This is a genomic window from Amycolatopsis sp. lyj-23 (genome assembly GCF_046549135.1).
Taxonomy (GTDB): domain Bacteria; phylum Actinomycetota; class Actinomycetes; order Mycobacteriales; family Pseudonocardiaceae; genus Amycolatopsis.
The window spans coordinates 614,542-670,255 of the sequence record NZ_JAJPWN010000004.1; the positions used below are offsets into that span (position 1 = coordinate 614,542).

Here is a 55,714-nt window from a genome sequence, read left to right on the forward strand (position 1 = left end):
GTCGAGCTCGGCCACAGCTTCCCGACGGCCCTGCCGGACGACGTCCGCCGCGAGCTGGAGGCGGCCGCGGTGGCCGCGACCACGGCGGTCGGCTTCGACCTCGGCATCGCCCACGTCGAGCTCAAGTACACCGCGGCCGGCCCGAAGCTGGTCGAGATCAACCCGCGCCCGGGTGGGGCCCGGATCACCGAGCTGATGGACCGCGCCTTCGGGCGGTCCACGATGGAGCTGCTCATCCGCCAGTACCTCGGCGAGCCGGTCGCGGAGCTGCCCGTCCCGGCCGCCGGCGCGGCGATCCGGTACCTGACCGCGGAACCCGGCGTGGTGGAGAACGTCAGCGGGCTCGAGATCGCCGCCGCGGTGCCGGGGGTGTGCGAGGCGGTGGTGTCCGTCGGGCCGGGCGAGCGCGTGCACCCGTTGCGCGTCAACGAAGACCGGTTCGGCCACGTCCTGGTGACGGCGGCCGGCCCGTACCTGGCCGCCCGGCTTGCCGAGGCGGCGGCGCAGCAGATCGTGGTCGCCACCCGGCGGGACTGACGGATGCGCGCCGGATGTCCCGCCGATGGCCGCGTCGGCGACGCTGGTCGTGTCCGGGCTACAGGAGGAACGAGATGGCGAACCTGGTCATGGTGATGCCGTACCAGGCGTACTTGCCGAAGGCCCGGGCGGAAGGCTTCCGGGTCACCGCGCTCTGGGACACCGCCGAGGCTCGCCGGCTGTTCGGCGCGCAGGCGCCGGAATACCTCCGGCAGGTCGAGGCGCTCGCCGACGGCTTCCGCCTGGTCGAGTTCGCCGACCGGGCCGCCTACGCCGACGCGATCCGGGACGCCGTGCGGGAAACCGGCGCCGACCACGTCTGGCACGTCGGCAGCGAGGACAGCATGCTGCTCGCCCACGACGTCGCCGACGAACTCGGGAAGGCCGTCAACCCGCCGCGTTCGGTGGCGCTGCTCAACGACAAGCTCGCGATGCGCACCCTCCTGCGCGACAAGGGCATCTCGGCGGTGCGGTACGCCACCGCGGACCACTGGACCGGGGTCGCGGACCTGCTCGCGGGCTTCGAGCTCCCGGTCGTGGTCAAGCCGGCCACGCTGTCCGCCAGCCGCGGGGTGCTCCTGCTGACCGATCCGGCGCAGCTGCCCGCGTGGGGCCGCGAGCTCGGCGGCTACGACGGGCCGGTGCTGGTGGAGGAGTACCTGCGCGGACCGGAGTTCAGCGTCGAGACGATGACCGTCCGCGGCGAGCACCACGTCGTCGGCGTCACCCGCAAGCTGCTCGGCCCGCTGCCGCACTTCGTCGAGCGGGGTCACCTGTTCGGCGAGCCGGAAACCCCCGCGACGCAGCGGGTGGCCGCGCACGCGGTGGAGCTGCTCGACGCCGTCGGGTACCAGTGCGGTCCCGCGCACACCGAGGTCATCCTGACCGCGGACGGGCCGCGGATCGTCGAGTCGCAGGCCCGGCTCGGCGGGGACAAGATCCCGGACCTCATCGCGCTCGCCCGCGGGTTCGACGTCAAACGCGCGATGTTCGCCGCCCTCGCCGGACGGACGTCGCTCCCGGCGCCCGGTGGCCCGGTCGCGCACATCGCGTACTTCTCGTTCCCCGCCGGAACGCTGCACCGGGTGTCCGGTGTGGACGAAGTGCGCGCCCTGGACTTCGTGCACACGCTGCACTTCCCGTACGCACCCGGGGACGTCCTCCCGGAGACGGTGAGCTCCAAGACCCGGCACGGCTTCGTGATCGTCGACGGCTCCGCGGACGCCGCCGAGGCCCAGGCGCGCGCGGACCGCGTCCGCGCCCTGATCGAGGTGGAGGTCCGATGAGGCACTTCTTCGCACTGCACCGCAACGTCCGGCTGCGGATCGGCCTGGCGTTCGTGCACAAGCTGATCGACGCGATGATCCTCACCTTCATCGCGATCTACCTCGCCGCGCACGTCGGTGTCGCCCTCGCCGGCGCGCTGATCCTGGTCTTCGCCGTGTTCGCGGTGTTCGGCATGCTGACCGGCGGCCACCTGTCCGAACGGTACGGGCGGCGGCCGGTGCTCATCACCGGCGACGTCGTCGGCACGACGTTCCTGGTGGTGATGGCGGTGGCCTACTACGCCGGCTGGGGCGCGCTCGCCGTCTACTTCAGCTACGCGGTCGTGAAGTTCGGGACGAACCTGGCGCTGCCGGCGAACGACGCCACCATCATCGACGTGACGCCGCCGGCCGAGCGCAAGTTCGTCTACACGGTCAACTACTGGATGATCAACCTGGCTCTCGGCACCGGTGCCCTGTTCGGCGCTTTCCTCTACAGCCGGCACTTCGGCGCGGTGATCATCGGCGGGGCCGTCGCGATGGCCTTCGCCCTCACCGTCACCGTCACGCTCGTCGCGGAGACGAAACCGGAGACGCCGCGGCCGCCGGTGAAGCTGACCGGGCTCGCCCAGTTCGTCGAAGGCTACAGGGTGGTGCTGGCCGACTCGACGTTCCGGCGGCTGATCATCGCCGCCACCCTGATCCTCACCCTGGAAGGGCAGCTGAGCACGGCGATCGGCATCCGGCTCTCGACGAACTTCCCCGTGCAGCAGGTGTTCCCCTTCGGCGCCGTCGGCGGCGTGCAGATGCTGGGCATCCTCAAGGCGGTCAACACGGCCCTGGTCGTGGTGTTCGCGCTGGTCGTCAACACCCTGCTGCGGCGGATGCCCGACCGCACCCGGCTCTACGCGGGCATCGCGCTGTACGCGGGCGGGTTCGCCGTGCTCGCCGTGACGAACGACGCCTGGCTGCTGCTGGCCGCCGTCGTCGTGCTGACCGTCGGCGAGCTGATGAACCTGCCGGTCCAGCAGGCCCTGCTGGCCGAGCTCGCGCCCGAGGAGGGCCGGCCGCGGTACCTGGCTGCCTACTACCTGCACATCCGGTTCGGCCAGGTCGTCAACTCCGTGCTGATCAGCCTCAGCGCGGTGCTGGCCGCACGGGGCATGGCCGCGATCTACCTGCTCTTCGGCGTCGTGGTGCTCCGGCAGTACCGGGTGATCCTCGCCCGCCGTCAGGTGCCCGCCGAGGCGTCCGTCTCCGTCTGAGAACTCCCGGGAGGGAACCATGTCGGCACGCGCCGATCGAATCACCGAGGCCTACCTCGCGGGCTGCGCGGCGCCGGACGGACCGCTGCGCCACGCGCGGGAACGCCTGGAGCTGACGGAGGCCCAGCGGCAGTCGTGGCCCCGGCTGCTGCCCCGGCCGATCCTCGTCGAGGAGGCGGAGTACCGGACGTTCGGCCGGGACCTCGTCACCGTCTTCGACCTGGTCACCAACCTGCCGCAGCGGCTCTTCGACGGCGACTTCGCCCGCTTCCGGACCGCCCTCGGCATCGACGACCGGCACGCCGGCTTCATGGGCCGCCTGCTCGGCGAGGGCCCGCCGCCGCTCTACGGCCGGGCCGACGTCTACTACGACGGCTCGGCGTTCAAGCTGCTGGAGTACAACATCGGCAGCGCGCTCGGCGGCCTGGACATGGTGGGCGCGCTGCCCAAGGCGTACCTGCGGGTGCCGGAAGTCGCCGCCTTCGCGGCCGAGCACGGCCTCGGGTACCTCGACATGGGCGCCGACCTCGCCGCGGCGCTGCGCAACGCGGGCAAGGCGATCGGCGCGGGCGAGCCGGTGGTCGCCATCCTGGAGAGCCCGGGCGGGATGACCACCTACGGCAGGCAGCGGCGGTCCGCCGCGGAGATGCTGCGGCACAACGGCCTCGAGTGCCACGCCGGGGAGATCGGCGACCTGGAGTTCCGCGGCGGCAAGCCGTACCTGGACGGCACCGGTGTCGACGTGGTCCTGCGGTACTACGGGCTCGAGGAGATGCTCGGGCACCCGGACTGCGACGCCCTGCTGGAGCCGGTGTTCCGCGCGCACGAGGACGGCGAGGTCGTGGTCTGGACACCGAGCAACGTGTTCGGCAACAAGGGCACGCTCGCCATGCTCTCGGAGTACGCCGGAGTGTTCACCGTGGACGAGCGGGCGGCGATCGAGCGCGTGCTGCCGTGGTCCCGGATGCTCGGGCGCCCCGGCGCCGGGCCGGACGCGGGCCGCATCGAGGAGTGCGTGCAGCGGCAGGACCGGCTGGTGTTCAAGCCGACCGGGCTGTACGGCGGTCAGGGGGTCGTCATCGGCCGGGAGGTCGACGCGCGGACCTGGCGCGAAACGCTCGACGCGGGCTCGCGGACCGGCTCGCTGGTGCAGGAGGTCGTGCGCCCGAACCTCGAAGCGGTGATCGACCCGGACACCGGCGCCCGCAGCGAGTGGTACGCGCTCTGGGCCGCGTTCATGACGCCGTCCGGCCTCTCCGGCGGCGGGATCCGCGCGATCCCGCCCGGCGGCACGTCGGTGATCACCATGAGCAACAACGCGAGCGTCCGCAACACCTGCCTCTTCACCTGTTGAGCGCTGCACCTGCCGAGCAAGGAGATCTCCCGGTGGCCCGACTCGTCGACCTGACCCACGGCTTCTACGACGGAATGCCGTCCTACCCCGCCGACTGGTTCCCGAAGTTCGTCAGCGAACGCTCGATGACCCCGGAGACCGACCCGTACGGCACCAAGCGCACCTTCTCCTACCTGCACGTCTTCCCGCACAACGGGACGCACATGGAGTACCGGCTGCACTTCTACCCCGGCGCCGAGGGCATCGACGAGGTCCCGCTGGAGACGCTGATCGGCCGCGCCTGCGTCGCCGACCTGTCCGAAAAGGACGAACTGGAGCCGGTCACCGGCGAGGACCTGGAGCGGACGCTGCGGCCGGTGTGGCAGCGGGGTGACCGGCTGCTCGTGCGCACCGACTACCTGCGGCACCACTGGGGCCGACCGGACTACTGGGACCGGCCGCCGTACCTGACGCCCTCGGCCGCGGAGTGGGCCATCGAGAACGGCGCGAGCCTGTTCGGCCTCGACTGCCTCACCGAACGGCCCGGCGACGCCGGATCGCCGGTGCACCACGCGCTCCTGGCCGCCGGGATCCCGCTGCTGGAGTACGTCACCAACATGCACGAGCTGACCAAGCCCGTCGTGCAGCTGTTCGCGCTGCCGACCAAGGTCGCCGGCGCCGAAGCGGCCCCCGCCCGCGTCATCGCCCTGGAGGAGACGGATGACTGAGCAGGTCGCCTTGACGGCGGTCGGCGGCGACGCCGGCGTGCCGGACGGCCTGGCCCGGCTGCTGGAGCTGCTCGGCGCACCCCTGTCCGGGCTGCGCGCCGGCGACGAGGTGCTGATCAAGCCGAACCTGTTCCAGACCGCACCGGGGTTCCACGTCCGCCCGGCGCTGCTGGCGGCGATCGCCAAGGTCGTCGCCGGGCACGGGGCCCGGCCGGTGATCGCCGAGCGCACGCACGCCATCTACGAACTGCTGAACGACCACGAAGCCGCGAAGTACGCCAAGGTCGTCAGCTTCGACGACCTGCCGCTGCGGATCACCGGCATCCCGGGCGCGACGTCGCTGCGCGTCCCGATCGCCGTCCCCGAGCTGATCCTCGACTGCGACTTCTTCATCGGCGTCCCGCAGCTGCGCACGCACGCGAGCGTCGTCTACTCCAACGCGATGAAGAACCTGGTCGGGCTGCTGCCCGGGTACACGACCCGGATCGTGCACATGGCGGGCGTCGACGAGTCCACAGTGGACCTCAACCTGATGCGGCCGCAGGACCTGGTGGTCTGCGACGGGACCACGGTGATCGAGGGCAACTACCCGATGGACGGCCAGGCGCGGCAGGCCGGGTTCCTGGCCGCGAGCCGCAACGCCGTCGCGCTCGACGTCGCCGTCGGCACGCTGGCCGGGTTCGACCCGGACAGCGTCGCGTACCTGCGGGACGCGCACCAGCGGGGGATGGGCCCCCTGGCGCTCGACGACATCGAGCTGCTCGGCACGCCGCTGGCCGACCTGGCGTTCGACATGGTGAAGGCGCCGGTCGACATCGTCGTGCCGCGCGAGGGCATCCACGTCTACGCCGAAAACGCGTGCCCGGCGTGCAGCCGGTTCGTGGCCGGGGCGATGAAGGCGCTGGCCGGCGAGCTGTGCGCGTGGGACGGGGAGCTGACGGTCATCTCCGGGCCGCAGGTGTCGCTGCCGCCGTTGCGCGGGGAGGTGGTGCTGGTCGGCAACTGCCTCTACGAGCGCCGTGACCTGGGCATCTTCGTCGAGGGCTGCCCGCCGCGGGCGATCCAGCTGGCCGCGTTCCGGTACGCGATGGGCAAGCCGGTCGGCGACCACGAGCGGACGCAGTTCCGGGTGCCGCCGAGCCGGGCTTCGGCCCGATGATCACGTCCGCGCTCGCCGCGGGGGACCGGCTGCACCGGCACGTCGTCCCGCTGGCCGCGGCGGCCGACCCGGTGGCGGCCGCGGCCGCCCTGCGCGCCGCCGGGCGGGTCATGCTGACCGCCGGGGCCGGCGGCGCGGACCCCGTCCTCGCCGCCGGCGAGCTGGCCGTCCTTTCCCACCCCGGCGGCGGCCGGGCCCTGACCGCCGCCGTGGACCTGCTGCGCGGGCTGGACCTCCCGCCGGAGACGACCGACGCCGAAGCCGCCTGGTACGGCTTCCTGGGCTACGACGCCGCCCGCGACTTCGAGCGGCTGCCGAGCCGCCACCCGGAAACCGGTCGCCCGGTGTACGAGTTCTTCCTGCCCGAGGTGCTGGTCCGGTTCGCGACCGGGCAGGTGATCGGCCGCGGCCCGACCGCGGCGGCCGCGCGCACGGCGGCCGAACGGGTGGCCCGGACACTGCACCGCCTCTCGACCGCGCCGCTCGGGACGGTCGCGGTGGGCACCGGCCGGTTCGGGTTCGCCTACGACGAGTACGTCGACGCCGTCCGCCGCGCCCAGCGGCACATCCTCGACGGCGACGTCTTCCAGCTCGTGCTGTCGAACGCGTGGGCCGCTCCGGCCACTGTGGACGGACTGTGCGTCTACCGGCGGCTGACCACGATCAACCCGTCGCCGTACCACTTCTGGTTCGCCGGGCCGCACTTCGAAGCGGTGGGGGCGTCGCCGGAGCCGTGCCTGACACTGTCGGACGGGAAAGCGCTGATCCGCCCGCTCGCGGGCACCCGGCCGCGGGGCCGCGACGAGCGGGCCGACCGGCTGGCCGAGGCGGACCTGCGCGCGTCAGCGAAGGAGCTGGCCGAGCACCGGATGCTGGTCGACCTGGCCCGCAACGACCTCGGCCGGGTCTGCCGGCCCGGCAGCGTCTCGGTCGGGCGGCTGCTGGCGGTCGAGCGGTACTCCCACGTCATGCACCTGACGTCCGACGTGTGGGGCGAGCCCGCGCGCGACCGGGGCACCGACGAGCTGATCCGGGCGACGTTCCCGGCCGGGACGATGACCGGGACGCCGAAGGTGCGGGCGATGGAGCTCATCGACGCGCTCGAGCCGGCGCGGCGCTGGCTGTACTCGGGGGCGGTCGGGTCGTTCGGGGTGTCGCACGTGGACCTGTACCTGACGATCCGCAGCATGGTGTGGTGTGACGGGGAGATCCGGCTGCAGGCGGGCGGCGGGATCGTCCACGACTCCGACCCGGCCGAGGAGTACGCGGAAGTCCTGGCGAAGCTCGGCTCGGGCGCGCGGGCGCTCGGTGTGACGGTGGGAGGGGCGGCCCGGTGATCTGCGTGATCGACAACTACGACTCGTTCGTCTACAACCTGGTCCAGTACTTGGGCCACCTCGGTGCGGAGTGCCGGGTGTTCCGCAACGACGAGGTGACCGTGGCCGGCGTCGCCGCGCTGGCCCCGGAGCTGGTCCTGATCTCGCCGGGCCCGGGCGACCCGGCGGACGCGGGTGTCTCGGTCGAGCTGGTCCGCCGGCTGGCCGGCCGCGTCCCGCTGCTCGGCGTCTGCCTCGGCCACCAGGCGATCGGCACGGCGTTCGGCGCGCGGGTGGTGCACGCGGCCGAGCCGATGCACGGCAAGTGCTCCCCGATCGCCCACGACGGCCGCGGCGTGTTCGCCGGGCTGCGCAACCCGCTGACGGTGGCCCGCTACCACTCGCTGGTGATCGACCCGGCGTCGCTGCCGCCCGAGCTGGTCGTGACGGCCTGGTCGTCGACGGGCGAGGTGATGGGCGTCCGGCACCGCACGCTGCCGGTCGAGGGGGTCCAGTTCCACCCGGAGTCGCTGTTCACCGAGGAGGGCGTGGCGATGGTGGCGAACGCGCTGAGCCTGCGGGCTCTCGTGCGGAGCTAGGCGAGCTCGGCCGAGACGACCGACGGCAGCTCGCGCAGCCGGTCGAGCAGGGGCCCGGTTTCCTCGGCGGCCAGCAGGACGGCGCAGACCATGCTGCTTTCCCGGACCCCGTCCTTGACGTCGACGTACAGTTCGTGGACGAGCCGTCCTTCGAGGGCGCCGACGAGCGACGGGATCTGTTCGGCCCCGCCGACGAAGTAGGTGGCGATCCGGCGGCGTAGCAGCATGGCCGAGCGGGGTGCGGGAACGGCGAAGGAAGTGGACATGGCGGATCTCCCGGAGAGCTGAGGGGAAAACGAGATCGGGGCCAGGTCCCGGGGGAAAAGCGATCGCCAACGCAGCGCGCCGGCGACCTGGGTTCAGCCGGCGCGCCGGGTTACGAGTCGCAAGGAGGACATCGGGCGCAGCACGGTGCGAGGCTAGCACGACGAGCCGAGGCACCGCACGGTTCGGCCCGCGGTGATGGGCTGCTGGGCGGAGGGTTTGCCCGGCGAGCGCGGCGGCGCGGGTGGTCGGCCCGCGTGGCGTTTCCGCTGGTCAGCGTGACCCGCATGAGTCGCCGAGGAGCCCGCCGGCTCCGGCGAGGTGGGCGCCTGCTCCGCCGCTCGCGGCGATGGACTGCTGGGCGGAGGGTTTACCCGGCGAGCGCGGCGGCGCAAGAAGTCGGCCCGCGTGGCGTTTCCGCTGTTCAACGCCGCGGAGGTGCGGTGCGCAGCGGGGTGGTGCGCGGCGGGGTGGTGTGGGTTCAGCTGGTGGGTCTGCGGGGTGGATGGGCTGGGCGGCGGCGGTGGTCGGCTCCGCGGCCGGTTGAATCCCGGCGGGGCGAGGGCGCTCCACCGGCCGCGGTCGGCGATATGGCGCGGCGGGCGGCCGGTGGCTCGCCGCGCCCGCCCGCTCCGGCGCGGTGGGCGTCTGCTCCGCCGCCCGCGGTGATGGGCTGTCCGGCGGAGGGTTTGCCCGGCGGGCGCGGCGGCGCGGGTGGTCGGTCCGCGTGGCGTTTCCGCTGGTCAGCGCGGCACGCATGAGTCGCCGAGGAGCCCGCCCGCTCCGGCGAGGTGGGGCGCCTGGTCGGCGCGACGCGCATGAGCTGCCGAAGAGCCCGCGCCACCCGTCGATCAGCTCGCCCGGATGATCCCCAAGCCCAGCGGCGTGATCTCGTGGATCTGCGACTTCCCCGACCGGTTGCTGCTGATCAACCCGCTGGCCCGCAGCACCGACGCGTGCTGGCTGGCCGTTGCCGGGGAGATGCCCGTCAGCTCCGCCAGCTCGCTCGTGTTGCACTTCGTCGTCGCGATCGTCACCAGTACCTTCGCCCTCGTCTGGCCGAGCAGCGCCGCCAGGGCGGGGCCCGGCTCCGCGTCGCTGTCGAAGCGGGGGTGGCTGATCGAGTACACGAGGGCCGGCGGCCGGGCCGGGTCCTTGTACGTCGTCGGCATGCCGTGGGCGAAGAACGCCGGGATCAGCCGCAGCCCGCGGCCGCCGAGGTGCAGTTCCTGCTCGATCGGGAAGCGCACCCGCAACACCGGCGGGGTCCACGTCACCTCCGGGTGCAGCGTCGAGAGCAGCAGCTGCGGCCCGCCGCGGTCCAGGTTGGCCTGCAGCCGGTGGCGGTCGCGGGCGACCGCGCGGCGCACCGCCGCCCAGTCCGGCGCCACGCACTGGCGGTAGTAGTCGTGCAGGGCCGACCCCAGCCGCCGCAGCTCGCGGGTCTCTCCGTCGCCGATGCGGCGCAGCCACGCCGGGACGTGGGTGCCCTGCGCCACCAGCTCGCCGACGTCGGTGGCCAGCAGTTGCGCGGGCGTCTCGAGCACCGCCGAGATCCCGTCGCCGATCGTGCGGGTGCCGGCCGGGGTGAGGAAGTCCGGGCAGTAGCCATACGGCGGGATCGCGGCCATCACCAGCCGTCCGGACGACGGCACCGCGGAGCGCGACCCCCGCCGCCAGCGGCCGAAGAACGGCTCACCCTCGGGCCGCCGGATGCGGTAGCTGCTCATCAGCAGTTCCCACATCGGATCGGCGTCCTCGGCGATGGTCACCTTCGCCAGGTCCGCTTCGGTGAAGTGAATTTTCAACATCGACGGCGCCCACCCCTTTCCCGGCCGAGGGTAACGGGCAACACCGTGACCCCGGACGCGGGCCACCGGGGCCGGAAATTCACGCACCCGCCCCGGAATTACGCACGGACTGGCGACCCGCAATCACCCTCCGCAAGGGTAAAAAGCCGTCGCGTGGCGCTTCACGCTGTGTGATTGGTGCGTACGGGGGAAACGGCGGGCATTCCTTGACAGCACTACCGCGACCGGGGTTACGTCGTCGGCTGAATTCCGCGGAAAAGGAACCGGAAATCGTTCTCGGGCCACCGGTACGAATCGAGCCACGCCACTGATGAAAGAAGACGAACCCTCGTCCCGTCGTTCCGTCGCCTCCTGGAATCCCGGCAGCTGGCGGTTGCGCACCAAGATCTCCGTGGTGCTGTTGCTGCCCGTCCTGGTCGCCCTGCTGCTGGCGGGCAGCCGGGTGCAGGCCGAGCTGGCCCAGGCCGGCGGGCTCAGCGCCGTCCGCGACCAAATGCCGGTGGTGCAGGGGATTTCCGAACTCGCCGGACTCGCCGACGACGAGATGAGCCACGACGGCGCGGCCGCCCAGACCGCGGCGGTCGACGAGAAAGCCGCCACCGTCCGCCACGACGCCGCCTTTTCGCAGCTCACCCCGGAGCTGTCACGGTCATTGGAAGATCAGCTGGGTAAATTGGCCGACCTGCGGCAGCAGACGGGTTCGCCCGCCGCGAAAACCGCCGCTTACCACGACTTCACGGTCGCGCTGAGCGAACTGATCGCCGGGATCGTCGGGCAAGCCGGGAATGGTGATCTCGGCACCTCGGCCACGGTCGCCGAATGGCTGGTGCAGTTGCGGACGAGCCTGGCCGGTCAGCTGGCACTGGCCGGCCGGTCGGCAGACGCGGTGCGGCAGGCAGCGGCCGAAGAAACCGTACTCACCGGACAAATCCGGCGCGCGCTCCCGTCCGGGGCGGCGGCCGCGCGGTTCGCCGCCGCGACCAGTCCCGGTGCCGGCGGTGCCGAGGCGAAGCGCACGCTGCTCGGCACCATCCTCGCCGAGCAGGTGAAAACGCTTTCGGACGCGGTCGGGGCGCAGACCAACACCGCCCGGTCGGACGCCCTGCGCGACGCCGCCCTGGTGCTCGCCTCGCTCCTCGGCGCCCTCGCGATCGCCCTCGCCGTGGCCCGCTCGGTGGTCTCCCCGATCCGGCGGCTGCACGCCGCCGCGCTCGACACCGCCCGCCGCCGCCTGCCCGGCACCATCGAGCGCATCCGGGAGGGCGACGACGTCGACTGGCGCGCCACCCCGCCGCTGCCGGTCGACTCCGAGGAGGAGATCGGGCAGCTCGCCCGGGCCTTCGACGACATGCACCGGCAGGCCGTGCGCCTGGCCGTCGGCGAGCAGGCCGAGATGCGGATCCAGGTCAGCGAGATGTTCATGACGCTGTCCCGGCGCAGCCAGTCGCTGGTGGAGCTGCAGCTGTCGGTGATCGAGGACCTCGAAGCCGACGAGCAGGACCCGCAGCGGCTGGCCGAGCTGTTCCAGATCGACCACATCGCCACCCGGCTGCGGCGCAACGGCGAGAACCTGCAGGTCCTCGCGGGCGGCAAGCCGGTGCGCCGCGACGTCGGGCCGGTCGCGACGGTCGAGCTGCTGCGGGCCGCGACCTCGGAGGTCAAGGACTACCAGCGCGTCTCGCTCGGCAACGCGCCGCGCGGGTCGGTGCAGGCCGAAGCCGCGGCGGACGTCGTGCACATCCTCGCCGAGCTGCTGGAGAACGCCATCCGGTCGTCCCCGCCGGAGGAGCAGGTCGTGCTCACCGCCGACCGCGGTTTCGACGGCGGCCTGCTGATCGAGGTCGTCGACGTCGGGCTCGGTATGACCCGCGAAGACCTCGAAGCGGCGAACGCGCGGCTGGCCGCCGGGGCCGCGGTCAGCCCGGAGACCACCCGCCGGATGGGCCTGTTCGTGGTGAGCAGGCTGGCCGCGTCGCACGGGATCACCGTCCGGCTGCGGCCCACGACCACGCGCACGGCGAGCGCCGGCATCACCGCCAGCGTGCACGTCCCGGGCGTGCTGATCCTGGTCGACCTGCCGCCGCGGGCCGTCCCGCCCGCGCTGACCCCCGCGGTCAACGGCACGGTCAACGGCACGGTCAACGGCACGGCCCGGCACGAGCTCGAACCTCGTTGGCCCGCCGAAGAACCGCCGCCGGTGGCCGTGGCGGACCCGCCGACGCCGATCTTCGACCAGATGCTGTCGCACTGGTTCGCCGAAGCTCCGGCCGCCGCGCCGAGCCCCGCGGCCGGAACCTGGGCGACCCCGGCCGACCAGGTCCGCCAGGCCGCGGAAGCGGCGGTCGGCACGCTCGACGACCCCGAGTTCACCGAGTCCGGGCTGCCGGCCAGGACGCCGGGGGCGCAGCTCGCGCCGGGCTCGGTCACCCCGCGCGCGGGGCAGCGGGCGGACACCTCCTTCCGCGACCCGGCGGCGGTGCGGAACAACCTTTCCCGGCACTACAGCGGCGTGCGCGCGGCCCGGCACCGGGTTTCCGGCGAGCCGGAAACCGAGCAGCGATGAGCACCCGGCAGGAAGGAGCGGAAGTGGCCGAGCGGTCCCGGAACTGGCTGGTGTCGGCGTTCACCCAGGAGGTGCCCGGCGTCGCGCACGCCGCGCTGGTGTCGGCGGACGGGCTGCTCGTGGCGGCGGACGAGACCCTGCCGCGCGACCGCGCCGACCAGCTCTCGGCGATCGCGTCCGGCCTCTCCAGCCTCGCGCTCGGCACCGCCGACCTGTTCACCGCGGGGCGGGTGGTGCAGTCGGTGATCGAGATGGAGCAGGGGTTCCTGCTGCTGATGAACGTCGGCGACGGCTCGAACCTGGTGGTGCTGGCCAATCCCGGGTGCGACATCGGGCTGGTGGGCTACGAGATGACGTTGCTGGTGGACCGGGTCGGGAAGGTGGTCGAGACCCCGGCTCGGCCCGCGGCCGCCCCGGGAGCGGCCCGGTGACCGAAGGCCGGCGGCGCGAGGGCGGGCGGCACGCGGCGTCGCTGGCCCGGCCCTACGCGTGGACCGCCGGTCGCACCCGGCCGACGGTCGACCTGGCGGTGGAAGCCCTCGTGGAGACGACGCCGGACGGCCGGACGGCGCCCTTCAGCCCGACCAACCCGCTGGCCGTGGTGACGCAGTTCTGCCTGCACCAGCGGTCGGTGGCCGAGGTCGCCGCCCACCTGGGCGTGCCGCTCGGCGTGGCCAGGGTGCTCATCGGCGACCTGCTCATCGCCGGCCAGGTGTCGATCCGCGACACGCTCACCGCGGACGCCTCCTGGGACGAACGGAACGACCTGCTCGAAAGGGTCCTCAGTGGACTACGTGCGCTCTGACAAGAGGATCACCTCGGCGAAGATCGTCGTCGCCGGCGGGTTCGGGGCCGGCAAGACGACGTTCGTCGGTGCCGTCTCGGAAATCGACCCGCTGCGGACCGAAGCCCTGATGACCAGCGCGGCCGTCGGCGTCGACCGGACCGAAGCGGTCCCCGGCAAGTTCGCCACCACGGTCGCGATGGACTTCGGCAGGCTCACCCTCGCCGAGGACCTGGTGCTGTACGTCTTCGGCACCCCGGGCCAGCACCGGTTCTGGTTCATGTGGGACGACCTCGTCTGCGGCGCGGTGGCGGCGATCGTCCTGGTGGACACGCGCCGGCTGGCGGACTCGTTCGCCTCGATCGACTTCTTCGAGTCGCGCGGCCTGCCGTTCCTGGTCGCCATCAACCAGTTCCAGGACACCCGCCAGCACGGGCCCGAGCAGGTGCGCGAGGCCCTCAAGATCCCGGCGGCGGTCGAGGTCGTCACCTGCGACGCGCGTTCGCCGGAGTCGACGAAGCAGACCCTCATCGCCGCGGCCGAGCACGCGCTCGCCGAGCACCACGCCCCCCGATCACGGAAAACCTGAAGGAGTCCCGGAAATGCCCATGAACCACGAAGACTTCGCGATGGGCAACTGGCTCGTCGTCCTCGCCTACCTCACCTCGGTGGTGGGGTGCGCCCTCGGCCTCGCCTGCACGCTGCAGGCGCGGTCCACCGACAGCGCGCGCAGCCGCCTGGTCTGGCTGGTGCTGGCGGCGGTGTCCATCGGCGGGGTCGGCATCTGGGTCATGCACTTCATCGCGATGCTCGGGTTTTCCACGCCCGGGCTGCCGGTGCGCTACGACATCCTGCGCACGGCGCTGTCGGCGGTCCTGTCGGTGGCGGCGGTGTTCTGCGGGCTGCTGGTGTTCGGGGTCCGCAACCGGTTCGCGTGGAAGCGGCTGCTGCTCGGCGGCCTGCTCACCGGGCTCGCGGTGAACGTCATGCACTACACGGGGATGTGGGCGGTGCAGATCAAGGGCACGATCGGCTACGACCCGACGCTGGTGGCCCTGTCGGTGGTGATCGCCGTCGTCGCGGCCACGGCGGCGCTGTGGTTCACCGTCGGCCTGGACAAGCTGCTGCCCCGGCTGGCGGCGGGCCTGGTGATGGGCGCGGCGGTGACGGGCATGCACTACACGGGCATGGCGGCGGTCCGCGTCCACCTGGACCCGGCGGCGCCCGACCCGTCCGGCACGGAGGTGTTCTCGTTCCTGTTCCCGGTGTTCGTGCTGGCGGCGCTGGCGATGGCGGTCCCGATCTGTGCGGTCCTGATGGCGACGTCGAGCTCGGAGGCGCCCCGGCACACGACGGTCGTCGGTTAGGCTGGCGGACGTGGAGACGGCGGAGGTCCTCGAAGTCGTGCGGGCGTGCCGAGCCGCGGGGATCGAGGTGTGGATCGACGGCGGCTGGTGCGTCGACGCGCTGCTCGGCCGGCGGACGAGGGAGCACGACGACCTCGACGTCGCGGTCAGCCGCCCGGAGGTCTCCCGGCTGCGGGAGTGCCTCGCGGCGCTCGGTTACGCGGCGGAGAGCCGAGCCGGTGCCACCGAGTGGAACTTCGTGCTGGCGAGGTCCGGCGGCGGGTCGGTGGACGTCCACGTCTTCGAGTTCGACGCGGACGGCAACCACATCCACGGGATCGAGTACCCGAACGACTCGTTCTCCGGCGTCGGCGTGCTCGGTGGTGAGCAGGTGCGGTGCATCAGCCCGGAACGGATGTTCCAGTTCAAGACCGCCTATCCGCCCGCGGCGAAGGATCTGCTCGACGTCCGGGCGATGAGTGCACGGTTCGGGTTCGCGCTCCCGGCCTCCCACCGCACCGGAATCTGACGCGCGGGGCTTTCGAGGGGGGCGCTTTTGCAACCCCGAAGCCGTCATTGCGACTACGGCCGGCAGCACCGCGTCAAGGCGGGAAAGCGTGCCTTGACCCGGTGCTGCCGGCCGTGTTGGGGCTTCGGATCGGGGTTGCGGGGGTCTTGGGTTGCGGGCTTGTTCGGAGGCTGCCGGGGGTTTGGCTGCCGGTTGGGGGGGCTGCCGGGGGCGCGGCTGCCGGGTGTGCTGCGCCCTCAGAGCTTTCCGCCGGCTACCGGGGGCATGTCCGGGGCGTCCGCTGGTTCTGCTCCTGCCTCGCGGAACAGGTGGCTCTCCACCTCGAACAAGTTGCCGCCCGCTCGCTCGACCACCGTCAGCAACGTCGACATCTGGGCGACCTCCTCCACCTGCTCCTTCAGGAACCAGTGCACGAACTGCTCGCCCAGGTAGTCCTCCTCGGTGCGGGCCGCCTTGGCCATGGCCTCGATGTCCGCCGTGACCGCGCGCTCCTGGGCCAATGCCAGCTCGATTGCTTCGTGCACGCTCGAGAAGTCGTTGCGGACGTCACCCGTTCCGGGGATGGCGACCGGCTCGTTGCGGTCGAGCAGGTAGCGGACCATCGCCAACGCGTGGTTGCGCTCCTCGAGCGACTGGCGGTAGAAGCGCTTGGCCAGGCGCGGCAGGTCTCGGGCGTCGAACCAGACCGCCAGGGCGATGTACTGCTGGGCGGCGGTGAACTCGTGGCGGATCTGCGTCTGCAGCAGTGCGGCGAACTTCCGGGTTTCGGCCATGCCCACAACCTACGGCGGATCCGGCCCGCGCAGCTACGATCGGTGCGGTGACCGACCTGCCCGATCTGTCCGGCACCGTCGCCTGCGTCACCGGCGCCTCCGGTGGCATCGGCCGCGGGATCGCGCTCCGGTTCGCCGAAGCGGGTGCGGCCGTGGCCGTGCACCACCGCCGTCCCGGTGCCGCCGATGACGTCGTCGCCGCCATCGAGGCCGCCGGTGGGCGGGCGCGCGCCTTCGCCGCCGAACTCACCGACGACCGGGCCTGCCACGGCCTGCTCGACGCCGTCGCCGAGTGGGGTGGCCGGCTCGATGCCCTGGTCAACAACGCCGGCGTCCAGCCCGTCGAGCCGCTCGGCGAGCTCACCGCGCGGAACTGGCGTGCCGTGCTCGACGCGACCCTCACGACCGCCTTCTCCTGCACCCAGGCCGCCGTCCGGGCGCTGGGCGACGGCGGCAGCGTCACGCACATCGCCTCGATCGAAGCCCGGCAGCCGGCGCACGGGCACGTCCACTACAGCGCGGCCAAGGCGGCGCTGGTCATGCACGCCCGCGGCGCCGCGCTCGAGTACGGGCCGCGCGGGATCCGCGTCAACACCGTGTCGCCGGGGCTGGTTTCGCGGCCGGGGCTGGCCGAGGACTGGCCGGAAGGAGTCGAGCGGTGGCGGCGCGCGGCACCGCTGGGCCGGCTCGGAACCCCCGCCGACGTCGGGAACGCGTGCGTGTTCCTGGCCTCGCCGCTCGCGTCCTGGATCACCGGTCACGACCTCGTCGTCGACGGCGGGGTCACCGCGCACCCGACCTGGTGACCCGCTGAGGTCCACAGTGGACGTTCTGCTTCGCCGCGCGTGACGGGTCCGTCATCGACCGTTGTCAGCGGGTGGCGTGCCGGTTTAAGCTGTGGCCGGCAATCAAATGTTATCGCTAACAGGAAAGCGAAAGTTTCGGGAAATTGTCGAATTTTCGAAATCTGCCGACGAAAGTTTCTGTTGTCGCCTCGTTGAGGAGGACGTCGATGAGAAAGCGTTTACTGGCCGCACTGGCGGCCGCGGCGCTGGCGTTCACCGGCCTGACCGGTGTCGCCGACGCGGAGTCGAACGGCGGCGTGCGGATCATGCCGCTGGGCGACTCGATCACCTACGGCACCGGCGTGCCCGGCGGGTACCGGATCGGCCTGTGGCAGCGCCTGGCCGCCGGCCGCTACACCAACGACTTCGTCGGCTCGCAGTTCAACGGGCCGGCCAGCCTGTGGGACCACGACCACGAAGGCCACCCCGGCTGGCGCATCGACCAGATCGACGCGAACATCACCGGCTGGCTGCGCACGTACAACCCGCGCTCGGTGCTGCTGCACATCGGCACCAACGACGTGCTGCAGAACTACAACGTCGCCGGCGCGCCCGGGCGGCTGTCCACGCTGCTCGACCACATCACCGCCACCGCGCCGAACGCCGACGTGTTCGTCGCGCAGCTCATCCCGATCGGCTGGGCGAGCGGGGACGCCGCCGTGCGGACGTTCAACGCCGCGCTGCCGGGGATCGTGCAGGGCAAGGTCAACGCCGGCAAGCACGTGCACCTGGTGGACATGCACAGCGCGGTGTCCGCCGCCGAGCTGCCCGACGGCGTCCACCCGAACGCCGGCGGCTACGACAAGATGGCCGCCGTCTGGTACAACGCGCTGCGGTCGGTGCCCGGCAGCATCGGCAACCCGCGGGCTGCCGTGACCACCGAGGCCCTCGCCGCGGCGACCCTGGGGTCGGCGGCCGGTTCCGCTTCACCGGCGGTGACGCCATCGTGAGTCACGCGCAGGGCCACGGCCAGAAGGTCCGCGGCCACACGCTGGTCTGGCACGGCCAGCTACCCGGCTGGGTGAGCGGCATCGGGTCGGGCTCGGACCTGCTCGCCGCGATGCGCAGCCACATCAGCGGCGTGGCCGGGCACTACCGCGGCAAGGTCGCCTACTGGGACGTCGTCAACGAGGCCTTCAACGAGGACGGCACCCGCCGCACGTCGGTGTTCCAGCAGCGCATCGGGAACAGCTACCTCGATTTTCCCGCTGCACGAGCATCACCACGTGGGGTGTCACCGACAAGTACTCCTGGCGCAGCGGCAGCACGCCGCTGCTGTTCGGCGGCAACTACGCGAAGAAGCCGGCCTACACCGCCGTGCTCCAAGCCTTCGGTGCGGCGTAAAGGAGAACCGTGATGAAACGCATGCTCACCGCTGTCGTGGCCCTGCTGTGCCTGGCCGCCGGCCTGGCCGCGCCCGCCCACGCGCCGCCCTGACCAGGGTGACGAACTTCGGCAGCAACCCGACGAACCTGAACATGTACGTCTACGTCCCCGACCGGGTGGTGGCCAAGCCCGCCCTGCTGGTGCTGGTGCACTACTGCGGCGGCTCGGCGAGCTCGATCTTCGGCGGGAACGGCAAGGACTACGTCACCGCGGCCGACCGCTACGGCTACGTCATGGTGCTGCCGGAAGCCACCCGCAGCGAAAAGTGCTTCGACGTCTCGACGCCGAACGCGCTGCGGCGCAACGGCGGTGGCGATTCGACGAGCATCATGTCGATGGTCGCCTACGCCCGGTCGCACTACAACGTCGACCCGGCCCGGATCGTCGTCAGCGGGTTCTCCTCCGGGGCGATGATGACGAACGTGCTGGCCGCCCAGTACCCGGACGTGTTCTCGGCGGCTTCGGCGTTTTCCGGCGTGCCCGCCGGGTGCTTCGCGACCACGAACGGCTCGTTGTGGAACAGCACGTGCTCGGGCGGCAAGTCGATCAAGACCGCCCAGCAGTGGGGCGATCTGGCCCGGTCGATGTACCCCGGCTACACCGGCCGCTACCCGCGGGTGCAGCTGTGGCACGGCACCACCGACACGACGCTGGCGTACCCGAACTTCGGTGAAGAGATCAAGCAGTGGACCAACCTGAACGGGTTGAGCCAGACGCCGGCGTTCACCGATCACCCGCAGTCGTCGTGGACGCGGACGCGGTACGGCACCACGAGCACCCAGGCGACGGTGGAGGGTGTCAGCATCGCCGGCGTCGGGCACCAGCTGCCGCTGACCGGCCAGCTGGCGTACGCCATTTCGTTCCTCGGCCTCGACCACTGACTCCGAACCAGCGGGAGCGGCGCACCCCCAGTGCGCCGCTCCCGCTGGTTCAGTGGCAGAACGTGACTTCCGGGAAGCCCGGCCGGTCGAGCACCGGCCGCGGTTCACCCCGCAGGTGCCGGTCGAAGAACGCGTTCACGTAGGTCCGCGTGATCTCCTGGGTCCGCAGGGCGCTCGTCGTCGCGCCGTAGTCGACGCCGAACTCGTCACCCACCAGGCCCACGTCGGTGAAGGACGCGTGCTGCGCGCCCCGCACGTCGGCCCAGCGCTTCCAGCCGGTGAGCTGCGGCCAGTCCCGCTGCCACGTCGGGTCGCCCGGCACGCAGGCGGTGTCACCGAGTTGGTGGCCGAGGAACATGAACGGCCGGGCCAGCCCGGTCAGCGGGACGTGGGTCGTGCCGTCGATGTCCATCCCGGCCTTGATCCGGCCGTCGGCGACCATCGCCGGGAGGGTGCTCGCTCCGCCGATGGAATGCCCGGCCATGCCGATCCGGGACCGGTCGATCAGCGGCGCCCACTTCGAGTGCGCCAGCGAGTCCAGGACGAACGAGACGTCCGCGGCCCGGCCCTGCTCCAGCTTCGCCCAGAAGGCGTCGTCGTGCGGGAGGTCGCAGGACGCGCACCCGGCGAACCGGCCGTCCGGGAAGCTCTGGCCGGTGTTCTCGTAAGTGTGGCCGACCAGCGCGACGGCGTACCCGTGGCTCGCCAGGTCCTCGGCGAGCGCGCTGAGCGTGGCCCGGGGCTTGGTGTAGCCGGGCGACAGCACGACCAGCGGCAGCCCGCGGCCCGCCGGCCGGGCGTCGGCGACGGCGTTGGTCACCATCGCGGCGAGCGCGTCCGGCGGCGCGAGACCGCTGCCCTGCAGCAGGGCCGCCGACTCCGCCGGCGTCAGGTACTGCGTCTTCGGGCCCTTCGCCGAAACAGCCGGGTAGAAGAGCGAGACCATCAGTTCCCGGTAGGGGACCGACGGCACCCACGGGTCCGGGCGCGAGGTGTCCTTCAGGTGCACCGCCGTGCTGCCCACCGGCCGGTCGCCGGTCGGAGCGGGCAGGTACGGCGTCGACGTCCGCGCGAAGACGACCTCCGGGTACTGCGCCGAGGGCTGGTCCAGCAGGGGCTGCGGGCGGCCGCGCAGGTGCTGGTCGAAGAACGCCCGCACGTAGGCCGCGGTGATCGCCTGCCCGCGCGCGGCGGGGGTCCTCGCGCCGAAGTCGAGGCCCAGCTGCTCGCCCACCAGGCCGATGTCGGTGAACGACCGGTGGACCGTGCCGGTCACGGTGAACCGGCGCTTCCAGCCCGTGAGCTGGTCCCAGTTCCCCGTGCCCGCGTCCGGCCGGCCGAGGAACAGGACCGGCCGATCGAGGCCGGGCCCGGGCAGCGGCGCGTCCGGGCCGTCGAGGTCGACCCCGGCCTTGACCCGCGGATCGGCCGCCATCGCGGCGCCGGTGCCGTCGAGCCCGGCCACGCCGATCCGGTCCGGGTCGACCAGGTCCGCCCACTTCGAGCGGGTCAGGGCGGCCAGCACGGGCGCCACGGCCGCGGGCCCGTCGGTGCGGGCGGCCACGGCGACGAAGACGCCGTGACTGGCCAGGTCCTCGGCCAGCGACGTCAATTCGGCCCGCGGCCGCCGGACCCCGGGGAACAGGACGACCAGCGGCAGGCGGGGCCCGGCCGGTCGCGCGTCCACCACGGCGTCGGTGCGGACGCCGGCGAGCACCGACGGCGCCACGCCGGTGATGCCGTCGGCGTCGAGGACGGCCTTCGCCTCCGCCTCGGTCATGAACGGCGCCTTCGGCCCCGCCGCGGAAACCGCGGGGTAGAAGAGCGACACCGGCGGGGCACCGGTGGCGTCGGGGGACAGTGCGGTCGTGCCGACGGGCCGGTCGCCGGTCGGTGCGGCCAGGTGGCGGGCCGGGGCCGCCGAGGCGGACGGCGTTGCCGACCCGAGTACGAGGGCAGTGAGGACCATCAGGCTTCCGATTTTCATCCGGCGAACGTCACTTCCGGGTAAGCGGGCGAGGGCGCGGCCAGCAGCGGTTGCGGGCGGCAGCGCAGGTGCTGGTCGAAGAAGGCGTTCACGTAGGTCCGCGTGACGGCCAGCGCGCGGTACGGGTCGATCGTGTCGCCGATGTCGACGCCGAGCTGCTCGGCGAGCACGCCGAGGTCGTTGAAGGAGTCGTGCGCCGTGCCGGACACCATGAGCCAGCGCTTCCAGCCGGTCAGGTGCGGCCAATCCCGTTCCCAGCCGTCGTACGGAGGCTGGCCCGGGTGGTTCGATTCCGTGCGGCCCACGAACATGAACGGCCGGGCCAGCCCGGACGCCGGGATCGGGACGTGGACGCTGCCGTCGAGGTCCACCCCGGCGCGGATCCGGGGATCGGCCAGCATCACCTGGGTGGTGACCGCGCCGCCCGCCGAGTGGCCGGCCATGCCGATGCGCTGCGGGTCGATCAGCGCGCCCCACTTCGAGCGCAGCAGGGAATCGAGCACGAACGACGTGTCCCTCGTCCGGACCTGCGCGAACTTCTCCCAGAACCCGGGCTGTTCGTCGACCTCGCAGGCGGCGCAGCCGGTGACGTGGCCGTCGGGGAAGGTCGTGGCCCGGTTTTCGTAGGTGTGGTCGATCGCCGCCACGGCGTACCCGCGGCTGGCGAGGTCCTCGGCCAGCGCGGTGAGCGTCACCCGCGGCTGGGTCCAGCCGGGGGACAGCACGACCAGCGGCAGGCTGTGCCACCGCCCGGCCGGACGGGCGTCGACGACGGCGTTCGTCCGGACCGTGCTGAAGACGTCCAGGGGCAGGCCCGGGATGTCCTTGCCTTCGAGGTTGCGCTCCGACTCGAGCGGGGTCATGTACTGCTTCTTCGGCCCGCTCGCCGAGGTCGCCGGGTAGAAGACGGAGACCATCAGCTCCCGGTAGGGCACGGACGGCACCCACGGGTCGGGCCGTGATTTGTCCACAAGGGACAGTGTGCTGACGCCGACGGGCGAGTGGCCGGTCGGGGCGGGCAGGTAGGGCGTCGTGGCCGCCGAAGCGGGTGACGCGGACAACGTGAGTGTCAGTGCGGTGGCCACTGCGAGAGTGCGCATGGAATCCCCCAGTCGGATTTCGTCAGGACAGGTGGCGGAGACGGCGGAAGCAGAACCCGGTGAGCAGGGCGGTCATCGCGAGGTAGAGCGCGAGCTCCAGCCACTGCAGCGGCCAGAAGCGGGACCCCGGGTGGTAGGTCACGCGCTGGTGGTAGCCGTGCGCGCCCAGCCGGGCCACGCACGCCTGGATGTCACCGCGCTCCGGCGGGACCACCCCCGGCCGCGGCGCGCAGTCCTGCAGGAAGTCCGGCATCGAGGTGACCACGTTCCCGTTCGGGTCCAGGGTTTCGTTCGCCAGCTCCCACGCCCCGGCCGGCTTCCGCACGCCGATCTCGGTGATCCCCTGCTTGTCGTTGCCGGTGATGTTCGTGATGCTCTCGGGCGTGATCGCGACCGTCTCGACCTGCGGCGGCAGCAGGTGCGGGCGGACCAGCAGCGTGACCGCGAGCAGCACCGCGGCGAGCGCGACGACGGTGACGGCCATCGCGGCCACCGTCCGCCGCAGCACCATGCCCACCGCGACGCCCAGGACGAGCGCGAACGCCGCGTAGCCGACCGGGACGATCGCCCGCGCGCCGAACACCACCGGCGAGATGCGCGAAAGCATCCCGTGGTCCTCCTTGACCGCGGCGAGTGCGTCGATCGGGCTCGCCCACCACGTGACCGCCAGGCTCAGCACGCCGGCGGCGAGCATCGCGGCGAGCACACCGAACCCGAGTTTGGTGGTGAGCCACCGCTTGCGCGTGACGGTCTGGTTCCACACGAGGCTGTGCGTGCCGTTCTCGAGCTCCCGGGTGATCATCGGGGCGCCCCAGAAGACCCCGATCACCGCGGGCAGCACGTACAGCACCAGGATGGTCCCGCCGAAGAGGGCGTTCTCGTCGGAGAAGTCCGTGCGGCCCACCAGGTCGGGCCCGGTGATCGCGAGCACGACGGCGATCGCGAGCAGGCCCGCGAACACGGAGAGGGCGGGGATGCGGAACTGGCGCCAGGTCAACCAGGTCATCTCAGGACCTCCAGGGCGGGGCGGGCGGCGGTGGGGTTGCTCAGGTACTCGAGGACCAGGTCTTCCAGTCCCACCTGCGAGACCGTCCACGCGGGGTCGAGGATCGGTGCCTCGGTGCGGACGAGCACGGTGGTCTGGCGGTCGGTGTGCGTCGCGGAGACGACGTGCTGGTCCGCCGGCAGCGTTTCGAGGTCGCGGCGCGGGCCGGAGAGCCGGTGGTGCGTCGCGAGCAGCGTCTCCACCTCGCCGATCACCCGGACCTGCGAGTCCACCAGCACGACGAGGTGGTCGCAGACCCGTTCCAGGTCGTTGACCAGGTGCGAGGACATCACGACGGACAGCTCGTGTTCGGCCACGGCTTCCATGAGGTCCTGCAGGAACTCCCGGCGGGCCAGCGGGTCCAGCGCCGCCACCGGCTCGTCGAGCAGCAGCAGTTCGGGGCGCTTGGCGATGCCGATCGTGAGCGCGAGCTGGGCGCGCTGGCCACCGGAGAGCTTGCCCGCGTGCTGCTTGGGGTCCAGCCCGAGGCGGGCGATCCGCTTCTCGGCCGCCCCGGCGTCCCAGCGCGGGTTTAGGTGCGCGCCGAGCCGCAGGTGCTCCTCGATGGACAGTCCACTGTAGACAGGTGTGTTCTGCGCGACGTAGCCGACCTTGGCCAGCTGGCCGGGGCCGCTGCCCGGCACCCCGCCGCACACCTCGATCGTGCCGGTCGTCGGCTCGAGCATGCCGGCGGCGATGTTCAGCAGGGTCGACTTGCCGGCGCCGTTCGGGCCGACGAGCCCGGTGACGTGGCCGGCTTCGATCTCCAGCGTGCACCCGGTAAGCGCTTGCTTGCGGCCGTACTTCTTGCCCAGTCCCTGGGCGTTCAGGACAGTCACGCTATGTCCTCTCTGGCGGAGTCGCGAAACGTGGACATCAGCAGGGCCTCGATGCTCTCCTCGTCGAGCCCCGCCTTGCGGGCCTTGCTCAGCCAGCGGCGGAGGTCCTGCCGCAACGGCGCCATCGCGGCGAACGAGGCGCCGTTCAAGGTCGCCGTCACGAACGTGCCGACGCCGGGGCGGGCCGAGACGAGGCCGTCGTGCTCCAGCTCGCGGTAGGCCTTCAGCACGGTGTTCGGGTTGATCGCGAGGCTCGCGACCACGTCCTTGACCTTCGGGAGCTGGTCTCCCTCGGTGAGCAGGCCGAGGCGCAGCGCGTGCCGCACCTGCTGGACCAGCTGCTGGTACGGCGACAGGCCGGACCTCGCGTCCAGGTGGAACTCGATCATCGGCAACTCCATTTATCTAGTTACCTAGTACTATAGCTACATAGCTCCAACCGGCGCCAGTGATCTTTTTCGGCGCCCGGAGTCAACCTCGGCGCCCCCTCGTCCGTCTGTGGTGGTGATCGTTTCGCTCCTCGAAAGGACTTTTCGTGCGCCGATTTTCTGGGGGAGGCATCGTGCGCGGCGTGGTCGTGGCGCTCGGTGTCTCGATGGCCGTCGCGGCGGGACCGGCGGTCGCGTCCGCGGCACCGGCCTCGATCGACAAGGTGCCGACACCGCAGCTGAGCTGGGCCGACTGTGCGGACGGGTTCCAGTGCGCCGGGGCTTCGGTGCCGCTGGACTACGACCGGCCGTCCGGCGCGAAGATCGACCTCGCGCTCATCAAGCTGCCCGCCACCGACCCCGCGCACCGGATCGGTTCGCTGTTCGTCAACTTCGGCGGCCCCGGCGGATCCGGCCTGCAGCGGCTGCGGGAACGCGGCAAGTGGCCGTGGCTGTTCTCCGCCGAGCTGCGCGCGCGGTTCGACCTGGTTTCGTGGGATCCGCGCGGGATCGCCAACAGCACGGCGGTGCGGTGCTTCGACTCCGTGGCCGAGCAGCAGGCCTTCTTCGGCTCGTTCCCGGAGATGCCGGGCGACCCGAGCGGCAACGCGGCCTTCTACGCCAAGTCGAAGGAGCTCGCCGACCGCTGCTCGGCGAAGGCGGGCCCGATCCTGGAGCACGTCTCGACGGCCAACACGGCCCGTGACCTCGAACTACTGCGCCGCGCGGTCGGCGACCCGAAGCTGAACTACCACGGCATTTCCTACGGGACGCAGCTCGGCGCGACCTACGCGAACCTGTTCCCGAACCGGATCCGCGCGATGGTCTTCGACGGCACCATGGACTTCGCCGGCAACGCGACCGGGCAGAACGGCAACGGCAAGAGCGTCCCGCTGGACACCCGCCAGGACGTCGCCACCGGCATCGCGCAGACCTTCGAGCAGTTCCTGCGGCTGTGCACCGAGGCCGGCCCGGAGTGCGCGTTCTCCTCGGGTGACCCCAAAGCGAAGTGGGCGGCGCTGACCGCGCGTGCCAAGCAGGCTCCCATCGTCAGCAACGGCGAGACCTGGACGTACTCGGGCATCATCAACGCGGCCGCGGACCTCTCCGATTCGCGGGGCTGGCCGGACATCGCCGCGCTGCTGCAACGCCTTTACGACGCTCCGGCCACGCCGGCCCTGCACACTGCGGCTGTCAAGGGGGAGCAGTACATTTCGAACCGGACCGAAGCGTTCAACGCCATCCAGTGCAGCGACAGCGACGTGCCTGCCGATCCGGCGGTCTACAGCCGCTACGCGGAGTCGGAAGACCAGCGTGTGCCGTACTTCGGGCGGATCGCGGTGCTGGACATGATGAGCTGCGCGTACTGGCAGGCGAAGGACACCGACCGCTACACCGGCCCGTGGAACCACCCGACGTCGGCGGAGATCCTGGTGCTGAACAACCGCTACGACCCGTCCACCCCGCTGCCGGGCGCCCGCGACGGCGCCGCGGAACTGGCGCGGGCGCGCGTGTTCGTCACCGAGGGGTACGGGCACTCGTCGATGTACGTGCCGAGCACGTGCACCGAAAAGGTCAAGCGGGACTACCTGATCTCGGGGACCTTCCCGGCCGCCGGCCGGACCTGCGCCATCGATGCGAGCCCGTTCGCGGGCTGACCGGGGCGGGCCGCACCGGTGGCGGTGCGGCCCGCCGCCACGAAGGCGTCCCGCGGGTGCTGCGCCCAGGCATCGGCCACGCCCTCGACCCGCAGATCCGGCCGCACGACGAGGAAACCGCGTTCGTCGACCGGGAGGTCGGTGTGCCTGCCGATGAGGTGCAGTTCGGGATAGCGCTTCAGCAGCGCCGTCGCCAGCGACAGCAGCTCGCCGAAGCCTTCGACGCCCGAGAAGCCACCGCCGACGAAGGTGACGGTGAGCAGCTTCCGCCGTTGCGGCCCTTCCGGCAACGCGGCGGCGCGGTCGAAGGCGGTGAGCAGCCGGTCCCGGATCGCGACGGCCTCTTCGACGTGCTTGAGGCCGATGGCCGCTCGCCTGCTGGGCTACCTGACGCGTTGCGCTATTTCGTTGAACGCAACGAAGCGGCACCCCACCTGGCCGCCCGCGGCTGGGAGCTGACCGGCAGCACCGTCCGTGAGCTCCTGGCTGCCCACGGTCTCGCGTCCCTGGCGGACGACGACCTGCGCACGGGCGACGTCCGCTACGTCAGTGGCGTTCTCCCCCGGAAGCCGCACCCGGCTTGACAGCGGGGCGGGGCGTCTCGCACTATGCGAACAAGTGTTCGATGATTGTCCTGGGTTCGCCTGACGCTGGTTCGCGCGGGTGTCTCCGGTACGAGTACGTGGTGCTGGAGGTGAGCGGTGGCGGTGCCGGAAGCGCTCACGGCCATCCCGGGGGTCCGCACGGCCGCGCAGCTGCACGAGCCGGGGCACGGTGAGCTGCTGGCGGTGCTGCCCGAGCTGGCCCGTCTGTTCCCGGGCGGCGGCCTGCGGCGCGGCACCACGGTCGCGGTCCGGGGAGCGACCTCCCTGGTGCTGGCCCTCCTGGCGGCAGCCACCCGCGACGGTTCCTGGGCGGCGGTGACGGGCCTGCCGGAGCTGGGCCTGGCCGCGGCGGCGGAACTCGGCGTCGACCTGGAGCGCGTGGCGCTGGTGCCGGACCCGGGCGCGGAGCTGGTGGCGGTGGTGTCGGCGCTGGTGGACGGGTTCGACCTGGTGGTCCTCGGCCCGGCCGCGGTCCAGCCCCAGACGGCGCGCAGGCTGGCGGGCCGGGTCCGCAACCGCGGGACGGTCCTGCTGGCGGCGGGCCCGTGGCCGGGAGCGGACCTGGAGCTGAGGGTGACGGGCCGCCGCTGGCACGGCCTGACCCAGGACGGCCACGGCCACCTGAGGTCCCGCGAGGTGGTGGCGACCAGCCGCGGCCGCGGCGCGGCGGCGAGGCCGGCAACGGCGGGGTTGCAGCTGCCGGGCCCGGAGGGAAAACCGGCGCCTGGCGTCGCGCCGGGCCGCCGCCTGGTCGAGGTGGCCGGATGAACCCGGCGCAGCTGGTCTTGGCACGAAAGGTGTTGGCACGGCTGGGTTTTCGGGCTGGGCGGGACGCGGGATGATCCTGCGGCTTCCGCCCCGGATCACGCGAGTTCCGTCTCCAATCACGCGAGTTCCGTCTCGAGTCACGCGGGTTCCGTCTCGGGTCACGCGAGTTCCGTCTCTAATCCCGCGAGTTCCGTCTCCAGTCACGCGGATCCCGCTCCCCATCACGCCAGTCCCGGTCGCACTCACGAGCGCGACGCGACGGCCGCCCGGATCGCCGGGGTCGGCCGCGCACGAAAGCGACAGGCGCTGGTCACCACATGACTGATGCGCCGCGGTTGCTCGTGCTGTGGTGCCCGGACTGGCCCGTGGTCGCCGCCGGGGCCGCGGCCGGGACCCCGCCCTCCTCGCCCGCCGCCGTCTTCTCCGGGAACCGGGTCGTCGCCTGCTCCGCCGCGGCCCGGCGCGGCGGTGTCGGACGCGGGATGCGGCGGCGGGACGCCCAGTCCCGGTGCCCCGGGCTCGTCGTCCACCAGCACGATCCCGATCGCGACGCCCGGCTGTTCGAACCCGTCGCCGCCGCCGTCGAGGCGCAGGCCGTCGGGGTCGAAGTCGTGCGGCCGGGGCTCTTGGCCGTGCCCGTCGACGGGGCCGCCGGGTACTTCGGCGGGGAGGCCGCCCTCGCCGAGTTGCTCATCGACGAAGCCGGCGCGCGGGCCGGGGTCGAATGCCAGGTCGGGGTGGCCGACGGGCTGTTCGCCGCGACCCTCGCCGCCCGGCGGTCGGCGCTCGTGCCGCGCGGGCGGGCGAAGGAGTTCCTCGCGCCGCTCTCGATCGGGGAACTGAACCAGCCCGGTGACGACCGCGGTGAGCTCGTCGACCTGCTGCACCGGCTCGGCCTGCGCACCCTCGGCGCGTTCGCCGCGCTGGCCGAACGCGACGTCGCCGGGCGCTTCCCGAAGGACGCCATCACCGCGCACCGCCTCGCCCGCGGCCTCTCCGAACGCCCGCCGCTGCGCCGCGCGCTCCCGCCGGACCTGGCGGTCACCGAAACGTTCGAAGAGCCCCTGGCGAGGGTCGACGAGGCCGCCTTCGTCGCGAAGGCGCTCGGCGAGCGCTTCTTCGCCGGACTCGCCGGTCACGGCCTCGCCTGCACCCGCCTGGCCATCGTCGCCGTCACCGAAGCCGGCGAAGAACGCGTCCGCGTCTGGCGCTGCGCCGAGCCCCTCACCGCCCGCTCGACGGCCGACCGCGTCCGGTGGCAGTGCGAAGGCTGGCTCACCACGCGCGGCCGTCCCACCGCCGGCATCGTCCGGCTGCGCCTCGACCCCGAAGAGGTCGTCGGCGGCCAGGCGCTGCAGCTGCAGCTCGGCTCGGTGGGCCGCGACGCCGACGCCGCCGAACGCGCCGGCCGCGCCCTGGTCCGCATCCAGGGCCTGCTGGGCCCGGACGCCGTCGTCACGCCGCTGCTCGACGGCGGCCGCGGCCCGGCCGAACGCGTCCGGCTCATCCCGTGGGGCGAGCCGCGCCGCCCGCTCGCCGCGGACCGGCCGTGGCCGGGACGGCTGCCCGCGCCCTCGCCGACGGTCGTGCCGCCCCAGCCGGTGCCCGCCGAGGTGCGCGACGCGGTCGGCGACGTCGTCAGCTGCACCGCCCGCGGCGAACTCGGCTACCCGCCGTCGACGGTCGCGGTCGACGGGGGCCCGCCGCGCCGGGTCATCGGCTCGGCCGGCCCGTGGGTGGTGCACCCGGCCCTGCCCGGCCGCCGCGCCGAGCGGCCCCTCGCCCGGATCCAGGTGGTGCTGGAAGGCGACACCGCCGAAGACGGCGACATCGCCCTCCTGCTCCGGACCACCATCGGCGAGGATCCCCAGTGGACAGTCGAGGGCTGCTACGACTAGTGCCGCGCGTCCGAGGTTCATTGATAGCGGCCCGCGTACCCAGAGGGTCGGCCCGCGTACCCAGAGGGTCGGCCTGCGTACCTGGAAGGTCGGACTGCGTACCTGGAGGGTCGGACCGCGTACCTGGAGGGTCGGCTCGCCAACCGACCCTTCAGGTACGCGAACCGACCCTCTGGGTACGCGGGCCGACTCCCCGGGTACGCGGGCCGACCGTCCGGGTACGGCGCGGGACGCGCCCTGGCCACGAAAGAGTGATGGAGCGCTACCCGCCGAAATCATTCCCCCGCCGAAATTCCCTCCATGGACAAAACCATCAGGCTTCCGGCCGATCGACGACGTCCCGAAGCGGCGTCTATAACCGAAAGGATCTCCGGAAAGGAAAACAGACGTGGCCGGTTCGACGGTTTTGCTGGCATTGAACGAAATTCCGCCGGGATCGGTCCCCGATGCCCAGTTGACGCGGATCTGCGAACACCTCGCCGAGGACGGTCACGACGTCGTGCGCGCCGGTACCGGTGAGGACGCGCTGGCCCTCGTGCAGACGCGGGCCGACCTCGCCGCCGCCCTCGTGAGCTGGGACCTGGGCGACGGCGGGACGGAAGCCGAAGCCGTGCTGAAGGCGCTGGTCGGCCGGTTCACGCGGCTCCCGGTGTTCCTGGTGACCACTTCGGCGTCGGTGGACGACCTGCCGCTGTGGGTGTCCGAAGTGATCTGCGGGTACGTGTGGCTGCTGGAGGACACGCCGGGGTTCATCGCCGGCCGGATCGGCGTGGCCGCGCGCCGCTACCGGGACGAAATCCTGCCGCCGTTCTTCCGCGAACTCCGCCGGTTCGACGACACCCACGAATACTCCTGGCACACCCCGGCCCACGCGGGCGGCGTGGCTTTCCTGAAATCGCCGGTCGGGCGGGCGCTGTTCGACTACTACGGCGAACGGCTGTTCCGCACCGACCTCTCGATTTCCGTGGCGGAGCTGGGCTCGCTGTTTGAGCACACCGGGCCGATCGGCGACGCCGAGCGCAACGCCGCCCGGATCTTCGGCGCCGACCTGACGTACTTCGTGCTGCACGGCGACTCCACCGGCGACCGCATCGCCCTGCACGCGAGCATCGCCACCGACGAGCTGGTGCTGGTCGACCGCAACTGCCACAAGGCGATCTACCACGGGCTGACGCTGACCGGCGGCCGCCCGGTCTACCTCGTGCCCACGCGCAACGGCTACGGGCTGATGGGCCCGATCCCGCCCGCCGCGCTCGCCCGCGAGGCGATCGCGGACCTCGTGCCGGCCAGCCCGCTCGCCGCCGCGGCCGCCGACCCGGAGCCGGTGTACGCCGTCATCACCAACTCCACCTACGACGGCCTGTGCTACGACGCCGTCCGCGTCGCCGGGCTGCTCGGTGCCAGCGTGCCGCGGCTGCACCTGGACGAGGCGTGGTTCGCCTACGCCCGCTTCCACCCGCTCTACGCCCGCCGCTTCGGCATGGCCGTCGACGCCGGCGCGGTGCCCGACACCGTGCGGCCCACCGTGTTCAGCACGCAGTCCACGCACAAGCTGCTGGCCGCGATGTCCCAGAGCGCAATGCTGCACGTCAAGAACTCGCCGCGGTCGCCGGTCGACCACCGGCAGTTCAACGAGACGTTCATGATGCACGCGACGACGTCGCCGCTGTACCCGATGATCGCCGGGCTCGACGTCGCCGCCGGCATGATGGACGGCCCGGGCGGCCGGTGGCTGGTCGACGAGGCCGTCACCGAAGCCATCCGGTTCCGGCAGGCGGTGGCCCGCATCGGCCGCCGCATCGCCGCGGCCGGCGACCGGCCCGCCTGGTTCTTCGGCACGTGGCAGCCGGACGAGGTCGGCGACCCGGAGACCGGGCAGCGCTACCCGTTCGCGGACGCCCCGCTGGACCTGCTGCGCACCGAGCCCGCCTGCTGGACCCTCGAGCCCGGCGCGGCCTGGCACGGCTTCCCCGGTCTGGAGGAGGGGTACTGCCTGCTCGACCCGGTCAAGGTCAGCGTCACCTGCCCGGGCACCGACGCCGCGGGCACCGTGGCCGAGCAGGGGATCCCGGCCCGGATCCTCACCGCCTACCTCGAGACCCGGCGCATCGTCGTCGAGAAGACCGACGCCTACACCTGCCTGATCCTCTTCTCGATGGGCATCACGAAGGGCAAGTGGGGCACGCTCATCGACGGGCTGCTCGACTTCAAGGCGCTCTACGACACCGGCGCCCGCCTCGCCGACGTCCTGCCCGCGCTCGTCGAGGCCCACCCGGCCCGCTACGGCGAGCTGTCCCTGCGCGACCTGTGCGACGAGATGCACGCCCACCTGCGCAAGAGCGACCTCATCCCGCTGCTGGACGCGGCGTTCACCCACCCGCCGCGCCCGGAGCTCACCCCGGCGCAGACGTACCAGCGCCTCCTGCGCGGCGGCACCGAGCCGGTCCGCCTGGCGGAGCTCGCCGACCGGACGGTGGCGACCCAGGTCGTCACCACGCCGCCGGGCATCCCGGTCCTCATGCCGGGCGAGAACGCGGGCGGCCACGACGCGCCGACGCTGCGCTACCTGCGGGCGCTGGAGGACTTCGACCGGCACTTCCCGGGCTTCCCCAGCGAAACCCACGGTGTCACGAGGGGCGCCGACGGCGACTACTGGATCACCTGCCTCCGAACCGTGTGACCGGCGTCACGAAGGTTCCCGCCAAGGCGTGTCGAGAGGAGGCACTCGGCTCCGACTGAGGGACATCGGCGGCCGAAAGGGCCGCCTGCACGAGCGGAGCGCACGATGACCAAGGTGACCGCCCAGATGTCGGTGTCACTCGACGGCTGCTACACCGGGCCGCGGGACGCGGCGAACCCCCAGGACATGAGCGGCTGGATGCGGGGCCCGGAAGCACCCGGGTTCTTCCGGGTCACCCGCTGGGCCGTCGACGCCACGGCCTGGCGGGAGCGGCAGGGCTTCGCCGGTGGCGAGCAGTCGGTCGACTCCGAAATCGTCGCGGAGATGTTCGCCGCCGCCGGGGCCTACGTCATGGGACGGCGCATGTTCGACGCCGGCGAGGTCCCGTGGGGCGAGGAGCCGCCCTTCCGGGCCCCGGTGTTCGTCGTGACCCACCGGCCCCGGGCGGTGCTGGAACGCGAGGGCGGCACCTCCTTCACGTTCGTCACCGAGGGCGTCGAGCGGGCCGTCGAGCTGGCCAGGGCCGCCGCCGGTGCCAAGGACGTGGCGGTGGCGGGCGGCGGGGAGCTCCTGCGCCAGGTGCTGGCCGCCGGGCTGCTCGACCAGCTCGACCTGCACGTCGCCCCGGTGCTGCTGGGCGACGGGCAGCACCTCTTCGGCCCGGGGCTGGGCCTCGGCGTGGACGAGGGCATCGAGCTGGTGCCGACGCGGGTCGTCGACACGCCCGGGGTGACCCACCTCCGCTACACCGTCACGGGACGGTCGAAGCTGGTGCTGGACGATCGCGGGGCGAGCGGCGACCTGGTCGGCCCGGCCACGACGCAGCGGTGAGAGAGGAACGAACCGTGAAGTACATGCTGCTGATCTACGGCAACGAGGAAGCCTTCACCTCGATCGGGGAGGAGGCCCTCGCCGAGGTCATCCGCGAGACCGACGCCCTCAACCGGGAGCTGTTCGAGTCGGGCGAGCTGGTCGGCGCCTACGGCGTCGCCGACGAGGTGAACACGAAGATGGTCCGGGTCGCCGACGGGCAGCCGGTGGTGACCGACGGGCCCTACGCCGAGGCGAAGGAGTTCCTGGGCAGCTTCATGATCGTCGACTGCGACAGCCTGGACCGGGCGCTGGAGATCGCGGCCCGCGCCCCGTCGGCGCGGTACTGGGGCGTCGAGGTCCGGCCGCTGATGCACGAGGCCGACGTCTCGCCGTGACCGGCTGGCAGGGCGTCCGGCGGCTGGTCCCGGAGGTGCTCGGCGTGCTGGTGCGCCGCTACGGCCGGTTCGACGCCTGCGAGGACGCCGTCCAGGAGGCGCTGGTGGCCGCGGCGGCCCAGTGGCCGGTGGACGGGTGGCCGGAGAACCCCCGGGCTTGGCTGGTGACGGTGGCGTCGCGCCGCCTCGCCGACCAGGTGCGCAGCGACGTCGCCCGCCGGCGGCGGGAGGAGGCTGACGCCCTCCGCACCCCGCCCGCCGGCGGCGACGTCGAAGCCGGGGACGACACGCTCACGCTGCTGTTCCTGTGCTGCCACCCGGCGTTGACGCCGTCGTCGCAGATCGCGCTGACGCTGCGGGCCGTCGGCGGCCTGTCGACGGCCGAGATCGCCCGGGCCTTCCTGGTGCCCGAGGCGACCATGGCCCAGCGCATCAGCCGGGCCAAGCACCGCATCCGGGGGACCGGCTTCGAGCTGCCGCCGCCCGCCGAGCAGGCGGCGCGGCTCGGCGTCGTGCTCCAGGTGGTCTACCTGATCTTCAACGAGGGGTACACGGCCACGTCGGGGACCCGGCTGGTGCGGGCCGAGCTGACGGCGGAGGCGATCCGGCTGGCCCGCGATCTGCACCGGCTGGTCCCCGGCGACGGCGAGGTGGCCGGGCTGCTGGCCCTGCTGCTGCTGACCGACGCCCGCCGCCCGGCCCGCACGGCCCCGGACGGGTCGCTGGTGCCGCTGAGCGAGCAGGACCGGACGCGCTGGGACGCCGAAGCCATCGCGGAGGGCGTGGCGCTGGTGACCGCCGCTCTGCCGAAGGGGCCGGTCGGCCCGTACCAGCTGCAGGCGGCCATCGCCGCCGTCCACGACGAGGCACCCACCGCCGAAGCCACGGACTGGCCGCAGATCCTGGCCCTGTACACGGTGCTCGAGCGCGTGGCCCCCAACCCGGCGGTGACGCTCAACCGCGCGGTGGCGCTGGCGGAGGTCCGGGGACCGGCGGCGGGCTTGGCGCTGCTCGATGCCCTTTCGGCGGACGAGCGGATCTCGGCGTCCCACCACCTGGTGTCGGTCCGGGCGCACCTGCTGGAGCTGGCGGGCGAGCTCGAGGCGGCCCGCGCGGGTTACCGGGAGGCGGCCCGGCGCACGACGAGCGAACCCGAGCGGCGGCACCTCCTGACCCGGGCCGCGCGCCTGCGGTGACCCAGCCGGGTGAGGGTCGTCATACCGCCGACCCGACGCTCCACTCAGGACACGCCGGTCGAGCTGGCGAACTTCCCGCGGAACGGCTGGTTCCTCGCCGGTGGCCGGAGTTGACACCCCCGGCGTCCCGCCGCAGGATCGGACCACAGCATTCGTACTCGTGTTCGAACCGTAGTCGCTGGCTTCCCCACAGCGAAAACTCTCGTGGGAGCTGGCGTTGGCGTTCAACAATCCGCGCGTGCCGTGGTCCGAAGTGGAGCGGATCGCCTCCGGGCGGCCACCCGTGCCCGGGGACGGCAACGACGCCCCGGCGTGGTCGCGCAAACGCGAAGGGTACGCCGGGGCACCGGAAGACCTGCGGAACCGGCGGCGCCGGGACGACGGCGGGGACCGGATCCGGGCGCCCTACGCCGAGCTGCACGTCCACTCCAACTTCAGCTTCCTCGACGGCGCCTCCCACCCCGAGGCCCTCGTCGAGGAAGCCGCGCGGCTGGAGCTCGACGCGCTCGTCCTCACCGACCACGACGGCATGTACGGCGCCGTGCGGTTCAACGACGCCGCGCGGGAGCTCGGCGTGCGCGTCGGCTTCGGGGCAGAACTTTCCCTCGGGCTGCCCGCCCCGCAGGCCGGGGCGCCCGATCCGGCCGGGTCGCACCTGCTCGTGATCGCGCGGCAGCAGTCCGGGTACCACCGGCTGTGCCGGGTCATCTCCCGCGCCCAGCTCGCCGGCGGCGAGAAGGGGCGGCCCGTCTACGACTTCGACGAGCTCGCCGACGAGCTCGCCGGGCACGTCGTCGTGCTCACCGGCTGCCGGAAGGGGGCCGTCCGGCAGGCGCTCGCGCGCAACGGCCCGGCCGCCGCGCACGCCGAACTCGCCCGGCTCGTCGACCGGTTCGGCCGGTCGCACGTCGCCGTCGAGCTGATCGACCACCGGCAGCCCACCGACGACGCCGCCAACGACCTCCTCGACGAGCTGGCCAAGGACCTCCGGCTGCCGACGGTGGTGTCCGGCAACGTGCACTACGCCCGCCCGGAAGACGCCGTCGTGGCGGACACGGTCGCCGCCGTCCGGGCGCGGCGCTCGGCCGAGGACCTCGACGGGTGGCGGCCGCCGTCGGGGCAGGCGTTCCTGCGCTCCGGGATGGAACAGCGGCGGCGCTTCGAGCGCCGCTACCCGGGTGCCGTCGGCCGGGCCGCCGTCCTGGGCGTCGAAGTGGCGTTCGACCTGAACCTCGTCGCGCCGGACCTGCCGCCGTTCCCCGTCCCGGCCGGCCACGACGAGATGTCGTTCCTGGTCGAGCTGACCCGGCGGGGCGCGGCGAAGCGCTACGGGCCGCGGGAGGAGAACCCGAAGGCCTACGCCCAGCTCGACCACGAACTCGCCGTCATCGAGAAGCTCGGCTTCCCCGGGTACTTCCTCGTCGTCTGGGACATCGTCCGGTTCTGCCGGGAGAACGACATCCTGTGCCAGGGCCGGGGTTCGGCCGCCAACTCCGCGGTCTGCTACGCGCTGGAGATCTGCCACGCCGACCCGGTGAAGTGGAACCTGCTGTTCGAGCGGTTCCTCGCGCCGGAGCGGGACGGGCCGCCGGACATCGACGTCGACATCGAGTCCGGCCGCCGCGAGGAGGCCATCCAGTACGTCTACGAAAAGCACGGCCGGTTCCACGCCGCGCAGGTCGCCAACGTCATCACCTACCGGGCGCCCTCGGCGATCCGCGACGCCGCCAAAGCCCTTGGGCACAGCCCCGGCCAGCAGGACGCCTACGGCAAGCTCGTGGACCGCTGGGGCGGGGTCGCCGCCACCAGGCAGCAGGCCGCCGGCGCGATCCCGGACGACGTCCTCGACCTCGCGGCGCGGATCGAGGACTTCCCGCGCCACCTCGGCATCCACTCCGGCGGCATGGTGATCTCGAAGCAGCCGGTGTCCGAAGTGGTCCCGGTCGAGTGGGCGACCATGGCCGACCGCAGCATCCTGCAGTGGGACAAGGACGACTGCGCCACCGTCGGGCTGGTCAAGTTCGACCTGCTCGGCCTCGGCATGCTTTCGGCGCTGCACCACATGCTCGACCTCGTCGCCGAACACCACGGGACCACAGTGGACATCGGTAAGCTCGACCTGGCCGATCCGGCGGTCTACGACATGCTCTGCGAAGCCGACGCCGTCGGGGTGTTCCAGGTGGAATCGCGGGCCCAGCTGGCGACCCTGCCGCGGTTGCGGCCGCGGGAGTTCTACGACCTCGTCGTCGAAGTCGCCCTGATCCGGCCCGGCCCGATCCAGGGCGGCTCGGTGCACCCCTACATCCGCCGTCGCCGCGGGGACGAGGACTGGGAACACGCGCACCCGCTGCTGGCCGCGTCGCTGGACCGCACCCTCGGCGTGCCGTTGTTCCAGGAACAGGTGATGCAGATGGCGGTCGACGTCGCGAGCTTCACCCCGGCCGAGGCCGACCAGCTGCGCCGCGCCATGGGCGCCAAGCGGTCCAGCGCCAAGATGAAGGCCCTGATGGCCCGGTTCTTCCAAGGCTGTGCAGCCAACGGCCTCGACCGCGAGCTCGCCACCCGGATCTTCGAGCAGATCCACGCCTTCTCCGGCTACGGCTTCCCGGAAGCGCACTCGATGTCCTTCGCGCTGCTGGTCTACGCGTCGGCGTGGTTCAAGCGCTACTACCCGGCCGCGTTCTGCGCCGGGTTGCTGCGCGCCCAGCCGATGGGCTTCTACAGCCCGCAATCGCTGGTCGCCGACGCCCGCCGCCACGGCGTGCACGTCCGCGAGCCCGATCTCAACGCGAGCCTCGCCGGCGCCACCCTCGAGCCGGACGACGGCAGCACCGGCGGCGTCGCGCTCCGGCTCGGCCTCGCCGCGGTCCGCCACCTCGGGGCGGACCTCGCCGACGAGATCGTCGCCGAACGCGAAGCCCACGGCCGGTACACGGGCATCGGCGACCTGACCCGGCGGGTGCGGCTGAAGAAGAACGCCGTCGAAGCCCTGGCCACGGCCGGGGCGTTCAGCGGGTTCGGCGGCGACCGCCGGCAGGACCTGTGGGCGGCCGGCGCGGCCGCGGCGGCCCGGCCCGGGCACCTGCCCGGCCTGGCGCCGGGCCTCGACGCGCCCGCGCTGCCCGGCATGACGCGGCTGGAGGTGACGGCGGCGGACCTGTGGGCCACCAGCGTCTCCCCGGACAGCCACCCCATCGAGTACCTGCGCGAGCTGCTCACCGCCCGCGGCGCGATCACCGTCGCCGAGCTCATGCGGGCCGAGGACGGAACGCGGGTCTGGGTCGGCGGCGCCGTCACCCACCGGCAGCGCCCCGCGACGGCCGGCGGGATCACGTTCCTCAACCTCGAAGACGAGACCGGGATGGCCAACGTCGTCGTCTCGCCGGGACTGTGGCTCCGGCAGCGGCTGGTCGCCCGCACGAGCCCGGCGTTGCTGATCCGCGGCCGGGTGCAAGCCGCCGAAGGGGTCGTCACGCTCGTGGCCGATCATCTCGAAAAACTCGAACTTTCGCTGCGGACCGCGCCCTCGCGCGACTTCCGTTGACTTCGGGCCGCCTCGGTGGTTCTCTCGCTGGAAGCGCTCCCAGTCATCCGTTCGTGAACGACGAGTGAGGATGGACCCTTCATGACAGCTCGACGTCTGCGCTGGGCAGCGTGGCCGGTGCTCGCGGTGCTCGCCGCGGCCATCCCGGCGGCCGGAACCGCCGGGGCGGCGGCCGCGCCCGCGGCGACGGTCACCGTCAACGCCCGAGCCGGGCTGGCCACCGTGCCGGACACCGGGATCGGCATCAACCACGCGGTCTGGGACAGCCAGCTGGGGACCGACCAGGTGGCCGACCTGTTCGGCGCGGCCGGTGTCCGCACGATGCGCTACCCCGGTGGTTCCTACGGCGACATCTACCACTGGAAGGACAACACCGCGCCGGGCGGGTACGTGGCGCCGAACACCGATTTCGACACCTTCATGGGCGGCGTCCGCCGGGCCGGTGCCCAGCCGATCATCATCGCCAACTACGGCACCGGCACGCCGCAGGAAGCCGCGGACTGGGTGCGGTACGCCAACGTAACCAAGGGTTACGGGGTCAAGTACTGGGAAATCGGCAACGAGCTGTACGGCAACGGGCACTACGGGGCGAACTGGGAAGCCGACAACCACGCGGACAAGAGCCCCACGGCCTACGCCAACGGCGTCGTCGCCTACGCCGACGCCATGAAGGCCGTCGACCCGGGCGTCAAGATCGGTGCCGTGCTGACCACCCCGGCGAACTGGCCGGACGGCATCGTCGGCTCCGGCGACACGGCCACCTGGAACCAGACCGTGCTGTCGATCGCGGGGCCGCACATCGACTTCGTCATCCTGCACTGGTACCCCACCGGCTCGACGGCGGCGGAAGCGCTCACCAAGCCCGAGCAGATCGGCGACATGATCTACGCGGCGCGCGAGCAGATCACCCGGTACGCGGGCCCGAACGCCGGCCGCATCGGCATTTCGATGACCGAAACGAACACGCCGGTCGGCATGGACACCCAGCCCGGCGCTCTGTTCGCCGCCGACACCTACAGCTCGCTGCTGGCGAACGGCGTGTTCACCGTCGACTGGTGGGACACGCACAACGGCGGCACCAAACTGTCCACTGTGGCCGGTTATCCGGACTACGGCGACTCGGGCCTGCTCTCCAGCGCCACCTGCCTCGACGGCGGCGTCTGCGAACCCGCGCTCAACACGCCCTTCGCGCCCTACTACGGCCTGAAGATGCTGAGCACGTTCGCGCGTCCCGGCGACCAGTTCGTCCAGGCCGCCGCGGACGACCCGCTCGTCGGCGCGCACGCGGTCCGGCGCCCGAACGGCGACCTCGCCGTGCTGCTGCTCAACGAGGACCCCGACCAGGCCAGGGCGGTGACCCTGAACTACGCGGGCTACACGCCGGCCGCGGGCGCGCCCCAGGTGTTCACCTTCACCAACGGCGCCACGGCGATCTCGAGCGCGGCGACCGGGACGAGCGGTGCCCAGACGCTGCCGCCGTACTCGCTGACCACGGTGGTCCTGCACCCGGCGGCCACCGCGTCCGGCGGCCCGGGCGCGCCGGGGCAGCCGACGGCGACGGCGACCGACCGGACCGCGACGATCAGCTGGCCGGCGGCCGCGCCCGGCGCCCACCCGATCGCGAAGTACGAGGTCTACCGGCAGCTGGGCGCGGTGAGCGAGCAGTGGGGTGAGACGACCGGGACGTCGCTGGACGTCGGGAACCTGGTGCCGGGCAGCCGCTACACGATCAACGTGCTGGCGCGCGACACGGCCGGCAACGTGTCGGCGTCCTCCCCGCCGCTGACGTTGACCACGGGCGCACCGGCGACGAGCAGCTGCACGGTCCGGCTGACGGACGTGACGGACTGGGCGAGCGGCTTCGTGGGCGGCATCCACGTGACCGGAACCGGGGTGGTGGGCGACTGGACGCTGACGTTCAGCTGGCCCACGGCGCGCCAGCACCTGACCGGCGGCTGGAGCGGCACGTGGGCCCAGAACGGCTCGACGGTGACGGTGTCATCGTCGTCCCCGCCGGCGGCGGGGGTGGACGTCGGCTTCACGGCCGACTACAGCGGCCCGAACATCCTGCCGACGGCGTTCACCCTCAACGGAGTTCTCTGCGCGGCGGGCTGATCCCGGGAGCGGAGTTCACCGGCCGCTTTCGACGCGCTCGCGCACGGCCCGCAGTTCTTCCCCGACGACCGCCATCTGGGCGGCCACCGCCGAAGGTTCGGTGTCGTCGGGGAAGAACAGGCTGAAGATCAGCTCGGCGCCGGTCAGGTTCGGGACCACGCGGGTGAACAGGCCCAGGTGCGGGGCGTCGGCGCTGACGAAGTCGACGACGCCGTGGCCGGCCGCGACCCGCACCGCCATCCGCTGCTCGCCGCCGGCGGATCGGACGCGCCAGACGTCGTCGTGGTCGTGGTCGACCGCGGTGGCGAAGCCCGGCGCCCACTCGGGGAGGTGACGCGGATCGGCCAGGTAGTCGACGACCTGCGCGGGCGGTGCGGAGATGGAGATGGTGCGGGTTTCGGCGAGTCCCAGTGTCATGACCAAAACGATACGCAGGTGCTTACGATTTGTCCACGCGTAAGATCCCGCCGGTGAACGAGGACGACGACCTCGCGGCCCTCTGCGCCGGCGCGGGCCGCAACCTGGCCGAAGCCGAACGCCCGGTGCTGGAGCGGCACGGCGTCTCGATGTGGCAGTACGTGGTGCTCTCGGCACTGGCCGCCGGAGCGGCGCCGAGCCAGCTGGTGCTGGCCCAGCAGATCCGCTACGACAAAACCCGGTTGATCGCGTTGCTCGACAAGCTGGAGGCGGCCGGCCTGGTGGCCCGCGACCCCGACCCGGCCGACCGCCGCGCGCGAGTGGTGCGCCTGACACCGGAGGGAACCCGGCGCCACGCGGCGGTCCGGGACGAGATCCGCGAGGTGGAGGACCGCAAGCTGGCGGGCCTGGCCCCGGAGGCCCGGCGGGTCCTGCGGTCGGCCCTGGCGCACCTGGCGAACTCGGGTTGACCGCGGCGGGGTCGCCGGAAGGCATCACCCGAACCGTGGCAGGCAGGCACGCGGACTGCGGACGGCGGCAGGCACGCGAACTCCGAACCGCAGGCCGGATCTGTAGCCGCTGCGAACCGCCAGCCGGATCTGTGGACGCTGCGAACGGCAGGCCAGATCTGTGGACGCTGCGAACCGCCGGCCGGCAGCGTAAGCCGGCCAACGACGTCACCAGACCTCCCCCGCCCCTCATCCCAGCCTTCTCTTCAGCCGACGGGCGGGTTCGTCAAGGCACGCTTTCCCGCCTTGACGAACCCGCCCGTCGGCTGAAAATCCCCCCGGAGGGGCGGGGGAGGTCGGACCCGCCTGCCGCCGGAGAACTCTCTGCCGCGGCAGAGTTCTGTTGCGGCAAGAGAATCAAAAGCTGTCCTCGCCGGACGGGCAGGCTCCGGGATGACCCCTGCTTCCGCTGCCACCTCTCGTCGGGGAGGGGGGCCGCGAGGTGGTCATCCCGTCGCCTGAGCGAGGCCTATCACTTTGAGCCGGGCCCGCAAGCTTGCGCTCTCCCCTCGCCTCACGCTCTGGGTTGCGGGCCCGGCTCAAAGTGATTTGACGGCCTCAGGCGACGGGATGACCACCGCGCTCCTCCGATGGGGACGCCGGTCGGCCTCACGATCGGCGGATCAGCTCCTCCGCCACCCACTCCGCCACGCCGTCCGGGTACGGGTTTGCCAGGCCGAGCACGAAGTGCTCGAAGCCCGCGTCCCGTGCCTCGGCGATCTTGCTCCGCGTTACCCCTGGCCGCTCGTAATCCGCCGGCAGGAAGATCGACCGCGTGATCTCCGCCGGGTTGCGGCCGATCTCCTCGCAGAACTTGTCCAGCACGCGGCTGCGCTCCGCCAGGTCCGAAATCTCGCCGCCGCCCGGGATGTTCCACACGTTCGCGTGCTCGGCCACCACGCGCAGCGTTGCGGTCGAACGGCCGCCGATCACGATCGGGGGGTGCGGGTGCTGCACCGGCTTCGGGTTGGCGAACGCTCCGGTCAGCGAAACGTGCGCGCCCTCGAAGTCGAACGGCTCCGCTGATGTCCACAAGCGACGGATGACCGTGCACGCTTCGGCCAGGGCCGCGACCGCGTCGGCCTGGTCGTGGTACGGCAGGCCGTACCCGTCGTACTCCCGGCGAGCCAACGGGTGGCTGGGGCGGGAGCCCGCGCCGATGCCGAAGTCGAGCCGTCCGCCGGAGACCACGTCGACCGTTGTGGCGATCTTCGCCAGGACCGCCGGCGGGCGGAACCGGTTGCTGGTGACCAGCAGGCCGATCCGGAGCCGGGACGTCTGGGCCGCCAGCGCCGAAAGCAGCGTCCAGCCCTCGAAGATCGGGCCGTCCGGGTCGCCGCCGATCGGCATCAGGTGGTCGAACAGCCACGCGTGCTCGATCTCCGGCACCGCGTCGGCTTCCCGCCACACGCGCTGGATTTCGTCGTAACCGGCCTGCTGGGGCGCGGTCATGATGCCGAAGCTCATCGACGCCTCCGCAGCGCCGGGTCCAGCAGCGACGGCGGCGTGTCGAACTTCTCGTCCGGCGCCAGGTCGGTGCCGGGCGCGACGACGGCGTCGATCGCGTCCAGGACGTCGGACGGCAGCACGGTGTCGGCCGCTTCGAGCTGCGAGCGCAGGTGGTCCTGCGTCCGCGGGCCGATGAGCGCGCTCGTCACGCCCGGGTGCGCGGTGACGAACCCGAGCGCGAGCTGGATCAGGGTCAGCCCGGCCTGCTCGGCGAGCTTGGCCAGCTCTTCGACGGCGTCGAGCCGGGCCCGGTTGGCGGGGACGTCGAGGTCGAAGCGCTGCGGCAGCACCTTCGCGCGGTTGCCGCTCGGCTCCCGGCCCGCCCGGACCGCGCCCGACAACCAGCCCGAAGCCAGCGGGCTCCAGGTCAGCACGCCCATGCCGTACTCCTCGGTCACCGGCAGCACGTGGGCTTCGATGCCGCGCTGCAGGATCGAGTAGCTGGGCTGCTCGGTGACGTACCGGCCGAGGTGGTGCTCGCGGGCGGCCCACTGCGCCTGGACGATGCGGTACGCGGGGAACGTCGAGGACCCGAAGTACCGGATCTTGCCCGCGCGCTGCAGGTCGGTGAGCGCGGAAAGCGCTTCCTCGTCGCTGGTGGCGGGATCCCAGCGGTGGAGCTGGTAGAGGTCGACGTGGTCGACGTCGAGGCGCCGCAGGCTGTCCTCGAGCGCGCGGACCAGCCAGCGGCGTGAATTGCCGCGGTGGTTGCGCTCGTCGCCCATCGGCATGGTCGCCTTCGTGGCCAGCACGATGTCGTCGCGGCGGCCGGCGATCGCCTTGCCGACCATCACCTCCGACTCGCCCTGGCCGTACATGTCGGCCGTGTCGATCAGGTTGACCCCGGCTTCGAGCGCGGCGTCGACGATGGCGGTGGCCTCGTCCTGGGGGACCCGCCCGATCGCGCCGAAGTTCATCGCGCCGAGGGCGAGCGTGCTGACCTGGACGCCGGTGCGGCCCAGGGTGCGGTAGTGCATGGGAAGTGCCTCCGTGGCAGTATGGACAACCGGAACGTTGCTCCGCTAACGATACGGAACAATGCTCCGCTTAGCAACCCGGGAGGATCGGTGGGTGAGCGCAAGCCCAAGCGGGCGGATGCCCGGCGCAACGAAAAGACGTTGCTGGACGCCGCGGCGGCGGTCTTCGTCGCTTCCGGCGTGGACGCGCCGGTGCGGGACATCGCGGCGAAGGCCGGCGTCGGGATGGGCACCATCTACCGGCACTTCCCGACCCGGGCGGACCTGATCATCGCCGTCTTCCGGCACCAGGTGGACGCCTGCACGGAGGCGGGGCCGGCGCTGCTGGCCGCGACGGACTCGCCGTACACCGCCCTGGCGCGGTGGATAGACCTGTTCGTCGACTTCCTGGTGACCAAGCACGGGCTCGCCGGGGTGCTCCAGTCCGACAACGCCGGCTTCGAGTCGCTGCACGCGTACTTCCTCGACCGCCTGGTGCCGGTGTGCGCCGAGCTGCTCGACGCGGCGGCCGCGGCCGGCGAGATCCGCGTCGAGGTGCGGCCGCTGGAGCTCATGCGCGGGGTCGGCAACCTCTGCATCGGCGCGGACTCCGATCCGGAGTACGACGCGCGCCGGCTGGCCGGGATCCTCGTCGCGGGGCTTCGGTGCGGCACCATGGACGCATGACGGCGTGGCGGGAGTTCGAAGCGGCGGAGCCGGAGTTCGCCCGGCGGGTGCGCGCGTTGTTCGACGCGCACAAGCACAAGACGATCGCGACCCTGCGGGCGGACGGCTCGCCGCGGATCTCGGGGATCGAAACGGCCTTTGAGGACGGTGAGCTGGTCTTCGGGTCGATGCCGCACGCCCGCAAGGGCGCGGACCTGGAGCGGGACCCGCGGTTCGCGCTGCACAGCGCGACGGTCGACCCGGTCGAGGGCGCGGAAGCGCAGTGGCCGGGCGAGGCGAAGATCGCCGGCCGGGTGCGGACCGGCGACGGCGAGCGGTTCGTCGCCGACGTCGCCGAGGTCGTGCACACCCACCTGAACGAGGCGGCGACGCTGCTGGTCGTCGAGTGGTGGACCCCCGGGGGCGGCCTGCGCAAGGTCGAACGCGAATGACGCCGGCCGGCCCTCACTCCACCGTGACGGACTTGGCCAGGTTGCGCGGCTTGTCGATGTCGTAGCCCAGCGTCAGGGCCGCGTGGTAGGCGAGCAGCTGCAGCGGGATGGTCAGCAGGATCGGGTCGAGCTCCGGCTCGGTCTTCGGCACCACGATCCGCGGGACGTCCAGTTCGCCGAAGTCGACGTCGGCGTGGGTCACCGCCAGCACCGCGCCGCCGCGGGCCTTGATCTGCTGGACCGCGGCCAGGTTGCGCTCGGTCAGCTCGTCCGACGGCACGACGGCGACCGTCGGGAGCGCTTCGTCGATCAGCGCGAGCGGGCCGTGCTTGAGTTCGGAGGTCTGGTACGCCTCGGCGTGGCGGTAGGAGATCTCCTTGAACTTCTGCGCGCCTTCCCGGGCCACCGGGTAGCCGCGGACGCGCCCGACGAAGAACAGGCTCTTCGCGGCGGCGACCGCCTTGGCGTGCCCGGCGATCTCCGGCTCGAAGTCCAGGACGGCCTTGATCTGGCCCGGCAGCGCGCGGATCGCGGCGATGATCCGCTGACCGTCCGCATTGGACAGATCGCGCACGCGGCCCAGCGCCAGCGCGATCAGCGCGAACCCGACGGCCATGTTGGTCAGCGCCTTGGTCGAGGCGACCGCGATCTCCGGGCCGGCGTGCAGGTAGACGCCGCCTTCGCAGGCGCGGGCGATCGTCGAGCCGACGACGTTGACCAGTCCGACGACCCGGCCGCCCTTGCGTTTGATCTCTTCGACGGCGAAGGCGGTGTCGATCGTCTCGCCGGACTGGCTGACCGCGATGTAGAGCGTGTCGGCCTCGATGATCGGGTTGCGGTAGCGGAATTCCGACGCGGCTTCGGCGTCGGCCGGGATCCGCGCGAGCTCCTCGATCATCGTCGCGCCGATCTGGCCGACGTAGTAGGCCGAGCCGCAGCCGAGGATCTTCACGCGCGCGAACCCGCGCAGCTCCCGCGGGGTCAGGTTGAGCCCGTCCAGCCGGGCGACGCCGAACCGGTCGTCGAGCCGGCCCCGGATGATCCGCTCGACCGACTCCGGCTGCTCCTGGATCTCCTTGGCCATGTAGTGCGGGTAGCCGCCGAGGTCGAGGTCCTCGGCGTCGATGTCGATCTCGGTGGCCGGCTTGGTGGTGTCGCCCTCGTCGACGGTGAAGGTGCGGTAGCCGGTGGCGAAGACCGTCGCGAACTCGCCGTCGTCGAGGTGCGCGACCTGCGAGGTGTGCCGGACGAGGGCGGCGAGGTCGCTGGCGACGAACATCTCCCGCTCGCCGACGCCGATGATCAGCGGCGAGCCGTTGCGCGCGATGACCAGGCGGTCCGGGTGCGCGCTGTCGGTGACGGCGATCGCGTACGTGCCGGTGATCCGCGAAACCGCCTCGACGACGGCGTCTTCGAGGGCCTCGGCGGGCGAGCGCGCGATGAGGTGGGCGAGCACCTCGGTGTCGGTCTCGGAGGTGAGCTCGACCCCGGCGTCGGCGAGCTGGGCGCGCAGCGCGTCGGCGTTGTCGATGATGCCGTTGTGCACGACGCAGATCCGGCCGTCGGCGGACGTGTGCGGGTGGGCGTTGGCCTCGGACGCCGGCCCGTGCGTGGCCCAGCGCGTGTGCCCGATGCCCGCCTTGCCGGTGAGCCGCTTGGGGAGGGCCGCGGCGAGGTTCCGCACGCGCCCGACGACCCGGTGGACCTGCGGGGTGCCCTTGGCGCCGAGGACGGCGATCCCGGCGGAGTCGTACCCGCGGTACTCGAGCCGGGTCAGGCCCTCGATCAGGATGGGCGCGGCGTTCTGGCCGCCGATGTAGCCGACGATCCCGCACATGGCGTACCTCTTCCTAGCCGTAGACGATGCGGCGCAGCTGCCGCTCGGAGAGGACGGGCGCGGCGACCAGCCTGCCGCGGAGCTCGGCGGCGAGGAGCGGGAAGATCTCGGGGTTCTTCCGGCCCTGTGCCTGCAGCTCGGCGTGCCGTCGGCGCACGTAGTCCTCGGTGGGAGTCCGGTAGAAGGCCAGGACGTCGTCGACGACCCGGGCGGCGACCCGGGGCGGCAGCCCGGTCGACGCGGCCACGCGCTCGACGATGTCGGTGTCCTCCACGGCGGCCATCATGCCTTGAAGCTCGTTCGAAACCCAAATTCTTGCCCGAAATCGGGCAAGTTCTAAATGGTTGGACAGTTTCCCCGGCAGCCGACCAGGGTGGAGGCGTGCCACAGGAGATCTGGGACGCCGAGACGGCCGAGCGCTACGACACCCCCGGCCGCGGCATGTTCGCGCCCGACGTCGTCGAGCCCGCGGTGGCGCGCCTGGCGGCGCTGGCGGACGGCGGGCGCGCGCTGGAGTTCGCCATCGGCACCGGCCGCATCGGCGTCCCGCTCGCCGAGCGCGGGGTGCCGGTGGCCGGCATCGAGCTGTCCGAGCCGATGCTGGCCCGGCTGCGCGCGAAGGCGGCGATCCCGGTGGTGGTCGGCGACATGGCCACGGCCACCGCGCCGGGCCGGTTTTCGCTGGTCTACCTCGTGTACAACACGATCTCGAACCTGCTGACCCAGGACGAGCAGGTGGCGTGCTTCCGCAACGCGGCCCGCCACCTGGACCCGGGCGGCCGGTTCGTGATCGAGCTGGGCGTCCCCGAACTGCGCCGGCTCCCGCCCGGCCAGGACGCCGTGGTGTTCCGCTCCGAAGCCGGGTACGTCGGCGTGGACACGTACGACACCCTGCGCCAGCACCTGGTGTCCCACCACTTCACGTTCGGCGACGGCCGGCAGGCGCGGGTGGGCCGGTCCCCGCACCGGTACATCTGGCCGGCCGAGCTCGACCTGATGGGCCGGCTGGCGGGGTTCGAACTGGAGTCCCGGCACGCGGACTGGGCGGGGTCGGAGTTCACGGCGGAGTCGGGCTCGCACGTGTCGGTGTACCGGCTGCGGTGATCTCCGGCGGCCGGGGCCGACGGCCGCCGGGTCACTGCTCGGCGGCCGCCGGAGCCAGTTCGGCGAGCACCGCGCGGATCGCGGGGCTGGCCTCGGCGCTCTGCCGCCACACGGCGTGGACCTCCCGCGTCGGCGGCCGCGGCAGTGGCCGGGCGACCAGGTCCGTGCCCAATGGCGGCCGTGCGAGCCGGGGGATCAGCGCCACCACTTGGCCGGATGCCACCAGCGACAGCTGCGTCGCGAAGTCGTCGACGAGGTGCCGCACGTCCGGCTCCGCGCTCGCCTGGGAGAACAACCGCCGGAACCACTGGTGGCACACCGTTCCCGGCGGGCTCGTCACCCACGCGTGCCCCGCCAGCGCGGTTTCGTCGAGCGGTGCCTCGGCCAGCGGGTGCGTCCGGCTCACCACCACGTCGCCGACGTCCGTGTGCACCCACCGCCGCACCAGGGCGGGCGGCGACGGGGCGGGCAGCCCGTCGGCGTCGTGGGCCAGGGCCAGGTCCGCCGTTCCCGCGCCCACGCTGTGCAACGCCTCCTGCGGGTCCTGCTCGGTGAGCTCCACCCGCAGCCGAGGGCACCGGACCGCCAGCCGCGGCACGACGGGGGCGAGCAGGCCGCGGATCGCCGTCGAGAAGGCCACCACCCGGAGCGTGCCGCGCGGTGCGCCTTCCGCCACCGACTGGGCCGCTTCGGCGCAGCGCTCCAGCGCCTGGAACACCTCCGGCGCCGAGTCGACGATCGCCTGCCCGGCCGGGGTCAGCACCACCCCGCGGCCCGCCGGCGCCAGCACCGAAACGCCGACCTGCCGCTCCAGCCGCTTGATCTGCTGCGACACCGCCGACGCGGTGAAGCCGAGCTCCTCGGCCGCCCGGGCCAGCGTGCCGAGCGCCGCCACCGAGCGCAGCGCCCGCAGCGCGCCCACCTCGATCATGAAGCCAGGCTACGCAATACCCGCCAAAAAGCATCGCTGGACCGTGGCAATCGCACCGGGCACGGTCGGGGCATGACCGAATTCGGCACCAACCTCGTCGCGATGGTGACGCCCATGCAGCCCGGCGGCGCCCTCAGCGAACCCGGCCTCACCCGGCTCGTCGAGCACCTGCTGGCCACCGGGTGCGACGGCCTCGTCGTCGGCGGGACCACCGGCGAGTCCCCGACGCTGTCCGAGGCCGAATCCGCGGACCTGGTCCGGGCCGTGGTGGCGCGGGCCGGGAACCGCGCGCGCGTGCTCGCCGGCGTCGGCACCCACGACACGGCCTCGAGCGTCCGCCGCGCCCGCGAAGCCGCGGCGGCCGGCGCCGACGCGCTGCTGCTCGTCTGCCCCTACTACTCCCGGCCGACGCAGGACGGCGTCATCGCCCACTGCGTGGCCGTCGCGGACGCCACCGAGCTGCCGGTGATGCTCTACGACGTCCCGGCGCGCACCGGCGTCGCGCTGGCGCCGTCGACGCTGATCGCACTGGCCGAGCACCCCCGGATCCGGGCGGTCAAGGACGCCAAGGGCGACCTCGCCGAGGCCATGACCGTGCTGTCCCGGACGTCGCTGGCCTACTACTGCGGCATCGACGAGCTCAACCTGCCGTACCTCGCGTGCGGCGCCGCGGGCCTGGTCAGCGTCGTGGCCAACGTGGCCGCCGACCGGACCGCCGAGCTCATCCACGCCGTCCGCGACGGCGACCTCGGCCGGGCGCGGGCGATCCACGCCGACCTGGTCCCGCTGACCGACCGGCTCCTGCGGTCCGGCACGCCCACGGCGAACACGAAGGCGGTGCTGGCCGAACGGCGGATTATCCCGCACGCGAGCGTACGGCTCCCGCTGGTCGAAGCAAGTTAGGGACGAGGGGTAACGGACCCGGTCACGAGGAGGCGTTGTGCCGGTCGCCGCCGCGATCGCGTTCACCTGGCTGGGCATGGTGCCGGCGATCTCGTTCCTGGAGGCACCGCTGAAGTTCCGGGCCCCCGGCGTCACCCTGGCGCTCGGGCTGGGCATCGGCCGGGTGGTGTTCGCCGCGCTCAACCGGGTCGAGGCGCTGTTCGCGCTGGCACTGGCCGGCTGTCCGGTCTTCGGTCCGCGGACCACGACGGCGATCGTCCTCGGCGCCACCGTGGCCTTCGTGCTGCTCGTCCAGCTGGTGGCCGTCCGCCCGGCACTGACGGGGCGGTCGGACCGGGTGCCGGCCGGGGAAACCGGGCCGCGCAGCCACGCGCACTTCGGCTACATCGGACTCGAAGTGCTGAAGGTGGCCGCGCTGCTCGCCTTCGGGATCGTCAGCCTCTGAGCGCGTCTTCGGCGCTCGGGTAGGTCGGGAAGAAGTCCGCCAGGCCGATCAACGCGAACGTCCGGCTCAGCCGGGCCGGGACGGCGGCCAGCGCGACGCCCGCCTCGGCCGCTTCGGCGACGTTGCGGGCCGCGATCAGCGCGGAAATCCCGCTGGAGTCGCAGAACGTCACCCCGGCCAGGTCCACCACCAGCAGCTGCCCGGGAGCGAGGGTGACGGCGCCGACCGTGGCGCGCAGGCGGGGTGCGGTGGCCACGTCGAGCTCGCCCTCGACGGTGATCACCACGCCGGACCCGGTGCTGCGGGTCGCGACGGAGAACGGGGTGCCGGTCACGGTCGATCGCCTCCGGGAAGCGGGATGCTCAACGCCAGTAGGGCCGTGTCGTCTTCGACGCCGTCGCCGAAGCCCGCCAGCAGGCCGGTCACCGCCGTGACGACGTCGGGGGCCGTCGTCGGCGCCAGGCCGCTCAGGTGCTCCTGCAGCTGCTCTTCGCTGTAGCGGACGCGGCCCTGCGTGCGGGCTTCGGTCAGGCCGTCGGTGTACAGCAGCAGGGTGTCGCCCGGGGCCAGCAGGACGTCCACGGCGGCGAACCGCGCGCGGGGCAGCGCACCCACGAGCTGGCCGCCCGGGCCGGGCAGGAACGCGGACGTGCCGTCGGCGCGGATCAGCAGCGCCGGCGGGTGGCCGCCGGTGGCCAGTGTGACCGCCGCACCGCCGAGCGCGGGCCGGATGCGGCCCTGGATGACGGTGCAGTAGCGGGGATCGGAGCCGCGGTACTCCTGGTGCAGCACCGTGTTGAGGCGGTCCAGCACGGTGGCCGGGTCCGGGTCGATCACCGCGGCGGCGCGCAGGGTGTAGCGCGCCAGCGACGTCACCACGGCCGCGGCGGCCCCCTTCCCGGACACGTCGCCGAGGAAGAACCCCCACCCGTCGCCGGTCAGCGGGAACAGGTCGTAGAAGTCGCCGCCGACCTCGTCGGCCGACGCGGGGTGGTAGTAGGCCGCGACCTGCACACCGGGCACCTCGGGCAGGGCGGGCGGCAGCAACGTCTGCTGCAGCGTGCGTGCGAGCCGCTGCACCCGGTCGCGTTCGCGCTCGGCTTCTTCGCGGGCCCGCAGCAGCTCCTGCTCGTAGGCCCGCCGGTCGCGCGCGTCGAAGAGGGTCGTGCGGATCAGCTGCGGCTGCCCGTCGGTGCCGGTCTTGACGGTCGAGGTCACCAGGACCGGCAGGCGGCTCCCGTCCGCCTTCTTGAGCTCGAAGGCGACGCCGCCGAGCTCGCCCTGCATGCGCAGGAGGGGCGCGAAGTGCGTCTCGTGGTAGATCCGGCCGCCGACGGTGAGCAGCTCGGCGAACCGGAGCCGGCCCACCACCTCGTCGCGCTCGCGGCCGAGCCAGCCGAGCAGCGTCGCGTTGATCTTCGCGATCGTGCCGTCCAGCAGCGTCGAGAGGTACCCGCAGGGGGCGTGCTCGTAGAGGTCTTCCGCGCTGTCCTCCAAAAGGGCCGAGAATTCCGGGGCCGCACTCTCCTGACCACCCGGACGAGGGTGGTCCTCGCACATCACGGCCCGCTCACGAACGCGGTGATCGCGGCGGCCGTGGCCTCCGGCGCGCTGAGCTGCGGGCAGTGCCCGGTCGCGGCGAGCGTCACCAGCGTGCTGCCGTCGATCCGGTCGTGGGTGAACCGCCCGACCTCGGGCGGGGCGATGGCGTCGTTCGCGCATTCGAGCACCAGGGTCGGCACGGTGACCTTCGCCAGGTCGGCCCGGTTGTCGGAGAGGAACGTCACCCGCGCGAAGACGCGCGCGATCGTGGGGTCGGTGCGGCAGAAGCTGTTCGTCAGCTCCTCGCCGAGTTCGGGGCGGTCGGGGTTGCCCATGATCACCGGCGCCATGGTCGCCGACCAGCCGAGGTAGTTCGATTCGAGCGAGTCGAGCAGCTCGTCGATGTCGTCCCGGCTGAACCCGCCGCGGTAGTCCCCGTCGTCGACGTAGCACGGCGACGGCGTGAGCAGCACGAGCTTGGCGAACCGGTCCGGCTCGCGGTTCGCGGCCAGTACGGCGATCATCGCGCTCACCGAGTGGCCCACCAGCACGACGTCCCGCAGGTCGAGCTCGCGGCAGATGGCCAGGACGTCGTCGGCGTAGCCGTCGAGGCTGCCGTAGCGCTCGGGCGTCCAGGCGGACAGGTCCGAACGCCCGGCGCCGGTGTGGTCGAACAGCACCAGCCGGTACCGCCGCGCGAGCTCCGGGACGACGAGGCGCCAGAGGTTCTGGTCGCAGCCGAAACCGTGCGCGAGCAGGAGCGTGGGACCGTCTTCGGTGCCGGTGACGGTCACGTTGTTCCTGACTCGCATGCTCACGGCGCACATCCTGCCACCCACCCCCCGCCGACGTGCGCTGAGCGGCCCCTTCCGGCGCCGGCGGTGCGTACATTCGACTGTGCGGCGCACGTCTCGGGGGAGGGGTTTCGATGCAGCTCAGGGGGATCAACTACGACACCGGCTTCGGCGGCGCGGTGGGGGACCGGTCACGCCGGGAGTTCGACCCCGCCGTCGTGCGGCGGGAGCTGGAGATCATCGCGACCGACCTGCACTGCGGTGCGGTCCGGATCAGCGGCGACGACCCGGACCGCCTGGTCGTGGCCGCGCACGCCGCGCTCGACGCCGGGCTGCGGGTGTGGTTCTCGCCGTTCCCGATGGACCTCACGCCGCCGCAGCTGACGCCGTACTTCGCGGACTGCGCCCGCCGGGCCGAAGAGATCCACGCGCGGGACCCGGAGACGGTGTTCGTGCTCGGCTGCGAGATGTCGCTGTTCTGCACCGGCTTCGTCCCCGGCGCCTACCTGCTCGAACGCCTGCGCAACGCGACGGACCCGGCCGCCTGGGCCGGGTTCTCCCGCGAGTGGGACTTCGGCACGGTGCTGCGGGACCTCACCGGGACCGCGCGCCGGCACTTCGGCGGCAAGATCACCTACGCCGCCGGGGACTGGGAAGAGATCGACTGGGCGGACTTCGACTTCGCCGCCGTCGACCTGTACCGCTCGGCCGCCAACGCCGGGGCCTTCGCCGAGCGCGTGCGTGACCACCGGAGCCACGGGAAACCCCTGGTCATCACGGAATTCGGCTGCTGCACCCACCGGGGCGCGGCCGACGCGGGCGGCACGGGCTGGACGATCGTCGACTTCACGGCCGAGCCGAAGGTGCTGAACGGCGACTACGTCCGCGACGAGGCCGGGCAGGTGGCGTACTTCACCGAGCTGATGGACGTCTTCGAGGCCGAGGGCGCGCACGGCGCCTTCTGGTTCACCTTCGCCGGCTACGAATGCCCGTCCGCCGCCGGGCCGCGGCGTGATCTCGACCTCGCGAGCTACGGCGTGGTCAGGGTCCTCGACGGGACGACCGGCACGGCGTACCCCGGCCTCGCGTGGGAGCCGAAGGAGGTCTTCCACGCCATGGCGGCCCGGTTCAGCCGCTGAGCGCCTCATCGCGGGTGGCGGCGACGGCGAGGGCCTCGTGCAGGCCGGTCAGCTGGAGGGTCCGGTTCACGACGCCGCGTTCGGGAGCGACGACCCGGACCCGGGTGCGCGACCCGGCTTCGCGGCGCGCCTCGAGCAGCACGGTGATGCCGATGGACGCGAGGAAGGACACCTCGGACAGGTCGATCACCAGCAGTTCCGGCGCTTCGGCGAGAGCGGCGGTGACGCCGTCGCCGAGCACGGGCGCGCTGAGCAGGTCGACCTCACCCGCCACGGCCAGGACGACGTGGCCGCCGGAGTGGTGGGCCGTCACACGCAGGAGGTCCTGGGGGCGGACCCGGTTGCCGTCAATGGCCACAATCGCCCCTCGTCTGCATGGTGAGTCCCTTCTCCGCCGCCGGTTCACTCCGGGTCGGTGATACCCCGGCGGTGCGACGACGAAACATCCGGCGACAACTCGATCGGAGTCCCCGGGCGGCGGTGGAGGTGGCTACGAGCGGTAGCGCCCATCGGATCGCGCGCCAACCACGGTCGCCGTGATCAGGCGGGCATCTCGCGTGATTGGGGAGGCATCTCGCGTGATCGGAGGGGCATCTCGCGTGATCGGAGGGCATCTCGCGTGATCGGGGAGGCATTTCGCGTGGTTGGAGGGGCATCACGGTGTGGGGCGAGCCGGGGGTGGGCTCAGAGCAGCGGGCCGGAGCGGTACCGCGCGATCCGCTCGGCCAGTTCCGCCACCGCCGGGTCGTCCGGATGCCTGGTGAGCAGGCGTTCCAGCGGGGCGAGCCGGTCCTTCGGCCGGACCGAGCCCACGTTGCCGGCCAGGTCGACCGCCTCGTCGCCGACCCGGGTGGCCTCGTCGAAATCACCTCGCAGCGCGTGGTTCTGGGCCAGCATGATCAGCGTGAGCGACCGGCTGCGGGCCATGTCCGCGCCGTACCGGTCCGCCGCGCGCGCCAGCTGGGTGATCGCTTCGCCGCTGTGCCGGGCCGCGACCACGGTGGCCAGCTCGGTCAGGACCGTGCCGCGCATCGCCGCCATGTCCGTTTCCTGGAAAAACGCCTCCCACGGCCTCGGCTCCGGCCACGAATCCGCCGCGGCGAACGCCGTTTCGGCCGCCGCCAGCCGGGTGAGGGCCGCGTGCTCGTCGCCGCCCATCGCGTGCGCCCACGCCTCGTTCGCCGCGAGGATCGCCAGTGCACGGCCGGAACCCGAGCGCTCCGCGGCCGCCCGGCCCCTGGCGAACTCGGCCAGCGCACCGGGGACGTCGTGGCGGTGCAGGTGCACGCGGCCCAGCCGGTAGCGGATGTTCGCCACGAGGCTGTCGTTGCCCGCCGCGGCCGCGATGTCCAGCGCACGCCCGAACCGGTGCCGCGCCCGCTCGTCGTGCCCGATGTCGAATTCGGTCCAGCCCAGCAGGTTGTGCACGTCGGCCAGCACCGTGTACAGCCTGGCCTGCAGGGCCTCCGGGACCGTGCCCCAGTGCAGCAGGAGACTTGCGGTCTTCACCACCCGCACGGCGTCGCGGCAGAACCCGCCGCCCTGCCGGTAGTCCAGTGCCCGCAGGACTCCGACGGCCGCTTCGAGTTCGGCGGCGTCGGTGTTTTCGATGCTGATCGGAAGGGGCGAGCCGTCGCCTGTCGTCGTCACCATGACCTCACCTCGTGCAGCGCGCACGCACGCATGGTCGGTTGCTGGCGCCACGGAGATACCCACGACGAGCGCCGCGGAAACGGTGTCACCCGTTGGGGAGACGCCGTCAGCGCCGGAGCACCGGGCCGCGTCACCGGGCCGGAGCAACGGGTCCACCCGGGCGTCGTAACGCGGGTCGTCGAGGTAGCTGATTGTGCTCGCGCCGGACGGAGGCGGTCCGGGCGCACGGGGACAGCAGGTCCATTGAGGACGGCTGGATCAACAGAGAAAACGCTTTCTCAACCGACGGGCCCGGCAGCTTAACGGTTAAGCGATTCGGCCGTTTTCTGTCCCGCTGCCGGTGTTCCGCACCGGATCGCTGTGTTACCGTGGGAGCGCTCCCAGCTTCCGAACTCCCCTGTC

General features: G+C 72.5%; 54 protein-coding genes and 1 pseudogene (1 of these 55 cut by a window edge). 36 read left to right on the forward strand and 19 right to left on the reverse strand.

Going from position 1 to position 55,714, the window contains the following annotated elements:
* The 8 genes from ACLJPY_RS12270 to ACLJPY_RS12305 form a co-directional block, all read left to right on the forward strand.
* A protein-coding gene (locus ACLJPY_RS12270; protein WP_410588175.1) for an ATP-grasp domain-containing protein crosses the window boundary here: on the forward strand, positions 1 to 537 show its final stretch. It extends 711 nt beyond the left edge of the window; 537 of the gene's 1,248 nt are visible here — the last part of the coding sequence; the start codon falls outside the window, past its left edge; the stop codon is at positions 535 to 537.
* 74 nt (positions 538 to 611) lie between these two features.
* Positions 612 to 1,823 (forward strand): ATP-grasp domain-containing protein, encoded by a 1,212-nt coding sequence (locus tag ACLJPY_RS12275; protein WP_410588177.1) that lies wholly within the window; start codon positions 612 to 614, stop codon positions 1,821 to 1,823.
* Positions 1,820 to 3,067 carry an MFS transporter gene (locus ACLJPY_RS12280; protein WP_410588178.1) on the forward strand — a complete coding sequence of 416 codons (1,248 nt, stop codon included), beginning with the start codon at positions 1,820 to 1,822 and terminating at the stop codon, positions 3,065 to 3,067. Before ACLJPY_RS12275 ends, ACLJPY_RS12280 begins: the two co-directional genes overlap by 4 nt.
* A 19-nt stretch (positions 3,068 to 3,086) precedes the next feature.
* Positions 3,087 to 4,421 carry a hypothetical protein gene (locus ACLJPY_RS12285; protein ID WP_410588180.1) on the forward strand — a complete coding sequence of 445 codons (1,335 nt, stop codon included), beginning with the start codon at positions 3,087 to 3,089 and terminating at the stop codon, positions 4,419 to 4,421.
* A 32-nt stretch (positions 4,422 to 4,453) separates the two neighbouring features.
* On the forward strand, positions 4,454 to 5,128 hold the full coding sequence (locus tag ACLJPY_RS12290) for a cyclase family protein (protein ID WP_410588181.1): 675 nt from the start codon (positions 4,454 to 4,456) through the stop codon (positions 5,126 to 5,128).
* Positions 5,121 to 6,287: a DUF362 domain-containing protein gene (locus ACLJPY_RS12295; protein ID WP_410588182.1), complete on the forward strand. Its 1,167-nt coding sequence runs from the start codon at positions 5,121 to 5,123 to the stop codon at positions 6,285 to 6,287. Before ACLJPY_RS12290 ends, ACLJPY_RS12295 begins: the two co-directional genes overlap by 8 nt.
* The gene (locus ACLJPY_RS12300) at positions 6,284 to 7,624 is read left to right on the forward strand and encodes an anthranilate synthase component I family protein (RefSeq protein WP_410588184.1); all 1,341 of its coding nucleotides are present in this window, start codon (positions 6,284 to 6,286) and stop codon (positions 7,622 to 7,624) included. The genes ACLJPY_RS12295 and ACLJPY_RS12300 overlap by 4 nt, the downstream gene beginning before the upstream one ends.
* Positions 7,621 to 8,202, forward strand: a complete 582-nt coding sequence (locus ACLJPY_RS12305; protein ID WP_410588186.1) for an anthranilate synthase component II — start codon at positions 7,621 to 7,623, stop codon at positions 8,200 to 8,202. Before ACLJPY_RS12300 ends, ACLJPY_RS12305 begins: the two co-directional genes overlap by 4 nt.
* Here ACLJPY_RS12305 and ACLJPY_RS12310 read toward each other — a convergent pair.
* Complete coding sequence (locus tag ACLJPY_RS12310) at positions 8,199 to 8,468, reverse strand: hypothetical protein (protein ID WP_410588187.1); 270 nt, start codon at positions 8,466 to 8,468, stop codon at positions 8,199 to 8,201. The genes ACLJPY_RS12305 and ACLJPY_RS12310 overlap by 4 nt on opposite strands.
* An 849-nt stretch (positions 8,469 to 9,317) precedes the next feature.
* Positions 9,318 to 10,277: an ArsR/SmtB family transcription factor gene (locus tag ACLJPY_RS12315; RefSeq protein WP_410588189.1), complete on the reverse strand. Its 960-nt coding sequence runs from the start codon at positions 10,275 to 10,277 to the stop codon at positions 9,318 to 9,320.
* A 373-nt stretch (positions 10,278 to 10,650) separates the two neighbouring features.
* Here ACLJPY_RS12315 and ACLJPY_RS12320 point away from each other — a divergent pair, with 373 nt between their 5' ends.
* Genes ACLJPY_RS12320 through ACLJPY_RS12345 form a run of 6 tightly spaced genes read left to right on the forward strand, consistent with a single transcriptional unit; the run spans position 10,651 to position 15,499 of the window.
* Positions 10,651 to 12,840: an ATP-binding protein gene (locus tag ACLJPY_RS12320; protein WP_410588317.1), complete on the forward strand. Its 2,190-nt coding sequence runs from the start codon at positions 10,651 to 10,653 to the stop codon at positions 12,838 to 12,840.
* A complete protein-coding gene (locus ACLJPY_RS12325; RefSeq protein ID WP_410588191.1) occupies positions 12,837 to 13,271 on the forward strand; it encodes a roadblock/LC7 domain-containing protein in 435 nt (144 codons plus the stop codon). Before ACLJPY_RS12320 ends, ACLJPY_RS12325 begins: the two co-directional genes overlap by 4 nt.
* The gene (locus ACLJPY_RS12330) at positions 13,268 to 13,645 is read left to right on the forward strand and encodes a DUF742 domain-containing protein (protein WP_410588192.1); all 378 of its coding nucleotides are present in this window, start codon (positions 13,268 to 13,270) and stop codon (positions 13,643 to 13,645) included. Before ACLJPY_RS12325 ends, ACLJPY_RS12330 begins: the two co-directional genes overlap by 4 nt.
* Positions 13,626 to 14,213: a GTP-binding protein gene (locus ACLJPY_RS12335; RefSeq protein ID WP_410588193.1), complete on the forward strand. Its 588-nt coding sequence runs from the start codon at positions 13,626 to 13,628 to the stop codon at positions 14,211 to 14,213. The genes ACLJPY_RS12330 and ACLJPY_RS12335 overlap by 20 nt, the downstream gene beginning before the upstream one ends.
* 19 nt (positions 14,214 to 14,232) lie before the next feature.
* Positions 14,233 to 14,991 carry an MHYT domain-containing protein gene (locus ACLJPY_RS12340; protein WP_410588319.1) on the forward strand — a complete coding sequence of 253 codons (759 nt, stop codon included), beginning with the start codon at positions 14,233 to 14,235 and terminating at the stop codon, positions 14,989 to 14,991.
* Between the two features lie 10 nt (positions 14,992 to 15,001).
* Entirely contained in the window at positions 15,002 to 15,499 is a 498-nt protein-coding gene (locus tag ACLJPY_RS12345; RefSeq protein ID WP_410588194.1) for a nucleotidyltransferase domain-containing protein, read from the forward strand.
* A gap of 236 nt (positions 15,500 to 15,735) precedes the next feature.
* Here ACLJPY_RS12345 and ACLJPY_RS12350 read toward each other — a convergent pair whose 3' ends face one another.
* A complete protein-coding gene (locus ACLJPY_RS12350) occupies positions 15,736 to 16,272 on the reverse strand; it encodes a ferritin (RefSeq protein ID WP_410588196.1) in 537 nt (178 codons plus the stop codon).
* A gap of 56 nt (positions 16,273 to 16,328) precedes the next feature.
* Here ACLJPY_RS12350 and ACLJPY_RS12355 point away from each other — a divergent pair, with 56 nt between their 5' ends.
* From ACLJPY_RS12355 to ACLJPY_RS12375, 5 genes and pseudogenes are all read left to right on the forward strand, one after another.
* Entirely contained in the window at positions 16,329 to 17,078 is a 750-nt protein-coding gene (locus ACLJPY_RS12355) for an SDR family NAD(P)-dependent oxidoreductase (protein ID WP_410588320.1), read from the forward strand.
* A 206-nt stretch (positions 17,079 to 17,284) separates the two neighbouring features.
* The gene (locus ACLJPY_RS12360) at positions 17,285 to 18,067 is read left to right on the forward strand and encodes an SGNH/GDSL hydrolase family protein (protein WP_410588197.1); all 783 of its coding nucleotides are present in this window, start codon (positions 17,285 to 17,287) and stop codon (positions 18,065 to 18,067) included.
* A pseudogene (locus ACLJPY_RS12365) lies at positions 18,064 to 18,257 on the forward strand (endo-1,4-beta-xylanase); the annotation flags it as partial. The gene ACLJPY_RS12360 and the pseudogene ACLJPY_RS12365, both read left to right, overlap by 4 nt.
* 78 nt (positions 18,258 to 18,335) lie before the next feature.
* On the forward strand, positions 18,336 to 18,461 hold the full coding sequence (locus ACLJPY_RS12370; protein WP_410588321.1) for an endo-1,4-beta-xylanase: 126 nt from the start codon (positions 18,336 to 18,338) through the stop codon (positions 18,459 to 18,461).
* A gap of 98 nt (positions 18,462 to 18,559) precedes the next feature.
* Positions 18,560 to 19,384, forward strand: coding sequence for an alpha/beta hydrolase family esterase (locus tag ACLJPY_RS12375; protein ID WP_410588198.1), 825 nt, complete (start codon positions 18,560 to 18,562; stop codon positions 19,382 to 19,384).
* 49 nt (positions 19,385 to 19,433) lie between these two features.
* On the opposite strand, the gene ACLJPY_RS12380 is transcribed toward ACLJPY_RS12375, so the two are convergent.
* From ACLJPY_RS12380 to ACLJPY_RS12400, 5 genes are read right to left on the reverse strand one after another with little or no spacing between them, the layout of a single operon-like run.
* Positions 19,434 to 21,371, reverse strand: coding sequence for an esterase (locus ACLJPY_RS12380; RefSeq protein ID WP_410588199.1), 1,938 nt, complete (start codon positions 21,369 to 21,371; stop codon positions 19,434 to 19,436).
* Complete coding sequence (locus tag ACLJPY_RS12385) at positions 21,368 to 22,471, reverse strand: alpha/beta hydrolase family protein (protein WP_410588201.1); 1,104 nt, start codon at positions 22,469 to 22,471, stop codon at positions 21,368 to 21,370. Before ACLJPY_RS12385 ends, ACLJPY_RS12380 begins: the two co-directional genes overlap by 4 nt.
* A gap of 22 nt (positions 22,472 to 22,493) precedes the next feature.
* Positions 22,494 to 23,477, reverse strand: coding sequence for a transporter (locus ACLJPY_RS12390; protein ID WP_410588203.1), 984 nt, complete (start codon positions 23,475 to 23,477; stop codon positions 22,494 to 22,496).
* On the reverse strand, positions 23,474 to 24,355 hold the full coding sequence (locus tag ACLJPY_RS12395) for an ABC transporter ATP-binding protein (RefSeq protein WP_410588204.1): 882 nt from the start codon (positions 24,353 to 24,355) through the stop codon (positions 23,474 to 23,476). The genes ACLJPY_RS12390 and ACLJPY_RS12395 overlap by 4 nt, the downstream gene beginning before the upstream one ends.
* Positions 24,352 to 24,744: a GntR family transcriptional regulator gene (locus ACLJPY_RS12400; RefSeq protein ID WP_410571192.1), complete on the reverse strand. Its 393-nt coding sequence runs from the start codon at positions 24,742 to 24,744 to the stop codon at positions 24,352 to 24,354. The genes ACLJPY_RS12395 and ACLJPY_RS12400 overlap by 4 nt, the downstream gene beginning before the upstream one ends.
* A gap of 173 nt (positions 24,745 to 24,917) precedes the next feature.
* On the opposite strand from ACLJPY_RS12400, the gene ACLJPY_RS12405 reads away from it, so the two are divergent.
* The 10 genes from ACLJPY_RS12405 to ACLJPY_RS12450 all read left to right on the forward strand — a co-directional run bounded on the left by ACLJPY_RS12405 (position 24,918) and on the right by ACLJPY_RS12450 (position 40,455).
* A complete protein-coding gene (locus ACLJPY_RS12405; protein WP_410588205.1) occupies positions 24,918 to 26,441 on the forward strand; it encodes an alpha/beta hydrolase in 1,524 nt (507 codons plus the stop codon).
* Between the two features lie 56 nt (positions 26,442 to 26,497).
* The gene (locus ACLJPY_RS12410) at positions 26,498 to 27,025 is read left to right on the forward strand and encodes a hypothetical protein (RefSeq protein ID WP_410588206.1); all 528 of its coding nucleotides are present in this window, start codon (positions 26,498 to 26,500) and stop codon (positions 27,023 to 27,025) included.
* Positions 27,026 to 27,142: 117 nt separating this feature from the next.
* Positions 27,143 to 27,814 carry a hypothetical protein gene (locus ACLJPY_RS12415; protein WP_410588208.1) on the forward strand — a complete coding sequence of 224 codons (672 nt, stop codon included), beginning with the start codon at positions 27,143 to 27,145 and terminating at the stop codon, positions 27,812 to 27,814.
* A 317-nt stretch (positions 27,815 to 28,131) separates the two neighbouring features.
* On the forward strand, positions 28,132 to 29,712 hold the full coding sequence (locus ACLJPY_RS12420) for a DNA polymerase Y family protein (protein WP_410588210.1): 1,581 nt from the start codon (positions 28,132 to 28,134) through the stop codon (positions 29,710 to 29,712).
* A gap of 454 nt (positions 29,713 to 30,166) precedes the next feature.
* The gene (locus ACLJPY_RS12425) at positions 30,167 to 32,392 is read left to right on the forward strand and encodes an Orn/Lys/Arg decarboxylase N-terminal domain-containing protein (RefSeq protein WP_410588211.1); all 2,226 of its coding nucleotides are present in this window, start codon (positions 30,167 to 30,169) and stop codon (positions 32,390 to 32,392) included.
* A 105-nt stretch (positions 32,393 to 32,497) separates the two neighbouring features.
* On the forward strand, positions 32,498 to 33,223 hold the full coding sequence (locus ACLJPY_RS12430) for a dihydrofolate reductase family protein (protein ID WP_410588213.1): 726 nt from the start codon (positions 32,498 to 32,500) through the stop codon (positions 33,221 to 33,223).
* Between the two features lie 23 nt (positions 33,224 to 33,246).
* A complete protein-coding gene (locus ACLJPY_RS12435) occupies positions 33,247 to 33,600 on the forward strand; it encodes a YciI family protein (protein ID WP_410571559.1) in 354 nt (117 codons plus the stop codon).
* Positions 33,597 to 34,796 carry an RNA polymerase sigma factor gene (locus ACLJPY_RS12440; protein WP_410588215.1) on the forward strand — a complete coding sequence of 400 codons (1,200 nt, stop codon included), beginning with the start codon at positions 33,597 to 33,599 and terminating at the stop codon, positions 34,794 to 34,796. The genes ACLJPY_RS12435 and ACLJPY_RS12440 overlap by 4 nt, the downstream gene beginning before the upstream one ends.
* Positions 34,797 to 35,013: 217 nt before the next feature.
* Complete coding sequence (locus ACLJPY_RS12445; RefSeq protein WP_410588217.1) at positions 35,014 to 38,340, forward strand: error-prone DNA polymerase; 3,327 nt, start codon at positions 35,014 to 35,016, stop codon at positions 38,338 to 38,340.
* An 81-nt stretch (positions 38,341 to 38,421) separates the two neighbouring features.
* A complete protein-coding gene (locus ACLJPY_RS12450) occupies positions 38,422 to 40,455 on the forward strand; it encodes a cellulose binding domain-containing protein (RefSeq protein ID WP_410588218.1) in 2,034 nt (677 codons plus the stop codon).
* A gap of 15 nt (positions 40,456 to 40,470) precedes the next feature.
* Here the strand turns inward: ACLJPY_RS12450 and ACLJPY_RS12455 are convergent, their stop codons facing one another.
* On the reverse strand, positions 40,471 to 40,872 hold the full coding sequence (locus ACLJPY_RS12455; RefSeq protein WP_410588219.1) for an SRPBCC family protein: 402 nt from the start codon (positions 40,870 to 40,872) through the stop codon (positions 40,471 to 40,473).
* 53 nt (positions 40,873 to 40,925) lie between these two features.
* On the opposite strand from ACLJPY_RS12455, the gene ACLJPY_RS12460 reads away from it, so the two are divergent.
* Entirely contained in the window at positions 40,926 to 41,342 is a 417-nt protein-coding gene (locus tag ACLJPY_RS12460) for a MarR family winged helix-turn-helix transcriptional regulator (RefSeq protein ID WP_410588220.1), read from the forward strand.
* 648 nt (positions 41,343 to 41,990) lie between these two features.
* Here ACLJPY_RS12460 and ACLJPY_RS12465 read toward each other — a convergent pair.
* Both ACLJPY_RS12465 and ACLJPY_RS12470 read right to left on the reverse strand, forming a co-directional pair.
* Positions 41,991 to 42,848 (reverse strand): LLM class flavin-dependent oxidoreductase, encoded by an 858-nt coding sequence (locus ACLJPY_RS12465; RefSeq protein WP_410588221.1) that lies wholly within the window; start codon positions 42,846 to 42,848, stop codon positions 41,991 to 41,993.
* Positions 42,845 to 43,867 carry an aldo/keto reductase gene (locus ACLJPY_RS12470; RefSeq protein ID WP_410588222.1) on the reverse strand — a complete coding sequence of 341 codons (1,023 nt, stop codon included), beginning with the start codon at positions 43,865 to 43,867 and terminating at the stop codon, positions 42,845 to 42,847. The genes ACLJPY_RS12465 and ACLJPY_RS12470 overlap by 4 nt, the downstream gene beginning before the upstream one ends.
* A 90-nt stretch (positions 43,868 to 43,957) precedes the next feature.
* On the opposite strand from ACLJPY_RS12470, the gene ACLJPY_RS12475 reads away from it, so the two are divergent.
* Together ACLJPY_RS12475 and ACLJPY_RS12480 are read left to right on the forward strand one after the other, a co-directional pair.
* Positions 43,958 to 44,533 (forward strand): TetR/AcrR family transcriptional regulator, encoded by a 576-nt coding sequence (locus ACLJPY_RS12475; RefSeq protein WP_410588223.1) that lies wholly within the window; start codon positions 43,958 to 43,960, stop codon positions 44,531 to 44,533.
* Entirely contained in the window at positions 44,530 to 44,964 is a 435-nt protein-coding gene (locus tag ACLJPY_RS12480) for a pyridoxamine 5'-phosphate oxidase family protein (RefSeq protein WP_410588225.1), read from the forward strand. Before ACLJPY_RS12475 ends, ACLJPY_RS12480 begins: the two co-directional genes overlap by 4 nt.
* 13 nt (positions 44,965 to 44,977) lie before the next feature.
* Here the strand turns inward: ACLJPY_RS12480 and glmS are convergent, their stop codons facing one another.
* Both glmS and ACLJPY_RS12490 read right to left on the reverse strand, forming a co-directional pair.
* Entirely contained in the window at positions 44,978 to 46,801 is a 1,824-nt protein-coding gene (gene glmS, locus ACLJPY_RS12485) for a glutamine--fructose-6-phosphate transaminase (isomerizing) (protein ID WP_410588226.1), read from the reverse strand.
* A gap of 13 nt (positions 46,802 to 46,814) precedes the next feature.
* Positions 46,815 to 47,087: a hypothetical protein gene (locus tag ACLJPY_RS12490; protein WP_410588227.1), complete on the reverse strand. Its 273-nt coding sequence runs from the start codon at positions 47,085 to 47,087 to the stop codon at positions 46,815 to 46,817.
* 95 nt (positions 47,088 to 47,182) lie between these two features.
* Here ACLJPY_RS12490 and ACLJPY_RS12495 point away from each other — a divergent pair, with 95 nt between their 5' ends.
* Positions 47,183 to 47,905: a class I SAM-dependent DNA methyltransferase gene (locus ACLJPY_RS12495; protein ID WP_410588228.1), complete on the forward strand. Its 723-nt coding sequence runs from the start codon at positions 47,183 to 47,185 to the stop codon at positions 47,903 to 47,905.
* A 31-nt stretch (positions 47,906 to 47,936) separates the two neighbouring features.
* On the opposite strand, the gene ACLJPY_RS12500 is transcribed toward ACLJPY_RS12495, so the two are convergent.
* Positions 47,937 to 48,836 carry a LysR family transcriptional regulator gene (locus ACLJPY_RS12500; protein WP_410588229.1) on the reverse strand — a complete coding sequence of 300 codons (900 nt, stop codon included), beginning with the start codon at positions 48,834 to 48,836 and terminating at the stop codon, positions 47,937 to 47,939.
* Between the two features lie 72 nt (positions 48,837 to 48,908).
* Here ACLJPY_RS12500 and dapA point away from each other — a divergent pair, with 72 nt between their 5' ends.
* Together dapA and ACLJPY_RS12510 are read left to right on the forward strand one after the other, a co-directional pair.
* A complete protein-coding gene (dapA, locus tag ACLJPY_RS12505; protein ID WP_410588230.1) occupies positions 48,909 to 49,739 on the forward strand; it encodes a 4-hydroxy-tetrahydrodipicolinate synthase in 831 nt (276 codons plus the stop codon).
* A gap of 76 nt (positions 49,740 to 49,815) precedes the next feature.
* Entirely contained in the window at positions 49,816 to 50,184 is a 369-nt protein-coding gene (locus ACLJPY_RS12510) for a hypothetical protein (protein WP_410588322.1), read from the forward strand.
* On the opposite strand, the gene ACLJPY_RS12515 is transcribed toward ACLJPY_RS12510, so the two are convergent.
* The 3 genes from ACLJPY_RS12515 to ACLJPY_RS12525 all read right to left on the reverse strand — a co-directional run bounded on the left by ACLJPY_RS12515 (position 50,174) and on the right by ACLJPY_RS12525 (position 52,544).
* On the reverse strand, positions 50,174 to 50,518 hold the full coding sequence (locus ACLJPY_RS12515) for an STAS domain-containing protein (protein ID WP_410588232.1): 345 nt from the start codon (positions 50,516 to 50,518) through the stop codon (positions 50,174 to 50,176). The two genes, ACLJPY_RS12510 and ACLJPY_RS12515, sit on opposite strands and share 11 nt — an antisense overlap.
* Entirely contained in the window at positions 50,515 to 51,681 is a 1,167-nt protein-coding gene (locus ACLJPY_RS12520; RefSeq protein WP_410588234.1) for a SpoIIE family protein phosphatase, read from the reverse strand. The genes ACLJPY_RS12515 and ACLJPY_RS12520 overlap by 4 nt, the downstream gene beginning before the upstream one ends.
* Positions 51,682 to 51,743: 62 nt before the next feature.
* Complete coding sequence (locus ACLJPY_RS12525) at positions 51,744 to 52,544, reverse strand: alpha/beta fold hydrolase (protein WP_410588236.1); 801 nt, start codon at positions 52,542 to 52,544, stop codon at positions 51,744 to 51,746.
* Positions 52,545 to 52,654: 110 nt separating this feature from the next.
* Between ACLJPY_RS12525 and ACLJPY_RS12530 the strand changes: the two genes are divergently transcribed.
* Positions 52,655 to 53,659, forward strand: a complete 1,005-nt coding sequence (locus ACLJPY_RS12530; protein WP_410588238.1) for a hypothetical protein — start codon at positions 52,655 to 52,657, stop codon at positions 53,657 to 53,659.
* Here ACLJPY_RS12530 and ACLJPY_RS12535 read toward each other — a convergent pair.
* Together ACLJPY_RS12535 and ACLJPY_RS12540 are read right to left on the reverse strand one after the other, a co-directional pair.
* Positions 53,649 to 54,017, reverse strand: a complete 369-nt coding sequence (locus tag ACLJPY_RS12535) for an STAS domain-containing protein (RefSeq protein ID WP_410588240.1) — start codon at positions 54,015 to 54,017, stop codon at positions 53,649 to 53,651. The genes ACLJPY_RS12530 and ACLJPY_RS12535 overlap by 11 nt on opposite strands.
* 326 nt (positions 54,018 to 54,343) lie before the next feature.
* Positions 54,344 to 55,312, reverse strand: coding sequence for a hypothetical protein (locus ACLJPY_RS12540; RefSeq protein WP_410588242.1), 969 nt, complete (start codon positions 55,310 to 55,312; stop codon positions 54,344 to 54,346).
* Positions 55,313 to 55,714 lie beyond the last annotated feature (402 nt).

What these genes read in the sequence shown, in the direction of transcription:
- ACLJPY_RS12275 (WP_410588177.1), top strand. Translation starts at nt 612, where the DNA reads ATGGCGAACCTGGTCATGGTGATGCCGTACCAGGCGTACTTGCCGAAG.
- ACLJPY_RS12280 (WP_410588178.1), top strand. Translation starts at nt 1,820, where the DNA reads ATGAGGCACTTCTTCGCACTGCACCGCAACGTCCGGCTGCGGATCGGC.
- ACLJPY_RS12285 (WP_410588180.1), top strand. Translation starts at nt 3,087, where the DNA reads ATGTCGGCACGCGCCGATCGAATCACCGAGGCCTACCTCGCGGGCTGC.
- ACLJPY_RS12295 (WP_410588182.1), top strand. Translation starts at nt 5,121, where the DNA reads ATGACTGAGCAGGTCGCCTTGACGGCGGTCGGCGGCGACGCCGGCGTG.
- ACLJPY_RS12300 (WP_410588184.1), top strand. Translation starts at nt 6,284, where the DNA reads ATGATCACGTCCGCGCTCGCCGCGGGGGACCGGCTGCACCGGCACGTC.
- ACLJPY_RS12310 (WP_410588187.1), bottom strand. Translation starts at nt 8,468, where the DNA reads ATGTCCACTTCCTTCGCCGTTCCCGCACCCCGCTCGGCCATGCTGCTA.
- ACLJPY_RS12315 (WP_410588189.1), bottom strand. Translation starts at nt 10,277, where the DNA reads ATGTTGAAAATTCACTTCACCGAAGCGGACCTGGCGAAGGTGACCATC.
- ACLJPY_RS12325 (WP_410588191.1), top strand. Translation starts at nt 12,837, where the DNA reads ATGAGCACCCGGCAGGAAGGAGCGGAAGTGGCCGAGCGGTCCCGGAAC.
- ACLJPY_RS12340 (WP_410588319.1), top strand. Translation starts at nt 14,233, where the DNA reads ATGAACCACGAAGACTTCGCGATGGGCAACTGGCTCGTCGTCCTCGCC.
- ACLJPY_RS12350 (WP_410588196.1), bottom strand. Translation starts at nt 16,272, where the DNA reads ATGGCCGAAACCCGGAAGTTCGCCGCACTGCTGCAGACGCAGATCCGC.
- ACLJPY_RS12360 (WP_410588197.1), top strand. Translation starts at nt 17,285, where the DNA reads ATGAGAAAGCGTTTACTGGCCGCACTGGCGGCCGCGGCGCTGGCGTTC.
- ACLJPY_RS12380 (WP_410588199.1), bottom strand. Translation starts at nt 21,371, where the DNA reads ATGAAAATCGGAAGCCTGATGGTCCTCACTGCCCTCGTACTCGGGTCG.
- ACLJPY_RS12385 (WP_410588201.1), bottom strand. Translation starts at nt 22,471, where the DNA reads ATGCGCACTCTCGCAGTGGCCACCGCACTGACACTCACGTTGTCCGCG.
- ACLJPY_RS12390 (WP_410588203.1), bottom strand. Translation starts at nt 23,477, where the DNA reads ATGACCTGGTTGACCTGGCGCCAGTTCCGCATCCCCGCCCTCTCCGTG.
- ACLJPY_RS12400 (WP_410571192.1), bottom strand. Translation starts at nt 24,744, where the DNA reads ATGATCGAGTTCCACCTGGACGCGAGGTCCGGCCTGTCGCCGTACCAG.
- ACLJPY_RS12420 (WP_410588210.1), top strand. Translation starts at nt 28,132, where the DNA reads ATGACTGATGCGCCGCGGTTGCTCGTGCTGTGGTGCCCGGACTGGCCC.
- ACLJPY_RS12430 (WP_410588213.1), top strand. Translation starts at nt 32,498, where the DNA reads ATGACCAAGGTGACCGCCCAGATGTCGGTGTCACTCGACGGCTGCTAC.
- ACLJPY_RS12435 (WP_410571559.1), top strand. Translation starts at nt 33,247, where the DNA reads ATGCTGCTGATCTACGGCAACGAGGAAGCCTTCACCTCGATCGGGGAG.
- ACLJPY_RS12450 (WP_410588218.1), top strand. Translation starts at nt 38,422, where the DNA reads ATGACAGCTCGACGTCTGCGCTGGGCAGCGTGGCCGGTGCTCGCGGTG.
- ACLJPY_RS12455 (WP_410588219.1), bottom strand. Translation starts at nt 40,872, where the DNA reads ATGACACTGGGACTCGCCGAAACCCGCACCATCTCCATCTCCGCACCG.
- ACLJPY_RS12465 (WP_410588221.1), bottom strand. Translation starts at nt 42,848, where the DNA reads ATGAGCTTCGGCATCATGACCGCGCCCCAGCAGGCCGGTTACGACGAA.
- ACLJPY_RS12470 (WP_410588222.1), bottom strand. Translation starts at nt 43,867, where the DNA reads ATGCACTACCGCACCCTGGGCCGCACCGGCGTCCAGGTCAGCACGCTC.
- ACLJPY_RS12480 (WP_410588225.1), top strand. Translation starts at nt 44,530, where the DNA reads ATGACGGCGTGGCGGGAGTTCGAAGCGGCGGAGCCGGAGTTCGCCCGG.
- glmS (WP_410588226.1), bottom strand. Translation starts at nt 46,801, where the DNA reads ATGTGCGGGATCGTCGGCTACATCGGCGGCCAGAACGCCGCGCCCATC.
- ACLJPY_RS12490 (WP_410588227.1), bottom strand. Translation starts at nt 47,087, where the DNA reads ATGATGGCCGCCGTGGAGGACACCGACATCGTCGAGCGCGTGGCCGCG.
- ACLJPY_RS12500 (WP_410588229.1), bottom strand. Translation starts at nt 48,836, where the DNA reads ATGATCGAGGTGGGCGCGCTGCGGGCGCTGCGCTCGGTGGCGGCGCTC.
- dapA (WP_410588230.1), top strand. Translation starts at nt 48,909, where the DNA reads ATGACCGAATTCGGCACCAACCTCGTCGCGATGGTGACGCCCATGCAG.
- ACLJPY_RS12510 (WP_410588322.1), top strand. Translation starts at nt 49,816, where the DNA reads ATGGTGCCGGCGATCTCGTTCCTGGAGGCACCGCTGAAGTTCCGGGCC.
- ACLJPY_RS12530 (WP_410588238.1), top strand. Translation starts at nt 52,655, where the DNA reads ATGCAGCTCAGGGGGATCAACTACGACACCGGCTTCGGCGGCGCGGTG.
- ACLJPY_RS12540 (WP_410588242.1), bottom strand. Translation starts at nt 55,312, where the DNA reads ATGGTGACGACGACAGGCGACGGCTCGCCCCTTCCGATCAGCATCGAA.